Origin of the sequence: Novosphingobium sp. SG751A (assembly GCF_013149295.1) — a bacterium.
Taxonomy (GTDB): domain Bacteria; phylum Pseudomonadota; class Alphaproteobacteria; order Sphingomonadales; family Sphingomonadaceae; genus Novosphingobium.
This window is the reverse complement of sequence record NZ_JABGCB010000015.1, coordinates 57,672-115,342: the sequence shown is the minus strand read 5'-3', so window position 1 is coordinate 115,342 and position 57,671 is coordinate 57,672. Positions and strand designations below refer to the sequence as shown.

Genomic DNA, 57,671 nt, shown 5'->3' with positions numbered 1-57,671 from the left:
CCATAAACAACCAGATCGAAAAATTCATGAAGGAAGGCGGCAAGGTCTATGCCTGCCGCTTTGGCCTTCAGGCGCTCTATGGCCACGGCGAAGGCGCGCTGATCCCCGGCATCCGCCCCATCGCGCCGCAGGACGTGCTGGACCTCATCCTGCTCCACCGCCGCGACAACGCCTTCATCCTCGACACCTGGACGCTTTAAGGGAGATCGGGTCGATGGAGGAGAATGGCTACGACAAGCGGGTCATCCGCGCCGCCGCGGTTCAGATCGCCCCGGTGCTGGACCACGCAGGGGGCACATTGGAACGCGTGCTGAACGCCATCGCCGAGGGCGCGGGCAAGGGCGTGCAATTCATGGTCTTTCCCGAGACCTTCCTGCCCTATTACCCCTATTTCTCCTTCATCGATCCGCCCTATCGCATGGGCGCCAAACATCTGGCGCTCTACGATCAGGCCGTAACGGTCCCCGGCCCGGTCACACAGGCCCTATCCGCCGCCGCACGGCGCCATGCGATGGTGCTGGTGATGGGCGTGAACGAGCGCGATGGCGGATCGCTCTACAATACCCAACTGATCTTTGATGCCGATGGCACGCTGGCGCATAAACGCCGCAAGATCACCCCCACCTATCACGAACGCATGGTCTGGGGGCAAGGTGATGGATCGGGCCTGCGGGCTGTCGATACATCCGTGGGCCGGGTTGGCGCGCTGGCCTGCTGGGAACATTACAATCCGCTGGCCCGCTATGCGCTGATGGCCGACGGCGAACAGATCCACGCCAGCCAGTTTCCCGGCTCGCTGGTCGGTCCGATCTTTCACGATCAGATCGAGGCCGCCATCCGCCACCATGCCGCCGAAAGCGCCTGCTTCGTGGTCAATGCCACAGGCTGGCTGACCGAGGAACAGCGCACGGCCATCGACCCCACCGGCGCCCATCACAAGGCGCTCTCGGGTGGCTGCTGCACCGCCATCATCTCGCCCGAGGGGCAGCATGTTGTGCCCCCCATGACGCAGGGCGAAGGGCTACTGATCGCCGATTGCGACCTAGCTCTGGTGATGAAGCGCAAGCGGATGATGGACAGCGTGGGCCATTACGCCCGCCCCGAATTGCTCCGCCTGCATCTCGACAACCGCCCCGCCCCAGCCCTGCACCTTGCCACCACGGAGAACCAAGATGACACCGACGAAAACAGCAACGATGATCGCGCAGTTGCAGTCCTTCGGCATTCGGCTGTCTGATCCACGCGCAGGCGCATCGAGCCGTCGCGGCGGCGCCGGGCCATCGGATCATAAGGCTGTTACTATCGACGGCGTGACGGTCATGGTTCCGGTTCACACCCATGGCGCCTTCGACAGCCCCTTTGAGGCCGGACGCCCCGATGCACAGGGTAACAGCGCGCTGAGCTGCGGCGGACAGGATCTGGGCATCATCGCCTTTCCGCCCCAACCCAAATTCTATGGCCTGACAACCGCAGACGGCATCCCCTATTCGCAGATCGCCACGCTGCATGGCCGCGATGTGCTGGCCACCACCGTGCTGCAAACCTGCATCCGCTATCAAAGCCGCGCCAAGACGTGCCAGTTCTGCGCCATCGGGCAATCGCTGGCGGCGGGGCGCACCATCGCGCACAAAACGCCCGCGCAACTGGCCGAAGTGGCCAAAGCCGCCGTCGAGTTGGATGGCGTCAAACATATGGTGATGACCACAGGCACGCCCGCCACGCCCGATCGCGGCGCCGGGGTTCTGGTGGAAAGCGCCCGCGCCATCCGCGCCGCCGTCGATCTGCCCATTCAGGCCCAGTGCGAGCCGCCCGATCATGATGGCTGGTTCACCACCATGCGCGAGGCCGGGATCGACACTTTGGGTATGCATCTGGAGGTAGTCACCCCCGACTTGCGCGCCCGCATCATGCCCGGCAAGGCCAGCGTGCCGATTGATCGCTATATGGATGCCTTCCGCGCCGCCGTGCCGGTCTTTGGCCGGGGGCAGGTTTCGACCTATATCCTTGCAGGCCTTGGGGACAGCCGCGAGGCGCTGCTCGCCATCGCGCAGGAACTGATCGCAATCGGCGTCTATCCCTTTGTCGTGCCCTTTGTGCCTATTTCGGGCACGCCGCTCGAAAGCCACCCCTCGCCCACGCCCGAATTCATGGCCTCGGTGCTCGAACCTCTGGCCGCGATGCTGGCCCAGGGCGGGATGGCGGCGGAAAAGGTCAAGGCGGGCTGCGCGCGCTGCGGCGCCTGCTCGGCGCTCTCCACCTTTGAAAAGCTGCGCCGGCCCGCAGCGCAGGTGGTATAATGGACCTGGCCTCCCCCGCCCCCTTCCGCTCGCCCGATTATATCGTGCGCTATGCCACGCAAAGCTGGGAACTGGCCGGGGCTGCCGCGCTGCGCCATGCCGTCTTCTGCGCCGAACAGGGTCTGTTTGCCCATCATGATCGCGACGATGTGGACGCGCTGGCCACGCCCATCGTTGCCCTCTCGATGATCGGCGGACAGCCCGACGAGGTGATCGGCACGGTGCGCATCCACTCGCCCGAACCGGGCCTGTGGTGGGGTTCACGCCTGGCCGTGGCCGCCTCGCACCGGACGGTGGGGACGATCGGCCCGGCCTTGATCCGTCTGGCTGTCAGCACCGCCCATGCGCGCGGCTGCACCCGCTTTCTCGCCCATGTGCAGGCACGCAACGAATTGCTGTTTCGCCGGATGAAATGGGAAAGGATCGACATGCTCGATCTGCACGACAGCCCCCATGCGCTGATGCAGGCCGATCTCTCGCATTATCCCCCCATCGCCGATGGCATCACGGGTTTGCGCACCGAAACAAGGCGCGCGGCATGAGCCGGGTTGCAGCCCTCGCAGCAATGATCCGTGACAGTCGGGGCATGGCCCATAAGGCCGACATCGCCCCGGTGATGCGCGCGCTGGGCCTGAACAGCGGCGGCGGCGTTCCGGTGGGTGACGATGCCGCCGCGATCCCCGATGGCGACGGCCACCTGTTGCTGGCCATCGAAGGGTTCGTCGAGGACTTCATCACGGCCGACCCGTGGTTTGCCGGTTATTGCGGCGTGATGGTCAATGTCAGCGACATCTTAGCCATGGGTGGCCGCCCGCTGGCGGTGGTCGATGCGTTGTGGGCCGATGGCGAAGGCTCAGCCTCCCCCATGCTGGCCGGGATGCGCGAGGCGGCGCGGCGCTATGGCGTGCCGATTGTGGGCGGCCATTCCAACTTAAAGGCCAAGGGCGGGCAATTGGCCGTCGCCATTCTGGGCCGGGCCGACCATGTAATCACCAGTTTCGATGCGCAGCCGGGCGATGCCTTGCTGATGGCGGTCGATATGAATGGGCGCTTTCGTGATCCCTTCCCATGGTGGGATGCCAGCACCGGGGCCGGCGACGAGCATTTGCGCGCGCTCTTGTCGGTCATGCCCGATCTGGCATCGCAGAGGCGCCTGACGGCCGCCAAGGACATCAGCATGGCGGGCCCCATCGGCACCGCCATCATGCTGGCTGAAGCGTCAAAGGTAGGGCTGGAGATCGACCTCGACGCCGCGCCCCGCCCGGTCGGCGTGGCATGGGAGCGCTGGCTCAGCGCCTTTCCCAGCTTCGGTTTTGTGATGACCGCGCCGCCGGACAATGCCCCGGCCATCATCGCCCGGTTCAAAAACACTGGCGTGGCCTGCGCCCGGATCGGCACGGCCACCGCCGCTGCGCAGATCCGCCTTCGGATGGATGGTCAGGAGGTCATCGTCTGGAGCGCCGATGCGCCGCTGACCGGCTGTCATGCCTCCATGGAGAAAACCCATGCCTGAAACGCGTTTCCGCATCCGCTGGCCCGATGGCGCGGTGGAGGAATGCTATTCCCCCTCCACCATCATCCGTGATCATCTGAATGCGGGCGATGCCTATCCGGTCGCGCGCTTTGCCGAACTGGCCCTTGCCGGACTGCAGGCGGCAAATGCCCGCGTGCGCGCCCGCTTTGGCATGGGCTGTTCGCAGGCGCTGATACAGATGGCCGCGATCAGGGCCGCCGCCATCCGTTTTGCCGGCCATCCCGAAGCGCTCGTTCATGTCGAAGCCTTCCTTCCCTGAACCCCATTTTTCCGGAGACAGATATGCTTACCTCCATCGACACTGCGCCCGCCCATGTTCCCGTCATCATCGTGGGCGGCGGGCAAGGCGGCCTCTCGCTCAGCTTTCTGTTGCAGCAGCAAGGCATCGAGCATCTGATCCTTGAAAAGCATCGCATCGCCCACGCATGGCGCTCCGAGCGTTGGGACAGTTTCTGTCTTGTCACGCCCAACCGCCAGTGCCGTCTTCCCGGCTTCAGCTATGTCGGCGAATATGGTGGCAAGGACCCTCACGGTTTCATGCTGAAGCACGAGATCGTCGATTTTCTCGAAGCCTACGCCCGGCTAGTCAATCCCCCCATCCGCGAGGGCGTGGCCGTCACGCGGGTCAAGCCGCGCGCGCAGGGCGGCTTTGTAGTGGAAACCAGCGACGGCGCCTATACCGCCGACAAGGTGATCGTGGCGATCAGCGGCTATCACACGCCCATCGTCCCCCGCGTCGGGGCGGCGATGCCCGCCACTCTGCCTCAGATCCATTCGCTTGATTACCGCAACCCGCAGGATCTGCCCGAAGGCGGCGTGCTGGTGGTCGGATCGGGCCAGTCGGGCTGTCAGATCGCCGAGGACCTGATGCTGGCCGGGCGTCAGGTACATCTGGCCGTGGGCGATGCTCCGCGCGCGCCGCGCGTCTATCGCGGGCGTGATGCCACCGACTGGCTAGAGGAAATGGGCCATTATGACATGCCCATCACCGAACACCCCTCCAGCGAAAAGGTGCGCCAGAACGAGAACCACTACCTGACCGGGCGCGATGGCGGGCGCGAGATCGACCTGCGCAAATTCGCGCTGCGCGGCATGAAGCTGTACGGAATGCTCGACGGGGTGGAAGGCCATACCGTGCGTTTCCGTCAGGATCTGACCGCGCATCTCGACGCGGCGGACGCCACCTATCTGCGCATCCGCAAAACCATCGACGATTACATCGAACGCGAAGGCATCGATGCGCCGCAAGAGGCCGATTACGCCCCCTGCTGGGCGCCGGAACGCGATCCCGAAAGCCTTGATCTGGCCGCGCAGGGTATTGGCAGCGTCATCTGGTCGACCGGCTTCCGCATGGATTTCGGCTTTATCGACGCGCCGGTTTTCGACGGGCGCGGCTATCCGGGGCATGATCGAGGTATTGCCGCGCATGACGGGCTTTATTTCATCGGCCTGCCATGGTTGCACACATGGGGTTCGGGGCGCTTTGCCGGGGTTGCGCGCGATGCCGCCCATATTGTGGAACATATCGCCGGGGCCATGGCGCCCGCCCTGCGCCAGACCGCCACGGCCTGAACCGATACGGGAGAGGATGCCCCAACAGCGCCCGAAGAGGCGAGGGCAAGCATCCACACCATCATCCATGCCATCTGGGGAGATTACCATGAGGCCATTCTTCGGGCGCATCCTTGCGCCCTCCATTCTCGCGCTTATGCTGGCCAATAGCGCTCATGCCCAAACCGCATCCGACGGGCCGGTGCTGAGCGGCGCTTTCGACACATGGGTAGGCAATGCCTATGTCACGCCCCACGGCCTTGTCGCCACCACGCGCGGTGCCTCGATCCAGACCACGGCCTCGGCCACGATGACCATGCCCAGCGGCGTGGCGGTGACGGCGGGCGTGTGGACCGATTTCAACCCCGGCTATGACGCCATCGGCAATGCCACGCGCACGGTCAATGAAACCGATCCCTTTGTGGCCGTCACGGTCCCGGTGACAAAGCGCCTGTCGCTGACGGGCAAATATGTCGCCTTTGTGGGCAACAACCTGCCGCGCACGGCCAACAATGTCGCGCTGGTGGCCAGCTATGCCGATGGCAAGAGCGGGCAGGCCTTCACGATCAATCCCTATGCCGTGTTCTTCTATGAGTTCGACGGCAGTTCGGTGATCGGCGTGGGCAAGCCGGGCAACACGTGGGATGTCTGGCTGGGGGCAACGCCGACGCTAAAGCTGAAAAAGCTGACGCTCTCCGCGCCGAGTTGGATCACGCTGGCGCCCAAGAGCTTTTTCGGTCGGATTGATGATGGCAATCTGGGCCTTGTCACCACCGGGCTGAAAGCGGCCACGCCGCTCGATCTGGGGGCAAGGGCGGGCAAGTGGACGCTCTATGCCAATGCCCAATATTACCATCTGGCCAATGACAATCTGGTCGCGGTCAAATCCGCGATCAACCGGGGCGATCATGCCCGCGATCAGGTGCAATTCGGCATCGGCGTGAGCGTGGGGTTCTAAACCGATGGCGGGTGCCTTTGCCGATCTGGCGCAAGCCCCCGCCGCGGCCCGGCTCGAATGGCCTTCCTTCGAGCCGGTGCGCGCCGGTATGCCGCAATTGTGCCGCGCGGGTCTGTCGGAAAACTGGCTGCTCAAGGCCTGCGGGCATCGCCACTGGCTGGCGCTGGCCGCCGCGCATGGGATGGAAACGCCCGATTTTCGGGGAGCCAAGGGAGAAAGGCTCTATCCCGCCTTTGTCGCGGTGGATGTGGCGGGCCGGGGCGCGGGACTGGGCAGCGTGGGCGAGAATGACATGCTTGATTTCGCCCTGCGGCTGGAACGGAAGGGGCGGACGCGGTTTCGCAGCCGGATCAAGGTTTTCGCCAATACGCGCCCCGTCGCCACGGTGGAAATGACCTCGATCTTTGTCCATCGCGCCGTTCCGGGGGTGAACCGTTCGGCCACGCGGGCGATGGTGGCGCGGCCTTGCGGCCTGCTGCCTGCGCAAGGGCTGAAGGAGCCACCCTTTCGCCCCGATGGCTGGGAGGCGATGCTGGGTTTTACGCGTGGCGAGCGGGCCGAACTGGCGCGACTGGTGCTGGACCCATCGCCGCATGAGGATTTCAACAGGGCGGAATTTCTCTATTTCTCCGCCTTTCAGGCCATGCTCGACCGGGCCGAATGGAGCTGGTTTCGTCAGCCCGCGCCGTTGTTTGTCACCGAAGGGCGGCGGATCTTCTATCTGGGCAATGCCGAACTGGGCGACCGGATCATCATGGTGCTATGCGGCACAAACATCCATGACAAGGGCCGCGACCATTGGGTCGAAATGCGGCGCGAAAGCGATGACAAGCTGATTGCGGTGGCCTTTTCCCTGCGCCGCCCAGGGATTGCGCGGTAAATGCTCGCTCATAGGGTCTATAAAGGCGGGCCATCCAGACGCGCGCCATAGACTGCCTCGCCGCCCTGTTTGTCCAACGCGTTCAGACGGAATTGCAGACTGTCGGTGCGGGTCTGGGCAGGTGACAGGACATAGACGCGGAGGGCCTTGCTCTGATCGGCGGGGATAACGCGCTCAAGGCTGGTCGAGGCTCTGGTCTTGTCCATATCCTCGCTCCACATGACCATGCCGCGCGCGCCCGCAATGCTCAGGCGCATCGGGCGCGGGCGCCCTTCCATATTGCGCCATTTGACCAGATAGGCGTTGCGGATCGAACCGTCGCTCATCACCATGAAGGGCGGGTTGCGATCCTTGGCGACCGAGATGGCCAGACGCGGGCGCATGGCCAGCGCAAAGAGCAGCCCTGCCCCGATGGCCAGCCACAGCGCCAGATAGGCCAAGCTGCGCCCCCGCCAGATGGTCGTGGAGGCGGCCAAACCTTTGCGCCCGGCCTCATCGGCCTCGAGCGTGGAATAATCGATCAGCCCGCGCGGGCGGCCGAGCCGCGCCATCACCCCATCGCAGGCGTCGATGCACAGCGCGCAGTTGATGCAGGCCATCTGCGCCCCATCGCGGATGTCGATGCCGGTAGGGCATACCGCCGCGCACAGGCCGCAATCGACGCAATCTCCGCCCCCGGTTTTGCCCCGCTCCTCGCCGCGCCAGTCCTTGTAGGTGACGAGCAACGAGCGTTCATCGAGCATGGCCGACTGGATGCGCGGCCATGGGCACATATAGAGGCAGACCTGCTCGCGCATGAACCCGCCCAGCCACAGCGTTGTGCCCGTCAGGATCAGCACGGTGGAATAGGCGATGGCCGAGGCTTGCCCGACAAAGAACTCATGCCAGAGCCGGGGCGCATCGGCGAAATAGAGGATGCATGCACCGCCCGTGGCAAAGCTGATGGCCAGATAGATCGACCATTTGGCAAGGCGTCTGGCGATCTTGCCCGCATCCCACGGCTGCGCCGCCAGACGCATCTGGGCGTTGCGGTCGCCGTCGATCAGTCGATCAACATGCTGGAACAGATCGGTCCACACCGTTTGCGGACAGGCATAGCCGCACCATGCCCGCCCCACCATCGTGGTCAGCAAAAACAGGCCGATGCCCGCCATGATGAGCAAGCCCGCCACGAAATAGAATTCCTGCGGCCAGATCTCGATGGCGAACAGATAGAAGCGGCAGTTGACCAGATCGATCAGCACCGCCTGATCGGGCGCGCCCGGCCCGCGATCCCAGCGTAGCCATGGCGCAAGATAATAAAGCGCCAGACAGGCCGCCATGATCGCCCATTTCATCCGCCGGAAAGGACCGTCCACCGCGCGCGGATGGATGGCCTGCGTTGCGGCATGTAGCCTTTTGGGCTCGGCGACAGGCTGCATTTTCCCGGCGCGGCCCTTGGGGCCACGGGGCTTGAGGTCAACATTGGACATGGAAACAAACTCCACTCAAGCCCCGCGCGGGGGAGGGGGGCGGATAGGGTCAGAGGTCAGTCACGGTTGCGGGCCGCAGCGATGGTCATCTGGGTCGGGCTCATGTTGTGATTGGCGTTATACATGACCCAGAGCGAGCCGCTGACCACGATGCCGATCAGCATGGCGGTCATCAGGAAGATGGCGGTGTTGCCGCGCTGGCCCTGACGGGGGCCCAGGTGGAGGAAGAACACCAGTTGCACGATCAGTTGCGCCACGGCGAGAAGCGTGATGGCGGGCAGGACCGCCCCGCGCGGCACCGCGCCCCCCATCACCGCGCCAAAGGCCAGCGCGGTAAGGATCAGCGAGAGCAGGAAGCCCCACAGGATCGAGGCGGCGGTGCCATGAGAAGAGGTGTGGGCCATCAGACGGCTCCTCGCAGATAGACGAAGGTGAAGACGCAGATCCAGACCAGATCGAGGAAGTGCCAGAACAGCGAGAGGCAGGCGAGGCGGCGGCGCACCATCGCGTCGATGCCAAAAACCGAAAGCTGATGGATCATCACCGCCAGCCACAGCAGCCCCGCCGTGACATGCAGCCCATGCGTGCCCACCAGTGTGAAATAGGCCGAGAGGAAGGCGCTGCGCTGGGGCCCCGCCCCCTCGGCGATGAGGGCGGCAAATTCATGCAGCTCCATCGCGATGAAGCCCGCGCCCAGCAGCCATGTCAACACCAGCCATTGGCGCAGGGCGCGGCGGTCTTCGCGCTCCATCGCCAGCATGGCAAAGCCGAAAGTCGCGCTCGACACCAACAGCAGCAGCGTTTCCCAGCCGACATAGGGCAGATCGAACAATTCGCGCCCCTCCGGCCCGCCCGCCACATTGCCCGCCAGCACGACGAAGGTGGCGAACAGGCTGGCGAAGATGAGGCAATCGCTCATCAGATAGATCCAGAAACCCAGCGTGGTCCTGGACCCGTCATCGTGGTGTGCGCTCATGGGCGGGCCTCCTGCATCAGGGCGTAACGGGCCTTTTCGATCTGTTCGACCTGCGCGGCAGGCACCCAGTAATCGGTGTCGCGGTCATAGCTGCGCGCGATGAAGGTGCCGATCATGCCGAAAAGCCCCAGCGCGGCCAGCCACCAGATGTTCCAGATGACGGCAAAGCCAAGGACGAAGGCAAAGGCGCTGATGATGAAACCGGCGCCGGTGTTGCGCGGCATATGGATGTCCTCATAGGCGGCGGACGGCACCCATGCGCGGCCCGTTTCCTTGTCCTCCCAATGCTGCTCCAGCGAGGTGATCGTGGGCACATGGGCGAAATTGTAGAAGGGCGCAGGGCTGGCCGTAGACCATTCCAGGCTGCGCGCGTTCCACGGGTCGCCGGTGGTGTCGCGGTTCTTCGCACGGTCGCGGATCGAGACGGCCAGTTGCACCAGGATCGCCAGAATCCCCAGCCCCACAAACACCGCGCCCACCAGAGCCACCAGCAACCACGGCTGCCAGCTCAGATCCTCGTAATGGTTCATGCGCCGCGTCATGCCCATCAGGCCCAGCACATAAAGCGGCGTAAAGGCCAGCCAGTAGCCGATCAGCCAGAACCAGAAGGCCACCTTGCCCCAAAACTCGTTTAGGGTGAAGCCAAAGACCTTGGGGAACCAGAAGGTCATGCCCGCAAGGCAGCCATAGACCACGCCGCCGATGATGACATTGTGGAAATGCGCCACCAGAAACAGCGAATTATGCAACATGAAATCCGCGCCCGGCACCGCCAGCAGCACGCCCGTCATTCCCCCCACGGCAAAGGTGACCATGAAACCGATGGTCCAAAGCGTGCAGGAATGGAATTGAATGCGCCCACGAAACATCGTGAAGAGCCAGTTGAACAGTTTGACCCCGGTGGGGATCGAGATGATCGAGGTGGTGATGCCGAAAAAGGCGTTCACATTGGCCCCCGACCCCATGGTGAAAAAGTGGTGCAGCCAGACGAGGAAGGAAAGCAGTCCGATGGACGAAGTGGCGTAAACCATCGAGGAATAGCCGAACAAAGGCTTGCGCGAGAAAGTGGCGATAACCTCGGAATAGACGCCAAAGGCCGGCAGGATCAGCACATAGACCTCTGGATGACCCCAGACCCAGATCAGGTTGATATACATCATCGCATTGCCGCCGCCTTCATTGGTGAAGAAGTGCATGTCGAAGATGCGGTCGACGCTAAGCATGGCGAGCGTGGCCGTCAGCACCGGGAAGATGGCGACGATCAGAATATTGGTGATGAGCGAGGTCCAGCAGAACACCGGCATCTTCATCAGATCCATGCCCGGCGCACGCATCTTCAGGATGGTGACGACGAAATTGATCCCCGCCAGCGTCGTGCCAAGGCCGGAAATCTGCAGCGACCATATGTAATAATCGACGCCTGTGGTCGGGCTATATCCCATTTCGGACAAGGGTGGATAGGCCACCCAGCCCGTGGCCGCGAAATCGCCCACCCACATCGAGACCATCACCAGCACCGCGCCAAAGGCCGAGAGCCAGAAGCCCAGCGAATTGACAAAGGGATAGGCCACATCGCGCGCGCCCAGTTGCAGCGGCACGACCACATTCATCAGGCCAAGGATAAAGGGCGTGGCCACGAAGAAGATCATGATGACGCCGTGCGCGGTAAAGATCTGGTCATAGTGATGCGGGGGCAAGAAGCCGGGATTGGCGCCAACGGCCATGGCTTGTTGTGCGCGCATCATGATCGCATCGGCAAAGCCGCGCAGCAGCATGACAAGGCCAAGGATGAAATACATCACCCCGATCTTTTTATGATCGACCGAGGTGATCCATTCGCGCCACAAATAGGCCCAGAGGCGGAAATGCGTGAGCAGCGCCACCATGGCCAGACCGCCTAGCGCGACAGCCGCGCCCGTGCCCATGATGATCGGTTCGTGCCACGGAATGGCGTCGAGAGTGAGTTTTCCTAAAAGCATGGCTCAGTTCCTTTCGCCCATGGTAGCGGGCGGCAGACACAGGGCGCGCTTGGCCTCCTGCGCCGACATGCGGCCGATCATGAATGTGTTGACCGTCCGGTCGAAAAGTCCGGGCTCGACATGGGCATAAAGCGCGGGCGCGTTGGCCGTGGAGGGCCGGCGCAGCGCGTTATAGGCGGCAAGGTCGAGGGGTTTGGGGGCCTTTGCGGCCTGCACGGCCCATGCGGTGAAATCGCTTTGGCCCAACGCGCGGGTCTTGAAATGCATGTCGGAAAAGCCCTTGCCGCTGAAGGCTGCCGAGCGGCCGTCGAAAGTGCCGGGCGCATCCGCGATCAGGTTCAGTTGGGTCTGCATCCCGGTCATCGCGTAAATCTGGCCGCCGAGGCGGGGGATGAAAAAGGAGTTCATCATTCGCTCGGCCGTCAGGCGGAAATGGACCGGGTGGCCCGCTGGAATGGTCAGTTCATTGACGCTGGCCACGCCCAGTTCGGGATAGATGAAAAGCCATTTCCAGTTGAGCGCGACCACCTCGACCTCAAACGGCTTTTGCGCGGATTTGAGCGGTTTATACGGGTCAAGCTGGTGCGTGCTGACCCAGATGATCGAGCCGAGCGCGATGATGATCGCGCAGGGGATCGTCCAGACCACCAATTCGATGGTCATCGAATGCGCCCATTTGGGTTTATAAACGGCGGCCTCATTCGTCTCGCGATAGCGCCAGGCGAAATATAACGTCAGACCGATCACCGGGATCACCACCAGCAGCATGAGGCCGGTGGAGAGCAGGATCAGGTCGCGCTCCTGCGTCGCGATATGGCCCTTGGGGTCGAGCAAGGCCCAAGGCGCACAGCCGGAGAGCAGCGATAAAAGCGGAATGATGGCCAGCAAACGTCGGCCACCAGACGGGCGGGAAAGGATTGGCAAGGATCATCCCCTTTGCAAACGGCGCGCAAGGCACGTCGGGAATCGGAAGCGATTGTATGTATCGCAGGAATTGACGGCAGCGCAGTTGCCATCAATTTTCACAGAGTCAAGATTGATCGCATGCAATCATTAGGCGGCATGACGCTTCACATCCCACTTCAGCGCATCCCGAACCTCGATCAGCGCGGCGATCAGCGCCTCGACATGCTCCCTTGTATGGAAAGGCGTGGGCGTCAGCCGCAGCCGCTCCTGCCCCCTGGGCACGGTGGGATAGTTGATGGGCTGGGCATAGATGGCGTGGGTGCTGAGCAGCCGGTCGCTGATCGCCTTGCAAAGATGCGCCTCGCCCACGAGCAACGGGACAATATGGCTTTGCGTGGCGCCCAGACTGAACCCTTCCTGCCGCAAACGGTCGAGCAGATAGGCCGCGATCGCCTGTTGGCGCATCCGTTCCAGCGAGGACAGCTTGAGATGCCGGATCGCCGCCACCGCCCCTTCGGCCAGATGCGGAGGCAGCGAGGTGGTGAAAATGAAACTGTCGGCGCAGGACCGGATCAAATCGACCACAGGAGCGCGCCCAGCCACGTAACCACCCATCACGCCAAACGCCTTGGCCAGCGTCCCCTCAATCAGCGTCAGGCGATGGGCCAGCCCTTCACGCTCGGCAATACCGCCGCCGCGCGGGCCGTAAAGCCCCACCGCATGGACCTCATCCAGATAGGTCAAGGCGCCGTAACGGTCTGCCAGATCGCAGATTTGCGCGATCGGCGCGACATCGCCATCCATCGAATAGACGCTTTCAAAGGCGATGATCTTGGGCCGATCAGGGGCCACCGAGGCCAGCAATTCCTCCAGATGCGCCACATCATTATGGCGGAAAATGAACCTTTCAGCGCCCGAACGGCGGATGCCCTCGATCATCGAATTATGGTTCAGCGCATCGGAAAAGATCGCGCAATCATGCAGCACCCGCCCCAGAACCCCCAGCGCCGCCAGATTGGAAATCCAGCCCGAGGTGAACACCAGCGCGGCTTCCTTGCCATGCAGATCGGCCAGTTCGGCCTCCAGCGCGACATGGGCGTGATGCGTGCCGGAGATGTTGCGTGTGCCCCCTGCCCCCGCGCCATGGGCGTCGATAGAGCGGTGCATGGCGGCCAGAACATCGCCATGCTGGCCCATGCCCAGATAGTCATTGCTGCACCAGATGGTGACGCGGCGCTGGCGCTCTGCCCCGGCGCGCCAGAGCGCCTGAGGGAATTCTCCGGCGAGTCGCTCCAGTTCGATGAAGGTGCGATAGCGCCCCTCATGCCGCATACGCCCTACAATTTGCTCAAATTTGCCGACATAATCCATACGAACGCCTCACATGTGCTATCGTGACGGGATGCGGCGCCCCATAATGCTTGCATCGAGCGCTTGCAACATACAATATACATATATATGGATAGAAGCATGGCAGAGAACGAAACAGGCAGAGATATTGAATGGACGCCGCAGATGGTCAAAGGGGCCGCTCCGCTCTATCTGGCCATTGCCGATGCCATTGAAGCCGACATCCGCGCCGGCGCCCTGCGCCATGGCGACCGCCTGCCCCCGCAGCGTGCGCTGGCCGACCGGCTGGGGATCGATTTCACCACCGTCAGCCGCGCCTATGCCGAGGCACGGCGGCGCGCTCTGGTCGAGGGGCGCGTGGGCATGGGCACCTTTGTTCAGGCCCCCGGCGCAAAATCCCCCCCGGCCGCATCGGCGCCCGCTTCCGCCCCGGCGTCGGGCATCGTCGATCTGACGATGAACTTTCCCCCGCGCATGGCGGATGCCGCTTTGACCTCGCGCCTTTGGGCCGAGGTGGCCGGGCTGGAAAACACCGGCGGCATGGACCTTCTGCTGCGCTATCAGGAGGTCGGCGGCACCCGCGCCGACCGTGAGGCGGGTGTGCAATGGCTCGGCCCATGCCTGCCCGATCTGGCATCCGACCGGCTTGTCATCACCCCCGGCGCGCAAGGGGCGCTGCTCGCGCTGCTCACGCTGCTCAAACATCCCGACCGGCCCGTGGCGGTCGAGGCGTTGTGCTATCCCGGTTTCCGCTCGCTGGCGGGCCATATGGGCACGGGGCTGGTGCCGGTGGCAATGGACGGGGACGGGCTGATCCCCGAGGATCTGGACGCGCAATGCGCGCGCCACCGCCCAGCTCTGCTTTGCTGCACGCCCAATTTGCACAATCCCACCACCGCGACGATCCCGCTGGACCGGCGCGAGGCGATTGCCGACATCGCGCGCAAGCACGATGTCATCATCCTTGAGGACGACGCCTATGGCAGGCTTGCGGGCAATGGCTTGCCCCCGCTGGCCGCGCTGGCGCCCGAACGGACCTACCATATCGCCAGCCTTTCCAAGGCCTTGGCCCCGGCTCTGCGCATGGCCTATGTCGTCTGCCCGGATGCGCGGGGCGCGGCCCGGCTGACGGGGGCGGTGCGGGCGACGACCTCAATGGCCTCGCCGCTGGGCGCGGCCATCGCCACGCGCTGGATCGAAACGGGCTTGGCCGAGCAGACATTGGCCGCCATTCGCGCCGAGACGGAGGCCCGCCATGCCCTTGCCCATCACCTGCTGGGTCAGGACGGCCTGCGCGGCGATCCGCGCGCCTATCATGCATGGCTGCCGCTCGACCATGGCTGGAGCCGGGGCGATTTCGCCTCGCGCCTGCGTCAGGCGGGCATCAGCGTCGTGACCAGCGACGCCTTTGCCGTTGGCCCCGCGCCCGAAGCCCTGCGCATCGGCTTTGCCGCCCCGCTCGAGCGCGCCACGCTGGAAACCGGCCTGCGCGAAATTGCCGATTTGGCCTGTCAGTCGCCCACGCTGGCCAATCTGATCGTATAGGACCCCAAGCCATGACCGAAGACAAAAGCCTGATCGCCGCCCGCGCCGCCGCCGCCCAATATCTGCGCGCGCAGGGCTATGGCGCGGATGCCGCCTATGTCGAGGCGGGCCAGTCCGACGACACGCGCGAGGTGCAGATCGCGCTGGCCATGCACAAGATCCTTTATGTCGCCCCCACCCCGCCCACCAAATACAAGGGTCGCCGCCTTGTCGGCGAGGAGTGCTGAGGCCATGAGCCAGTTCTGGAGCGATCTGGTCCACCGCCTTTCGCCCTATGTGCCGGGCGAGCAGCCGCGCGTTGAGGGCCTTATCAAGCTGAACACCAATGAATTGCCCTTTGGCCCCTCGCCCGCCGTGGCCCCGGCGATCGAGGCGGCTGCGCGCGCGGGGTTGCAGCTCTACCCTGATCCGCAGTCGGGCGCCTTGTGCCAGGCTTTGGCGGCCTATCACGGGGTTGCTCGCGACCATGTGTTCGTCGGCAATGGTTCGGACGAGGTGCTGGCCCATGCCTTTGCCGGTTTGCTCAAGCATGACGCGCCGCTGCTGTTTCCCGATATCACCTACAGCTTTTATCCCACCTATTGTCGCCTGTTCGACATCGCCTATGAACCCGTGCCGCTGGACGGAGAGATGCGCATTTCGGTCGAGGATTACCGGCGCCCAGCCGGAGCGGTGATCCTGCCCAATCCCAATGCGCCCACAGGGGTGGGGGTGGGGCTGGATGCGGTCGAGCGGCTGCTGGCCATGCATCCCGATGCCCCGGTGGTGATCGACGAGGCCTATGTCGATTTCGGCGCCCAGAGCGCCCTGCCCCTGATCGCGCGCCATCCCAATCTGCTGATCGTGCGCACCATGTCGAAATCGCGCGGGCTGGCGGGGCTGCGCGTGGGCTATGCGCTGGGCCAGCCCCATCTGATCGAAGCGCTGGTGCGGGTGAAGGACAGTTTCAACTCCTATCCGCTCGACCGTCTGGCGCAGGCCGGGGCGCTGGCCTCGCTGGGCGACGAAGCCTGGTTTCAGCAAGGCCGGGCGGCGATCATCGCAAACCGCGCGCGGCTGGTGGCGGGGCTGGAGGGGTTGGGCTTTGTCGTTCTGCCCTCTCAGGCCAATTTCGTCTTTGCCCGCCATGGCGCGCGCGGCGGGGCCGAACTGGCGCAGGCCTTGCGGGCGGAAAAGATCCTTGTGCGCCATTTCAACGCGCCCCGGATCGAGGATTTCCTGCGCATCACCGTGGGCGATGCCGATCAGGTGTCCGCGCTGCTGCAGGCGCTTGGGTCTATTCTGGCGGGTTAAGGCCCTGCCATACATCGGCCAGCAGGCCGCGCAGCCATTGCGAGATCGGATCGGCATCACCATCGCGCCGCCAGCACAGCCTCACCTCATAGGGGGCGAGCGTCAGCGGCGGCGCGAATGTTGACAGTCCCGTTGAACGCGCCAGCGCCCGCGCGGCATGGCCGGGCAAGGTCGCAATCCAGCCCGAGTCCTGCAAAAAGGGCGGCAGGGCGGCAAATTGCGTCAGCGCGGTGATGATCCGCCGCTTGCGGCCCAGATCCTGCAATGCCTCATCAATGATGCCGCTGCGCCCGGAAAAGGACACCAGCACATGCGGCAGCGCAGTGTAGCCCTCCAGCGTCAGCGGCAGATGGGGCGCCAGCGCATCGCCATCGCCAAGGCACAGGTAGGAAGAGCGGCCGATGGCCTGATGGCGGATGGTTTGTCCCCTCCCCCTGCCGCCCGCGATCATCGCCATGTCGATCTCGCGCGATTCCAGCATCGCGGCGGCGGTCTGGCTGTTGCATTGGCGAAAGATCACCGAGGCTTGCGGCGCCTCAGCCAGCAGGCGGCGGACCAGCGCGGGCCCGCAGGCCAGCATGAAGTCATCCGACATGCCCACCACCAGCGCCCGCGCGATCCCGCCGGGCGCAAAAGGCGGCAGCGGGGCCAGCGCCTCGCTCATCCGGTCGAGCGCGGCGCTCAGCACCGGAGCCATGGCGATGGCGCGCGGGGTCGGCTCCATGCCCATGCGGCTGCGCACAAAGAGCGGATCCCCGGTGATCCCCCTAAGTCGCGCCAGAGAGCCGCTCAGCGCCGACTGGCTCAGGTTCAGGCGGAGGGCGGCCCGCGACACGCTGCGTTCCTCCCATATCGCCAGAAAGCTGGTGGCGAGGTTGAGATCGAGACGAGCAATATCGTTTAGACCGATAATCTTGTTCATGAAATGTGGTTTGCCTGATGATTGGGCTTTACGTCAAATGGCGCCGGTCATCTGCAAAGGATTTTTCATGCCTCAACATCGCGTCGCCGTCGTTCAGGCCGGCAGCCAATTGTTCAACACCCCCCTCACCCTCGACCGCATGGCCGCCCATTGCGAGGATGTGAAGCGGGAGGGCGCGGAACTGGCGGTCTTTCCCGAAGCCTATATCGGCGGCTATCCCAAGGGGCTGGATTTCGGCGCGAGGATCGGCACCCGCACGGCCGAGGGGCGCGAGGACTATCTGCGCTACTGGCGCGCGGCCATCGAGGTGGACGGGCCGGAATGCCGGATCATGGGCGGTTTTGCCGCCGAGATGAAAGCGTATCTGGTGGTCGGCGTGATTGAGCGCGAGGGCGCGACGCTATATTGCTCGGCGCTGTTTTTCGGACCTGATGGCGCATTGATAGGCAAGCATCGCAAGCTGATGCCCACGGCCAGCGAACGTCTTGTCTGGGCGCAGGGCGATGGCTCCACCCTGCCCGTCATTGAAGCGCCTATGGGGAGGATCGGTTCGGCAATCTGCTGGGAAAATTACATGCCGCTGCTGCGCCAGACGATGTATGCCAAGGGCGTCGATCTGTGGTGCGCCCCAACCGTCGACGAGCGCGAGATCTGGCAATCCTCGATGCGTCATATCGCCTATGAAGGGCGGATGTTCGTGCTCAGCGCCTGCCAATATATGACCCGCGCCGATGCGCCCAAGGACCATGCCGGTTTTGTCGAGATGGCTCAGGATACGGAGTTGATAAAAGGCGGCAGCATGATCGTCAGCCCGATGGGCGAGATTTTGGCCGGGCCTCTGCGCGGGCGTGAGGGCGTGTTGGCCGCAACCATCGATATGGAGGATGTGGTGCGTGCGCGCTATGATCTGGATGTGGCGGGCCATTATGCGCGGCCGGACGTATTTTCACTGCATCTGGATGCGGCCCCCAAACCGCATCTGCATCTTGATCGGTCAGCCTAGGCGGTCGCCAAGCCGGGCGATCAGATCCATCTTTTCGTGCAGGATGGCCAGCACCAGCGCCGGGCCATCCTCACGGCTCAGACAGAAGACATAGTGATGCCGACATCGCGCCATACGCAGACCCTTATGCATGGCGCCCATATCACGATAGGCCCCCTGCCCTGCCGCCAGTCGAGCGATGCCCTGCTCCAGGCTCTCCATATAGGCGCGCACCTGCGCATCGCCCCATTGCTGGCGAGTATAGCGCAGGATCGAGCGGACATCCTGTTCCGCCGCGCTGGTCAGAACATAGGCAGCGCTCAAGAAGGGTTGCCTGCGCCCAATTCCTCATCGACAATCGCGCCGATGCTCTTGGTGGAAAGCTGCCCGTTGAGCCCTTGTTCGATCCGTTCGCCCAACAAGGTTTGCAATTCGCCCCACGCCGCCTCGCTGTCCTGCGGAAACAGGCGTTCGAGCGCATATTGCCTGACCGTCTTACCATGCAGAGCTGCCAGCGCCTTAAGGCTCTGGTGCTGCTGGCTGGTGATGTCGATGGTCAGACGGCTCATGGAAACCTCGATAGGGGCGTGGTTGGGACAGGATAGCGTCGTAATCGGTTTTTGGCCATAGATCTGATGCTCAGGCTCTTTTCTCCTTTTTGAATCAACAATCAAAATTCCCGCCGCAGGCGGCGCATTAGGGAGTTATCTATTAGATTAAAAAGTTAAAGAGGCCGCCGGAGAGAAAAAGGTGAGGTTTTTTGCCGAGTCGCAGCCTGTGGATAGAATCTGAAAACACGAAGAATGCGATCTGAAAACACGATGATCCGATTCTAAAAACACGTTGGTTCCGATCTGAAAACACGTTGCCGGATTTTGAGCCTGTGGATAAGCCGGGGAAGGGGGATTTTAGCCTGATTTGGTCCATCCGCCCATGGGTTTCGAGTCGCAGCAGAGCAGGCTAACCGGCATTTCCCCGTTGCGCGAAAATTCGACGTGTTTTTAGAAATGGCCTGCACCGGCGGCCCACGTGTTTTCAGGAATGCGATTTTGGGAGCAGCAAGGCTTTGCTGCATAGCGCGATGCGACCTGTCTGAGGTCAGGGGCTTAAAAGCCGGGCAGCCTCCGGTTTTGCGCAAAACAGGGCGCTTGAGGGGCGCTGAGGCGCTTTTCATTGCCTCAAATCGGCTCCGCGATGGCCCTGCACATTTCTTCTGCGCGCAACCCATGGCGCGGCGACGGACCTGACCTGCCGCTCCAATCCACCTGATTTCTGAAAACACGTTTGAACGCCGAACCTTCCGCTGGAAGGCTTTTATCGCGTCGATGATCCGAGGGCGGGAGGCTTAATTGCCAGGAAGCTGGAACTTGTTACGCTCATGATGGCGTTTGACGAAGCCATAGAAGCGCTTGGAATAGTTGCGCGGCAATTCGTCGGGGTTGGCGTTCAAAAAGGCGTCGAACTGCTGCATCAGCACGTCCAGGTCCCATCCCGGACATTCTGCACGGATCGCCTGATAGATCTCGGCGTCCAGCACTCTTTGCGCACGGCCATAGGGCGCAGAGGCTTTGCGCGGACGGCATTCCTCGTCCTTGTTCGAGGCTAGATCGGTGATCGTCCGGGCGATCAGGCTGCGCGCCATGGCCGGATCGACATAGTCGGCCTCATCAGGCGCCTTGACGGCCGGTTTGCGCGACGGGGGAGGGGAGGGGGGCGTTTCGGCCACCTTGGCCGCCCCATCTTCCAGATAGCGCCGCATCACCATTTTCAGCTTGGGCCGGGGCGTCTCGGCTCCGATCACCTCTAGGTTGATCTCGGGCATATTGTTCGCCCGCGCCAGCTCAAGAATCTTGTTCTTGAACGAGGGCAACGAGCTTTCGCTCCCGCTTTTCTGGTGCAGCGTTTCAAAGCCGATGGTGAAGCCCTCAGCCCCATTGCCCCCGGCATGTTTGCGGCTTGCGCGATAGAGCCATTTGGCAAGCCCGCTGGTGATCTCGAAATAGAGCGGGGAAATGGCCAGCACATTGCGCTTGTCCATCACCCCGTCAAAGAACCATTTGGACAGGGTGATTTCCATGCCCAAGGACCGCTGCGTGCGTTCATCGACCAGATGGGTATAGCTGTCGATCCATGAAAAAGTCGTCTCGCGCGATTTGGAATTGGCGCGCAGGTTGGTCTTGATCGTGGTCGCCTGTAACCGGTCGAGCGCCTGCAACAGTCGCTCATAGGCCCGCCCGCTGACCCCCCAGCAAATGCGCTTGAGCATATCGCCCGGCTGGACCCGGATCGTGGGCGAAATGTCATTCTCTCCCCGCTCGCGCAGCTCGTTGAGATGCGAGGCAAGGTAGATCATGATGTCCGCATCCCAGATCGTCGCCATGCCATAGGCCGGATTGGCCGAGACATGGACGGTCACCGATTTGTCGGGGCTGACATATTCGATGGGCTTCAACCGCTTCTTCTTCGACAGGCTGAAGAAGGGCCTTTGCATCGTTTCCTGATAGTCACGCAGCGAAATGTCGCTGAAGTCGGGCAGGGTGAAGAACATCTCCATCTGCACCCGCCGACCACTGGGTAGGGATGATACCGGCTCGTCGCTCATGCCGAAACCCTTTGCGAAAGCCATCCGTCCCACGCGTGGGAAATGCGCGCCAATAATTTGAAAAACATGCGTTTTTCTTCAATTTTCAGAGTGGGAAAACAGGCGCATAGGGTAGGGGTCATCGCATTGATTTCTTCAGGATCTTGGCATTTTCCAGCAAGGGCCGCAAAGCCTCCAGCATCTCGTCCACCGACAGGTCGCTGGGGTTGAGCGTGATGCTCCATTCGCGCGCGCGGTCGCGGTCAACTTGGCCGATAGTCAAACCCTGGGCCTCGATCACCGCCTTCTGGTTGCGTCCCGGACGCAGCGTGGCCGCCTTGATCAGCCGCGCCACCACATCGGCCCCGCCAATCGGCGGCTCGTCGCCCGACTGGCGAAAGCTCTGTTCCGCGGCGATGGTGCGGGCCGCTTCCTCCATTTTGCCGCGCAATGCCGGTTGGCGGATCAGCGGCAAGAGCTTATCGCCATGGCGCACCTGCAAATCCATAGGCGAATTGAACGCGCTGATGATGGTCTGCGGGATCTCGGTCAGGCCGATATAGCGCGCCAGCATCGATTTCGACAGCTTGACCCGGTCGGCCATCCGGCTCTGCACACCGTCATAATAGGCATCGACCGCGTGCTTGTAATTCTGCCCGCGTTCGAGGTCGGAAATATCCTCGCGCTCGCGGTTCTCGACATCGGCCAGACGGAACGCAGCCTCATCGTCGAGATCGTCGATGATCGCGACCAGTTCGATGTCGGGATAATGGTTGGCGTTGAGCCAGGAAATCGCCCAATGCCGCCGCGTGCCGATCACCAGTTCATAGGGCAGTTCGCCATTCGGAGTGCGGCGCACCACGACCGGGATGCGATTGCCGTTTTCGGCATGGATGGAATCGATCAGGCTGCGCACCCGGTCCTCGGTCAGCAGCGCATAGTCGCGCGCATTGCCCGCCCAGATCGAACATTCCGCAGGCTTGAGCCGGATGGTCGGCCGCTTGAGCATCCGCGCCGCCTCGCCAAAAGCCTCCAACCGCTTGCTGGTAAAGGTCGCGCGAGGGGCGGCCTTGGCCTCCGCCGCCGCCGGCTGTGCTGGGGCAGGGGCCGAGGCCAAAGCCTCGCCGATCAGCGAACGGCGGCTCATGCCAGCACACTCCCGCTACCTGCATTGGCGTTGGCTTCAACCGGCATGCCCGAAATGCTCTTGGAGGGCCATTGCTCGCGCACCTGTTGCAGCACCTCGCCAAACACCGCGTCCAGATTCTCGCGGCAGCGCTGATAGGTGCCATGCGAGGCCGAGGGCTTGCTCTCATAGACCGAGCGGAAGGCCTGCGTGGCGTTCTTGATTTCCTCAGAAGCCAGCACCGGCTGACTGAGCATGAAATTGGCGTAAGTGGCCTGCATCATCTTCCACATGTCGTTTTCGCCCGGCTTGCTGGGCGTATAGGCCGAGCAGACGATGCGGATGAAACCATAATCGACCGGCGTGCCATTGGCTTCCAGCACTTCGATATTGTCGGCAATCGTGTCCATGAAATGGATCGTCGAGAGATAGTCGAGCTGGCGCGCGGGGACAGGCACCAGCATCCCCGTGGCAGCCGCCATCACATTCAGGCCCAGAAAGCCCATCGCCGGCGGCGGATCGAGCAAAATGACATCGAAGTCTTTGACAACGCTTGATATACCAATGCGCAGCCGTTGCAGCCCCTCGCGCACCGCCTGCCCGCCCTCGCGCAGGGTCGAGGTCAGATCCCATTCGGCATCCTGAAGGCCAAGGCTGGAGGGCACGATCTTGATTGTGGGCCATGCGGTGTCGTGGATCGCGGCAGGGAAGTCGTCAAAGACCGAACGGGGCGAGAGATAGTTGCCCAGCGTTTCTTCCTTGTCGATCAGTGTTTCGGGCTGAATGTCGAACATGGTCGTCGTCGACGCTTGCGGGTCGCAGTCGATGACCAGCACGCTATAGCCGCGCAGCGCCAGAAAATCGGCGAAATGCTTGGTGATCGTGCTTTTGCCCACGCCGCCCTTGAAATTCTGGACCGCGATGATGACCGCATCCTCATGCGGCGCCTTGCCCACCTTGATGCCCAGCGCCTCGCGGATCTGGGTCAGATCTTCCAGCGTGTAGAACCGGCGGCCGTTGTTCAACTGCTTGGGGGCGGGCAGGCGGCCTTCCTTCTCGGCCTTGGCCAGCGCTTCGGGCGTGCGGCCCACCAGTTCGGCGGCAACGCCCGGCCCAAAGGTCAGGTCGAGAACCTTCCGGTCTTCGGGCTTGAACACGACCGACTTGACGCGGTCGCGCATCTGTTCGCAAGAACGGGTGAGTGAGCGAAGCGTATTTACAGTATAGGACATCGCCCATCGACCTCTCAGAGATTCGGCTCCCCCAAGAGCCGGTTTGGGTTTGATGTGCATATTTTTGCACCAAAGTCAAACCTGATGGATCAATCGTGGTGAGTTCATAACCTGCCCGATAGGGCGGGCCTATATGCAAACCGTGCCCTTTGCCTCCCGCCGATTTGCAACCGGGGCACCGAGCCGGGATAAATGCTCGATTGCATCAATCAAGCCGCTCTCGCGCGCGAATTGCGTCGCGGCTTTCCCCCATGCCTCATGCCGGCGCAGCTTTCGTAAACGCGCCCGATCCCTGCGCAATCGCCCGGCACGACCGGGTTTCAGGCAATACGTCAATCTGCGCTGCCCCCTTGTTTGACACCCTGCGGCCAGTGTGAAACTTTTTGGACAAGTGTGAAGGATTGGGCAGTTGTCGAGCCGCTCAGCCCCTTTGCACCGCAGGGAGGATGCCCCCGCAAGGCAGGCAAAGCCAACCAGACAGGGGGAAATATGGAGCATGCATCAAGTGGCCGCGATCCGCCGCCAGGCGCCCTATCGTAACATCGGGCCTTTTGCGCCACCGGTATGAATACTTCCAATAAAACCGCGTCGATTACGCATTAGAGGCGTTCGCGTCTGCGCGTTTACTTCGCCCGCCAGAACATTCGGTTCTCATCCGACAGTGAATAGCGCCGCACCTGCCCGCGGCAACAGGGGACACAATCATGAACATCCGCCACGGGCGCAAACTTGCCCTTACCGCTTCCTGCGCGCTGGCCGCGCTGGCCAGTCCGGCACTGGCCGCCGACGGAGAACCGGATGCAGGCACGATCATCGTCACCGGGACGCGACAGGTGGCCCGAAGCGCCACCGAAAGCTTGGCGCCCATCGACGTGCTGTCCACCAAGGATCTTCAGGCCAGCGGCAAGCAATCGGTGCGCGACCTGCTGGGCACGCTGGTCCCCTCGATCAACGTGTCGAACAGCGGCGCGGGCGCCAGTTTCGCGGTCAAAACCCTGTCGCTGCGCGGACTTGCGGGCGATCATGTGCTGATCCTGGTCAATGGCAAGCGCCGTCACAACACCGCCACGATGTTCATCAACGGCACCACCCAAAACGGCCAATCGCCCGCCGACCTTGACCTGATCCCTTCGAACTCCATCGCGCGGGTCGAAGTGTTGCGCGACGGCGCCTCGGCGCAATATGGCTCGGACGCGATTGCGGGCGTGGTCAATGTCATCCTGAAAGAGGACACCTCCGGCACGGCCACGATGCTGGGCGGCATGACCAAGGATGGCGGCGGCGAGACGGGCCGCATCTCGGTGGATAAGGGCTTCAAGTTGGGCGAGGCGAGCCTGCACCTGTCGGCGGAAAGCTGGCTTCAGGCGCGCACGATCCGCTCGGCGCTCAATCCGGGCCAATTCTACGCCCGCGTGGGCCAGCTTTACAGCGCCACCACCGGCGCGCTCGACCCGCGCGAGGCGACCGTCGACCGCAATGTCAACAAGGCGGGCCAACCGGCCAGTGAAGGCTTCAATCTTGGCTATGACCTCAACATTCCGGTCGGCGTGGTCAAATTCTACAGCTTCGGCACCTTCAGCCACCGCAACAATGATGCATGGCTGACCTATCGCTTCCCCGATGCCTCGAACAACATCCCCGAGATTTACCCCAACGGCTATTCGCCCCATCTGCATATCAGCGACCATGACTATCAGGTGACCGCGGGCATCAAGAGCCAGAAGGGCGCCGCGATCAATTTCGACTTCTCCTCCTCCTATGGCGTCAGCCTCGTTTCGCTGGTGGAAAGCACTGCGCTCAACGCCTCGATGGGGCCGAACAGTCCGACCACCTTCTATATCGGGCGCACCAAGAGCACCGAATGGACCAACAACCTCGACCTGCAAAAAGACGTCAATCTGGGCCTATATCAGCCGCTCTCGGTGGCGATCGGCGCGGAATATCGGCAAAGCACCTATGGCATCGAGGCGGGCGAGGCGGCCTCCTATATTGATGGCGGCTATAAATCGACCACGGGGGCCAATGCGGGCGTGCTGCGCACCAGCGGCTCGCAGGGCGTGACCGGCTTTGCCCCCAGCATGGCGGGCAGCTGGAAGCGCAGGGCGTGGAGCGCCTATGTCAACCTTGAGCAAAAGATCCTGCCCGGTGTCGAAGTCGCGTTGGCCGGTCGCCATGAGGATTATTCCGACTTTGGCAAAACCGACACGGGCAAGGTTTCGGCCCGCATCGAACCGACCAAGGGCTTTGCCCTGCGCGGCACGGTCAGCACGGGTTTTCGCGCCCCCACGCTGCAACAGCAACACTATTCTTCGGCCAGCACGATCAATGTCAGCGGCGTTCTGCTGCCCGTTTCAGCGCTGCCGGTGGATTCGCCCGCGGGCATCGCGCTGGGGGCCAAACCGCTCAAGCCTGAACGGTCCACCAACTATTCGCTGGGCTTTGTGTTCAACGCCATCCCGCGCTTCAACCTGACGGTGGACGCCTATCAGATCAAGCTGAAGGACCGCATCCTGCTCTCCAGCACGCTGCAAGGCGCGGTGGTGCGACAGGTGTTGGCCTCGGCGGGGATCACTTCTTCGGCGGGCGGCTTCTATTTCGGCAATTCCACCGACACGCGCACGCGCGGCATCGATGTTGTGGGCACCTATCGCGCCGACCTTGGTGATCTGGGCAATGCCAATCTCAGCCTCTCGGCCAATTTCACTGAAACGGTGTTCACCCGCGTCGATTCGGTCCCGGCGGTTCTGTCCTCGGCGGGCCTCGTGCTGATCGGGCGCGACCGTCAGGGCGACTTTACCGTGGGCACCCCCCGCAACAAATTCATCGCCAATGTCGCATGGGAAAAAGGCCCCGCCGCCATCAATCTGCGCGCCACCCGCTATGGCAGCGTGACCCAGGTGAACGCCAGCGCGGCCGGGCCTGATGCGCGGATCGACCCCAAGGTGATCTTCGATATCGACGCCAGCTATAAGCTGACCAGCGGCATCAAGATTGGCGTGGGCGCAAACAATATGTTCAACATCTATCCAAACACCTTGCCCACCTCGCTTCAGGGCAACGGCTTCTCGCTCTACAACGCCTATTCGCCCTATGGGGTCAGCGGCGGCTTCTATTACGCCCGTCTCAGCTTCGGTTTCTGATGATGTTTGCGGGGCCGTCCATGGTGGCGGCCCCGCGTCTTCTTGCGTGGAGTATCCCATGAGTTTTGCCAAGCGGCCCCTCCTTCTGGCTTCGCCTGTCGCGCTGGCTCTTGCGCTGTTCGGGGCGCCCGCGATGGCCGCGCCTGCCAATCTGCCGCCGCCGGGGGGGGAGACTCCGCAAGCCTTTGATGTCCATGCGGGCACATCTTATGCCGTGGCCGCCTCGCCCGATGGCCAATGGCTGGCCTTCGATCTTCAGGGCAGCCTCTGGACCATCCCGGCCAAGGGCGGCGAGGCGAAACGCATCACCGATTATTTCAACGATGCGCATCTGCCGACATGGTCGCCCGATGGGTCGCGCATCGCCTATTACGCCTATCGCGATGGCGATTATGACCTGTGGACCGCTCGGCCCGATGGCAGCGATGCCCGCCAACTGACCCATGGCGAATTTGACGACCGCGAACCGAGCTGGTCGCCTGACGGCAAGACCATCGCCTTTGCCAGCGAGCGGGGCGGCGGCTATGACATCTGGACCATCGACATCGCCACCGGGGCGATGACTCAATTGACCAAAGGCCCGCGCGAGGACCGCGCCCCGTCATGGTCCGCCGACAGCGCCACGATCGTTTTTTCCGGCGCAGGCAGCCTCTATTCCGTCTCCGCGCATGGCGGGGAAGTGACCGCCCTGCGCAACGCCCCCACCGGCACCCGCTATGACAGCCCCTCGCTCAGCGCCAAAGGTGAACTGGCTTATGTCGTGGCCGATGGCGCGGGCAGCCATCTGGAAATCGACGGCAAGCAGGTATCGGGCAAGGAGAATGTCTTTCCCTTCCGCCCATCATGGGTGGGGAGCGATGCCTATTACATTTCCGATGGGCTGATCCGCCGCCGCAACGGAGCGAAACTGGCCACCATCCCCTTTACCGCGCGGCTGGAAGTGGTGAAGCCGGTTTACACCCGCGCGAAACGTGATTTCACCAGCACCGCCCCGCGTCGCGTGCTGGGCATTCAGCATCCCGCGCTTTCGCCCGATGGCAAGAGCATCGCCTTTGTTGCGCTGGGCGATCTCTATGCCGTCTCCTCGGCGGGCGGCAAGCCGCAGCAATTGACCCATGACGAGGCGCTGGAGGCCGATGCTGCATGGTCGCCCGATGGGCGCAGCCTTGCCTATACTTCGGACAAGGGCGGCGGCCTGCCTCAGATCTGGGTGCGCGACCTCTCCACCGGCAAGGATCGGCAGGTGACGAGCAGCCCCAACCAGCCGTTGGGCGCTGCATGGTCGCCCGATGGGCGGCGCATTGCTTTCCTCGACACCGATGGCCGCTGGGGCGTGGCCGGATTGCAGGTGGTCGATGTGGAAAGCGGGGTGATGACCCGCCTGCAACCCAGCCTGCCGCAACCGGGCAAGCCCACGTGGTCGCCCGATGGACGCTATGTCGCAGTGGCTCTGTCCAAGCCCTATTCCACCAGTTTCCGCGAGGGCAACAACCAGATCTGGATGGTGCCGTCCGATGGAAAGGGCGCGCCCTTCTGGCGCGATGCGGACAAGGCCTCGCTGGATTCGCGAGGCGGTGGCGGCCCGGTCTGGTCGCCCGATGGACAGAAGATGGCCGCCATTCAGGATGGCGTGCTGAAAATCTGGCCGGTCGCGCCCGACGGCACGGCGCTGGGTAGCCCGCGCGCCTATACGTCGGAAATATCGCATTATCCGACTTGGAGCGGTGACGCCAAATCCGTGCTGTTTCAGGCGGCGGACAAGCTGAAGATCGTTAGCGTGGAAACCGGCGCGATCCGCGAGGTGCCGCTCGATTTCACCTATACGCTGGACATTCCCAAGACGAAGATCGTGATCCATGCGGGCGCTATGGTCGATGCGGTACGCGACGCAACGCAGGCCGACAAGGACATCGTGATCGAGGGCAACCGCATTGCAGCCGTGCTGGACCATGACCCGGCCCATTATGCGGGGGCGGACAAGGTGATCGAGGCGCCCACCCTGACCGCCATTCCCGGCCTGATCGACCATCATGCCCATGCGCAAAAGGATTTCGGGGCCAACCTGCATCTGGCATGGCTGTCCTATGGCATCACTACTGTGCGCGATCCGGGCAACCAGCCCTATGACGGCATCGAGGACCGCGAGGCATCCGAGGCGGGCGTGCGGATCGGGCCGCGCATTTACACCACCGGGCCGCTGCTGGAATGGCGGCGGGTGTTTTACCGGATGGGCGTGGCCGTTTCCGGCCCGGCGCATCTGGAACGCGAGATCGTCCGCGCGCGGGCGCTCAAATATGACCTTATCAAATCCTATGTCCGCATGCCCGATTTCGGCCAGCGCCGTCTGGTTGAGGCGGCCCATGACATGGGCGTGCCGGTGGCCACCCATGAGATCTTCCCCGCAGCCTATACGGGCGTGGACAATACCGAGCATCTGGGCGCGACCAGCAGGCGCGGTTTCTCGCCCAAGCAGGGGCCGCAGGGCAAGGTCTATGAGGATGTGATCCAGCTCTTCGGCCGGTCGGGCCGGACGCTGACGCCCACCAATTTCGGGGCGATCAACACGTTTCTGGCCAAGCATCCCGAATTCCGCAAGGACCCGCGCCTTGCGCTCTATCCCGAATGGGCGCGCAAGACGGTGAGCGAGGGCGAGGCGTTGCCGCCTGCCTTGCTGTCCATGCAGGCGGGGCAGTTGGAGGGGCTGAAGGCCATGAAGGCGGCGGGCACGAGAATCGCGGCGGGCACCGACACGATGATCGCCCCCAATCTTCAGGCGGAAATTTCCTCCTATGTCGATGGCGGCTTTACGCCTTTCGAGGCGCTGCAAACCGCCACGGTCAATTCGGCCAAAGCGCTCAATCTGGACGCGGGGACGATCGAGCCGGGCAAGCTGGCCGACATCATTCTGGTCGAGGGCGATCCGCGCAAGGATATTGCCGCCACTTTCCGGGTGAAACAGGTGATCACCAATGGTCGCCCCTTCACGGTGGAGGAGCTGATCGCCAAGGCGCAGCGCAAGCCGTGAGAGGCTAGAGCACGCTGTTGCGCAGGAAATGCGTCACGTCCTCGCCCGCATTGGCATAGGCATAGTGCTGATCGCTGGCAAAGACGCGGAAATCGCCGGGGTTCAGCAGGACCGTTTCGCCCTCCAGTTCAAGGGTGAGGCGGCCCTGCGTGACATAGATGATTTCGTGCCATCCGGCGGGGTCCGGCTCTGCCTGATAGCGATGGCCCGGCGCCAGCGACCAGACCCAGAGCTGGGCCTCCTGCTGCGCGGGGGCGGAGCCCAGCAACAGGGCGAAGTCGGCCGGATCGGCGCCGCGCCACATGGTTTCGTTGACATTGCGCATCTCGGCGCCCGGCGCTTTGACCATGGCAGTGAAATCGACCCCCAGCGCGATGGCCAGCCTGTCGAGGCTGGCCAGACTGACATTGGCCTCGCCATTTTCAACGCCCACGATCATCCGGCGGCTGATGCCCGAGGCATCGGCCAGCGTCTGCTGGCTCATCCCCGCGGCATGGCGGAACCGGCGCAGATTCTGGCTGACATGGACGAGCACGTCGGATTTTTGCCCATCGGGCGTTGGCCCGTGCGATTTGGGGTTGTGCAGTATATTGCTCATTGCTAGTTGTGCATTATGTTGCACATCGCCGCTCAAGACAAGCCCCAGCGCAGGCCCGCATCATGGTCGATCAGCCGCGAGGAAATGGTCCTTATCGGCATCACCATGCTGTGGGGCACGACTTTTCTGATCGTTCATACCGCGATGCAGTACAGCGGGGCGCTGTTTTTCGTCGGCCTGCGCTTCATGGTGGCGGGGGCAGGGGGCTGGCTGCTGTTTGCCCGGACGATGCGCGATCTCAACCGCCGCGAACTGGGCGCGGGGGCGCTGATCGGCTTTGCGATCTTCCTTGGCTATGGCCTGCAAACCTACGGCCTGCGCACGATCACCAGCAGCCAGTCGGCCTTTATCACCGCGCTCTATGTGCCGATGGTGCCGTTGCTGCAACTGGTGGTGCTGCGCCGGATGCCGCATATCATGAGCTGGATCGGTATTGCGCTGGCCTTTGCCGGGCTGATCCTGCTGGCCGGGCCCAAGGCGGGGCATATCGGCTTGAGCGCGGGCGAGATGGCCACTTTGCTCAGCGCCGTGGCGATTGCCGCCGAGATTATCCTGATCAGCCGCTTTGCCGCAGGGGTGGACAGCCGCCGCGTCACGGTGGTGCAATTGCTGGCCGCCGGGCTTTTCTCCCTGGCCGCCATGCCGCTGGCGGGCGAGGGGGTTCCCGTCTTCTCGCCGGTCTGGCTGGTGGCCGGGGTCGGGCTTGGCCTTGCCAGCACGCTGATCCAGCTGGCGATGAACTGGGCGCAAAAGACGGTGTCGCCCACGCGCGCCACCGTGATCTATGCGGGCGAGCCGGTGTGGGGCGGGATCGTCGGGCGCATCGCGGGCGACAGGCTGCCCGCGATGGCCATGCTGGGCGGGTTGCTGATCCTTGTCGGCGTGCTGGTCAGCGAATTGCGCGGTTCTGCTCAAGACGCTCCATAAAGCGCTTGGTGTCGATGATCGCGCGGCGGTGCCTGCCTTCACCGATCAGGCCGAAGTCATCATGACAGGCCACGCGAAACTCCAGCCTGCGCCCCTCCACCGCGATCAGCTCGACCTGTGCCGTGATGGTCGCCCCCGCCAGCGTTGCCGCGACATGGCTGATATCGACATGTGTGCCCACGCTGCACTGGCCGGGGGCCAGATGGGGGCGCAGGGCCTCTATGCAGGTGTTTTCGATAAAGCCCACCATCATCGCCGTGGCCAGCACCGGGGGCATATCGGCAAAACCGGCCCAGTCGGGCGTGACATGGGGCACGGTGTGACGCTCGGCCACGACCATGCTTTCGCGGTGAGTGAGGCCGGGGGTCATGGATGCGCCAGCGTCCAGACATAGGCCGCCACCGCCTTTACATCTGCCGGTGAGAGCGCCGCCCCGCCCAGCGCGGGCATGGCACCGCTGGCCTTCTTGGGCTTGTCCACGCCCTTGGCGATTGTCGCGGCCAGCCCTTCGGGCGAACCGTCGCTCCACAGGAACTCCGGCCCGACCAGCGAGCCGCCCGCCATCGACCCGCGCCCATCGCTGCCATGGCATCCCACGCAGGTGCCGCCCTTGGCCTGACCCAGATAGATGGCGCGGCCCTGTGTGATCTGCTGCGCGGTGATCCCGGCAGGCAGGCTGCGCCCGGTGGCGGAGGCCTGCGCCGCTTTTGGCTCGACCTTGCGTGCAGGCGTCAGGGGCGCATTGGCCGCCCCGCGATAGGTAATGCGCCAGATCCGCCCGCGCACATCATCGGCAATATAGAGCGCACCGTCCGGCCCCACGGCCAGCCCGGCGGGGCGATGCTGTGCGCGGCCCGGCTCTTTGAAACCCCCGGCAAAACCATCGGCAAAGCGGATCCATTTTCCGCTCGCCTTGCCCTCGCGCAGGGGCTGGAAAGCCACGAGATAGCCATCCTGCGGCGCGGGGGCGCGGTTCCATGAACCGTGAAAGGCGATGAAGGCGCCCTGTTGATAGGCGGCGGGGAAGGCCCGCCCGGTGTAGATCGCCACGTCATTGGGCGCCCAATGCGCGGGGAAGGCCGCCACAGGCATATCCTTGCCCGCGCAGGCGCCCTGCGCCTTGCCGTCGCCGCCATATTCGGGGGCCAGCTTGTGGCGGTTTTCAAACCCATCGAAATAGCAGGTCGGCCATCCGAAATCGGCCCCCTTGTGGGGCGAGAACAGGATTTCGGCGGGCAGTTCGACGCCCTGCTGCTCGGTGTAATACTGGCTCCAGTTCTGGCCCAACTGGTCGCGGCCATGCTGGGTGGCAAAAATGCGGCCCGCGCTGTCAAAGGTGATGCCGCCGGTGTTGCGGATGCCGGTGGCCCAGCGCGCCTCGGGGCTGAAGACCTGCCCCGTTTTGTCGGCGCGATAGGCCCAGATCCCCGCCCGCGTCAGCGCTTCGGTGCAGGGGGCAAGGCCCTTGGCGCCGGGTTGGCGGTTGGGGCTTTCGCAGGCATTGCTGGCCGAACCGGAATTGACCAGCAGCGTGCCGTCGGCCTGAATGGCGAAGGGGTGCATCGGGTGATCGCCCGAGAGCGGCAGTTCGCTCAGGACAGTCGAACCCGCGCCCACCGGTGCCAGCGCGCCCGGCCTGATCGGATAGCGCACAATCGTGTCATGTTCTTCGACAAAGAGCGCGCCATGCCACAGGGCGATGCCGGTGCCGCCATGGCCGCCCTTATCCTCGCTGGTGCCAAAGCGCGCGACCTTGTCGGCCACGCCGTCGCCATTACTGTCGCGCAGGGCGATGACAAAGCCGCCGCCGGGCGCGGGCGGCGCATTGCGGAAATAGCGGCCCGACCACGAATTGACATAGACCGTGCCATCCCCCGCTACGGCCAGGTGGCGCGTATGACCCAGTTTGTCGGCAAAGACCGTGGCGCAGAAACCGGGCGGCAGCGACAGGCCGCCATTGTCCTTTGCGCATCCGGCCCCTGGCGCCTTTCCGGCGGCGGTCAGAGCATAGGCGCTGCCCAGCAACAGCGGGGCAGCCAGCAGGGCGGCGCGGAAAGCAAGACGCATGGATCCATTCTCCGGGTATCAGGGTGTGCTTCGCATATCAGCCTGCGGCTTGGCGCGAAAGGTCCCGTGGCGCGCCTCCTCGCTCAGCCAGACCTTGCCGCCGATGGCTATGCGATCACTGTGGCCGTCACCGATGCGCAGGGCCAGCTGAAAGCCGCGCTGGCCGCCGACGGCCCGCGCGAGAATGGCATTTACATGGCCATGCACAAGACCTTGACCGTGGTCGGCTTTCGCATCTCCACGCTGGAATTGCGGCAAAGGATCGAGAAGGATCCGGCGCTGCTCGATCAGGTGAAGCCCAACATGTCATTGCTGCCCGGCGGGGTGCCGATCTTTGGCCATGGCGCATTTCTTGGCGCCATAGCCACCAGCGGGGCCAGCGCCCATATCGAGGAAAAATGCGCAGCCGACGGCATCGCGGGCATCGCGTCACAGTTGTAATCTGCGCCATCTGGCGCAAGGCGCGGGCTTGGGTTAGCCTGACACCATGCAAGACGAGCCCCACGCCGCGCCCCCCGGAACCTGGATTTCGCCCAAGCCCCACGCATGGCGGCGGGAGCAGAAGATTGCGGCGCTGGTGGCCATTGCGCTGCTGGCCTTGGCGGGGTGGTGGACCTTGCTTCCCTTTTGGCATGCGCTGGGTTGGGCGGCGATTTTTGCCGTCTCGCTCTGGCCGCTTTATCAGCGTTGCGTCCGGCGCTGGCCAAGGGGGCAATCGGTGGCGCTGCCCGCCGCCTTTACGCTGTTCATCCTGCTGATCTTCGTCATCCCGCTGGTGATGGTGGCCAATGCGGTGTTTCATGACACGATCTCGCTGGCGCAATGGCTGGCCGTGGCGCGGGTGCAGGGGGTGCCGGTGCCCGAAGTGCTGCACCATCTGCCTTATGGCGAGCAGGCGGCGGTATGGTGGCAATCGGCGCTGGGCACGCCCGAAGGGATCAGTCGCCTGTCGCAGCATGCCGGGCCTTCCTCGGGCCTGTCGCTGGGCACGGGGGAAAAGATCCTTGGTGGATTGGCGCACCGGCTATTGTTGGTGGGTTTCATGCTGATGACGCTGTTCTTCCTGCTGCGCGATGGGCAAAGCGTGGCGCAGGCGATGCGCGTGGCCACGCGCCGCGCCTTTGGCCTGCCGGGCGAGAATGTGGCCGATCAGGCGGTGCTGGCCATTCGCGGCACGGTCAACGGGCTGGTTATCGTGGGCTTTGGCGAGGGGCTGATTCTGGGCGTGATCTATGGCCTTGCCGGGGCCAGTCATGCCGCGCTGCTGGGGCTGTTGACGGGGCTGCTCTCGGCAATCCCATTTGGGGCAACGGTGGCCGTGGTGGTGGCTGCGGCCATTCTGGTGGCGGGGGGCAAGCTGCTGGCCGCCGCTGTTGTGGCGGTGATCGGGCTGGCGCTTGTCTTTATTGCCGACCATTTCGTGCGCCCGGTGTTCATCGGCGGATCGACCCGGCTGCCCTTTATCTGGGTGCTGCTGGGCATTCTGGGCGGGGTCGAGGGCTGGGGGCTGATCGGGCTGGTGATGGGGCCTGCGGTGATGGCGGTGCTGATGCTGTTGTGGCGCGAATGGATCGGCGCGGTGAAAGGCCCGCTCAACCCCGTGCGCGGCGAAAGCGCGGCGGCGGAACGGGCCGACATCTGAGGCGGATCAGTTGTTCAGTACGGCGTATCCGTCATTGGCATAGGTGATCTGCACGAGCGTTGCCGCCTCGGCCACCTCGATGCCGGGCAGGAGCTGATCGCGGGCAATGTTGCGCCCCGCCGCCCATTGGCCGCAGACCATCATCCGCACGCCCGCCTGGCGCAGCGCGTTGAAGATTGCCTTGTTCGGATTGTCGATATTGTATTTCTTGCGATATTCGGCATCGGTCAGCACCGCATCGGCTGCCGCTCCATACAGGATCATCGCAAAGGAAATATGCGATGGCGCCACCTTGGCCGCGATCAGCCCGTTGAGCTGCAAGGCCACCCGCCCAAACGCGGGCAGGGGTTGGGCCGGATCAGGCGCGCCCGTCGCCGCGCTGAACAGCGCCTTATAGCTGCGCTTGGGATCGCGGGTGACGGCGGCGCCGGGAATTTCGACATAGCCGCTGCTGCCCGCGATGGCGGGCGGGGCGGGGGCGGGCCACACTCTTGGCTCTGCCGCATGGGCCGCCAGCGGAGCGGCCAGCGCGGCCAGAATAGTGATAAAACGCAATGTGATATCCATCATGGTCTTGATCTCCCAAGACCATGATGGGGCATGGACGGCCTATACTCAAGCTGCCATTTTCTACGCCTTGGCGGCGGTGACGATGATCTCGACCTTGTAATCGGGGGTGGCCAGTTTCGATTCGCCGGTCGCGCGGGCCGGGGGGGCAATATCAGCCACCCATGCATCCCACACCGCATTCATCTCGGCAAAGTCGGCCATATCGGCCAGCCAGATCTGCGCCATCAGCATATGCGCCTTCGAACTGCCGGCTTCGGCCAGCAGGCGCTCGATTTCGGCCAGCACGGCCTGTGTCTGCTGGGTAACGGTCTCGCCTTCCTCGCATTGGCCCGAAAGGTAGATCGTGTCGCCATGGATCACGGCCTGGCTCATGCGCTTGCCGGGTTCGATACGGGTAATGGTCATGGGGTCGGGTCCTATTAATAGCGCGAAAGGGCAAGGTCGGCGGTTTCGATGGCCGGGCGGCGCGCGCTGATGATGTCGGCGATGACATGGGCCGAACCGCAGGCCATCGTCCAGCCCAGCGTACCATGGCCGGTGTTGAGAAACAGATTGCCGATGCGTGTGGGCCCGATGACGGGCGTGCTGTCGGGCGTCATCGGGCGCAATCCGCACCAGAAGCCGGCGGCGGAAAAATCGCCAGCGCCGGGGAAGAGGGTTCCGGCCGAATGTTCGAGCGTGGCGCGGCGCGCTTCCGGCAGATCCATGTTGAAGCCCGAAATTTCCGCCATGCCGCCGATGCGGATGCGGTCGCCAAGGCGGGTGATCGCCACCTTGTAGCTTTCATCCAGCAGGGTCGATACGGGGGCCAGCGGTTCATTGACGATGGGCACGGTCAGCGAATAGCCCTTGACCGGATAGACCGGGACTTTGAGCCCCAGCGGCCGGACCAGATGCGGCGAAAAGCTGCCCATGGCCACCAGATAAGCGTCAGCCGTGACGGGGCCGCGATCGGTGTCGACGCGGGTGATGCGCCCGCCTTCTTCGACGATGCGGGTGATCTTGGTGCCGGTCATGAATTCGACGCCCGCAGCCCGCGCCATTTCGGCCAGCGCATTGGTGAATTTGAAGCAGTCGCCCGTCTCGTCATTGGGCAGGCGCAGGCCCCCTGCAATCGGCGCGGCGCTGCCCGCAAGGCCGGGTTCGGCGGCGATGCAGCCCGCTTTGTCCAGCACTTCAAACGGCACGCCGTCCGCCTGCAACACCGCCACATCCTTGGCGATGCCCGCCAGCTGGCTTTCCTCGCGGAAGAGTTGCAGCGTGCCCTGCATCCGCTCGTCATAGGTGATGCCGGTCTGCGCGCGCAATTCGATCAGGCAATCGCGGCTGAATTCAGCCAAACGCACCATGCGGCTCTTGTTGATGGCATAATCGCGCGCGTTGCAATTGCCCAGCATCGCCACCAGCCATTTGAGCATCGCCATATCCGGGCGCGGGCGCAGGATCAGCGGCGCATGCTTCATCGCCAGCCATTTAAGCGCCTTCATCGGAATGCCCGGCGCGGCCCATGGCGAGGCATAGCCGGGCGAAATCTCGCCCGCATTGCCGAAACTGGTTTCCAGCGCAGGCCCGTCCTGCCGGTCGATCACCACCACCTCATGGCCCGCCTGGCGCAGATACCATGCCGAGGTGACACCGATGACGCCGCTGCCAAGGACTGCGATTTTCATGGAACAAGGCTTTCGTTCAGGGCCGCTGCGCTGATGTAATGGCGCTCGTAACGGCGGCTCAATTGGGTCAGGATTTCATAGGAGATGGTGCCCGCGTCGTGCGCCACATCGTCGATGGTCTGATGCGGGCCGATCAGTTCGACCGGCGCGCCGGGGTAGAGATATTCGGCCGGAACATCGGTTACGTCCAACGTGATGCTGTCCATTGAAACCCGACCGATGATGGGCGCGCGATGGCCCGCGATCCACGCCGCCCCGCGATTGCTCAGCGAGCGGGGCCAGCCATCGGCATAGCCGACCGGGATCGTGGCGATGCGTGTTTCGCGCGAGGTGTGAAAGCTCATGCCATAGCCGACGCCCGCGCCCTTGGGGACTTTGCGCAACTGGGCGATTGCGGTTTCCAGTGCGACGACGGGGTGCATCGGGTTGGCCCCCATGCGCGGCGCCCCGCCATACAGCGCGATGCCGCCGCGCACGAGGTCGAAATGGCCGCGCTCCAGAAAACACCCGCCGCTGTTGTCGAGCGCGCGGGGCAGGCCGGGGAAACGCTCGGCTATGGCGGTAAAGCGCGCCGCCTGATCGGCGTTGGCAGGGTGATCCGGCTCATCGGCGCAGGCCAGATGGCTGATGAGGAAGCGCAGGTCGAGCCAGTGCGCCATGGCGGGGGCGGCCAGAAATTCGTCGACCTCGGCGGCCTCCATCCCCATGCGCGACATGCCGGTGTCCACCTGAAGGATCGCGGGCAGGGGGCGGCCCAGATTACGCGCCAGATCGGCCCAGCGCCGCGCCTGATCGAGCGAATTGAGTACGGGGATTGCGCCCATCGCCTCGCATTCGGCCTCTTGGCCCGGCAACAACCCGTTGAGGACATAGACCGGCACGCCCTTGGCCATCAGCGGCTCGGCCTCGCACAGCAGCGCGACGAAGAGATGGCGGCAACCCTGCGCCAGCAGCACGTCGGCCACGCGCGCCGAGCCAAGCCCATAACCATCGGCCTTGACCACGCCCGCCACCTGCGCCGGGGCCACCGCATCGCGCAGCAGGCGATAATTCGCCGCCAGCGCGCCCCAGTCGATCGTCAGCTTAGCCCCTGCGCCCATCTGCGCCTCCACAGAAATTCCGTGGGTCGATGCTATCGCATCCTATGTCGAATTTATGGCCAATCTGTCGTTGATTGTGCTAATAATGCGCCATTCACGCAAGATTTGACGACGAAAGCGCGCAAACATGTCATTCATCATGGACGGTATCGACCGCGCCATCCTGCGCATCCTGCGTCAGGACGCCCGCAAGCCCAATTCCGAGATCGCCCAGACGGTCGGCCTCTCGCCCTCGGCCTGTCTGCGGCGTATCCGGCTGATGGAAAGCAACGGCGTCATTCAGGGCTACACCATCATTACCGGCAGCGAGGGCGAGGGCGAGCAGGCCGTCGATGTCGTGGTGCAGGTGACGCTGGACCGCCAGACCGAGGATTATCTGATGCGCTTTGAAACCGCCGTGCGCCAATGCCCCGAGGTGCGCGAATGTTTTCTGATGACCGGCGATGTCGATTACTGGCTGCGCATCCGCACCGAGAGCGTGCGGGCCTATGAGGCGATCCATGGCGAAATTCTCTCGCGCCTGCCGGGGGTGCGGCGGATCAGTTCGAGCATTTCGATGCGCGACGCCATGCGCCCGCGCCGGTCGAAACCGGGGCGGCGGGCGTAAAGGGCTTAATGCTCTCCCATCGCCCCCGACATGGTCTTGATGATCGGCTTTAACAGATAGCGCAGCACGGTGTTGCTGCCGGTCTTGATCTCGACCGTGGCGGTCATGCCGGGCTGGATGGCGATGGGTTCACCGGGGCGGCGGACCATGCTGCGCGTGTCCACCCGGACGTGGACGCGGTAGAACACGCGGTCCTGCGCGGCACCCGCACCATTCTCGGTCAGCGTGTCGGGGCTGATATAGCCGACCTTGCCCTCGGCCGAACCGAAGATGCTGGAATCATAGGCGTCGAATTTGACCGAGGCGCTTTGCCCGGTGCGGACATAGGCGATGTCGGTGGGCGAGACCTTGGCCTCGACGATCAGCTCCTGTCCGGTTGGCACGATCTGCAACACTTCATCGCCGGGGCGCAGCACGCCGCCGATGGTGGTGAGATGCACATTCTTCACAATGCCGTCGGTGGGCGCGACAAATTGCGTTTCGCCCAGCGAGGCGCGCCGCTGCGTCAAGATCTCGCGCGCGGTGACCAGTTCCTCGTTGCTCTTGGCGTAATCGGTCTGAAGCTCCTGATAATAGCGGTTGCGCAGATTGGCGATCTGGCTCTGAATATCGCTCTGCTGTCGCTCCAGCCGCAGGATTTCGGACCGGCTGACATCGCCCTGACGCAGCAGGGGCCGGTTCATCTCCAGTTCGCGCGTGGCCAGATCGAGCTGATGGTTCAGCGCGGCGATCTGATCGCTAAAAGCCATCCGCCGCTTGGCGAAAAGCGCGCGTTGGCTGGCAACAAGGTTTGGGAATTTCTCCGCCTCGCCGGTGAAAGCAAGGGGGCGGTCAAACAATTCGGCATTGATCCGCGCCTGCTGCGCCTCCAGCCCGCCGACCTTGGCCGCGCCTTCATCGACCGCCGCGCGCACCTTGACCTGATCCAGCGTGACCAGCTTTTGCCCCTTGCGCACGCTGTCGCCCTCGCGCACGAGGATCGCGCTGATAACCCCGCCATCGGTGGTCTGGACCACCTGTACGCGGCCCGCCGGGATCACCTGCCCGGTGGCGCGGCTGATCTGGTCGAGATGGGCCACGCTCGCCCATGCGACCGCGCCCGCCAGCGTGGCCACCGAGAGCCAGATCACCCGGCTGCCTTTGGGTTGCCGCCCGGAGCTGGGCGTCTGGGCATGGCCGGTGTCGGTCAGGCGCAGATTGCCGCCGTTTGCCATGACTTTATTCCTTATCCTGAGGGTGGCTTTGCCCCGGCACTTCGCGCGCCGGATTGGGGGCCGGTTTGGGGCGCAACTGGTTCAGCACATCGGCGGTCTTGCCATCCAGCGCCAGACGTCCGTCGATCACCACCAGCACCCGGTCGACAAAGGAGAGCAATTGCGGCTTATGCGTGACCATCACCACAGTCTTGCCCGCGAAATGGCCGAAGATCTGTTGCAGCGCGCGCAATTCCGTTTCCGGGTCCAGATTGGCCGTCGGCTCGTCCAGCAGCAGGATCGAAGGATCGGTCAGCAACAGCCGGGTCAGCCCCACCAGCGCCCTTTGCCCCCCCGACAGGCCAAAGCCGCCCTCCGAAATCGGCAGGTCCAGCCCCATCGGATGCTGGCGCAGCAATTCGGCCAATCCGGTGCGCTGGGCTGCGGCCAGCAACCTTTCGTCATTGGGATTGGCGATGCCTAGCCCCAGATTGTCGCGCAGCGAGCCGCTGAGCAGATCGAAGGATTGCGGCAGATAGATGAGCTGTCGCCGCAAATCGTCCTCGGCAATCTGCGAGATTTCCACCCCGTCCAGCGTGACCTGCCCCACGGCGGGGGCATAGAGCCCGGCCATCACCTTGAGCAGCGTCGATTTGCCCGAACCGACCGAGCCGATGATGCCCACTTTCTCACCCCGATTGATGAACAGGCCGGGGATTTCCACCCCTGAACGCGCGCCGGGATAGGCAAATTGCACATTGGCCAGACGCATCCCCGCCTGCACCGGCCCCATGCGCAGCATCTGCCGGTCATGGGGGTGATCGCTGGGCAGGCGCAGGATCGAATCCAGCGCCTGAAGCGAGGAGCGCGCATAGCTCCATTGCACGATCAGATTGGGCAGCGCCGCCACCAGCGGCCCATTGATCCGCCCGCTGATGATGGTGCAGGCAATCAGCCCGCCCATGGTCAGCCGGTGATCGGCCACCTCATACACGCCCAGCACGATGATCCCGACATAGGCCACCTGTTGCAGCACATTGAACGTGCTGCCCGAAAGGGTGGACCAGCGGCGCACGCGATTGTCATGGCGATGCACCGTATCGACCAGCCGGTTCCACCCGGCCAGCATGTGCCAGCCCCCCAGATTGGCTTTGACCGTCTCGGCCGCGCCCAGCGCCTCGACCAGCAGGCCGTTCTTGCGATTGCCCGACACCTGCGACTTATGCGCATCCTCGCGGATCATGCGCGAAAACAGCATCGCCGCGCCAATCGCCAGCGGAAAGGTCAGCGCCGGCACAATGACCACCGACCCGCCGATGCCATACATCACCACCATGAACAGCAGCGCAAAGGGCAGATCGGCCAGAATGAACAGCGAGGCCGAAGCCATCACCGCGCGCACCTGTTCCAGCCCGCGCAATTGCGCCGCCATCGTGCCGACGCCGGGCGGGCGCGCATCCAGTCGCACCGATTGCATTCGGGCAAAGAAATATTCCGACACTTCCGCGTCGATCCCCGATGCTTCCTCGTCGATCAGAAAGGCCCGCGTGTTGCGGATCAGGAAATCGACCAGCAGCGCAAAAGCCATGCCCACCGTCAGCACCCAGAGCGTGTCATAGCTGGCGCGGGGGATCACGCGGTCATAGACCTGCATCGAATAGATCGAAGTGATCAGCGCCAGCACATTGATGACCACCGTTGCCGCCGTGGCGTCGACGATCATCCGTCGCCGCCCCAGAATGGCCGCGCGAAATACCGCAAAGGCCGACAGATGGTTTTCCGCCCCCGCCGCATCGGGAAAGGACATTTGCACCAGCCGCAGCCCCGGCGCCCATTCCACTTCGGCCAGACCGCTGGCGGTGATGGCGCGGATATGGTCCGGCCCCTGCCACTGTTCGGCCATGGCCCAGCCAAGCTGGTTCACATAGACCAGCATCGGGAAATCCTGCGGGCCGGGGCGGGTATCGACGCTCACGGGCGCATCCCATCCGGCCAGCTCGCTCAGCCGCCACGGTGCCTCGGCGTCATCAAGTGCAAGGTCGATGGCCACCGCCGATTGCCAGTCGGGCGCAAGGCGAATGCCCCGCCTGCGGGCCAGTGCGCCGACCAGATCGAGCAGGGGAAGCGTCACTTATGTCGTCCTTCTTCGATTGGATTCGTGTCATTGCTGCGCAGCAAAATCCGCATGGCCGCCGCCGAGGCGCTGTAGCGCACGTCGATCGCGTCCAGATCGGCGGTCATCGCCTCGCGCACGGCGTTCATCACATCGAGCCATGTGCGTCGCCCGCTGACGAACTGACGGACATAGCTTTCGGTGATCTTGTGGCTGTCCCCGGCCAGCGCTCTTGCCCCCGCATCGCGCGCCCGCGCGCTGGTATATTCGATCAGATCGTTGCTGGCTGTAGCCTTCAGATCCTGCGCCACCGAGGGGGCCTGCAGCTCGCTGGCCTGTTCGCGCAGGCGGGCGGCATGGGTGGCAAAGATTTCCGAAAAGCCCCCCGCCGTCTGCATCCGCACCGACAGGCCGACACGATGCTTGTAAATCTCGTCATAGCTGTATGAGGCGAAGAGGCCCGGCAGGCGCGAGGCTGCGGTGATCCGCGCATCATCGCGCGCCACCTGCGCCTCGGCCTGAACCCGGCGGCGCTGCGGGCTGCTGGCGATCATCCGCTCGGTCAGGCTGGACAAGGTCCAATGCGGCCATGAGGCCGGTTCGGCAAAGCCGGGCGCCAGCGCAATATCGTCGCGCAGCACGAGGCCCGACAGCCGCCCCAGCGCGCTGCCCCTTTGCGCGCGGACCAGATCGAGCTGCTGGGCCACCTGTAACCGGCGTGAATTGGCCAGTTTCAGATCGGCCTCAGGGCTGACCTCCTGCGCCACGCGGCGGCGCATCGAGGCCACCATATCGTCCATCACCGCCAGAATGCCGACCAGCACCTGCTCGTGCTCGCCCAGCCTTTTGGCATCGTGATAGGACTGGTTCACCTCCAGTTCGAGGTCCAGCACGGTTTCGGCAAGGCGGTAGAACTGCGCCTCGCGATTGGCCTTGGCGCGGTCGATCGTGGCCGGAATTCGCCCATTGGTCCACAGCGGCAGATCGACATTGGCCGTCACCTGACGGCTGAGCAAAATGGCCCCATATTGGTTGAACTGGATCGACATGGTGGGCAGGCGGGTCAGCCGCGCCGCCGTCACATCCACCCCCGCCGCGCGCAGCGACGCCCGCTGCGAGGCGACCGAGGGGTGATGGCGCACCGCTTCCTCAATCAGGCCGGTCAGTTCGGGGTTGAAGGCAAGAGCGGGCGTTTCCGCCTCGGGCGCCCGGTTGGCCGCGCCGCCGCCTGCCGCCATTTCCTGCGCCGCGGGAGCAGGCGGGCCATAGGTCGGACTCGGCAAAATGTCCGGCGCCCTTTCCTGCGCCGCCACCATGGGCCCCGCCATGGCCAGCAATCCGGCCGCGCCCAGATGCAGGGCCGTCCTGTATCCTTGTCCGGGCCACCGCGTTCTCGCGCATGGCCTCTGTCCCTTTCCCACTTGCACCATCCCCTCATGTGCGCCCGCGACCGGTCCCGAACGGGTCGCAAGATCCGGTAATGTCTGAAATTCGCGCTTTCCCATGGCTTTCAGGCGGTTCCTGATTTTGTGCCCGTGGGCCTTGTTCAAGTGAAGCCGCGAATGGTCGAGAATGGCGCAACCCGGATGGCAGGACGCTTAAGGGTAAGATAATGATTTAACACAAGATACTATGCCTTGATGCGAGGCTGGGGGCAGGGCGCGGCAGGGCCATGTCCAACGGTTTTCGTTCCATATCCCGCCCCAACCGCAGGGCGGGGGGCTGGCTGGGGGGCGTTGCGATCTGCACCGTCCCCCATGTCCCGCGATCACCCGATAACGTTCGCGCTGGTCATCGCCGCGATCTGGGTCTGGGTCAGGCCGTGCAGCACGCCGATTTCGGTCAGCTCGCCCGCGTGGACATAGCCGTTGCTGCCATTGGTTGCCTGCCAGTGCCAGATGCCGAAATTGACCGCAGGCGCGCCGCTGCCGCCGTCATTGGGGTCGGACAGGGCGACGATGAACACCGCATCGGTGTTGCCCACCGCGGCCAGCGCCTTGTTGAGCAGATTGCTGCCCGCACCGAACACCGAGGCCACGCCCGAAGCATCCGCGCCAAAGCTGTCGGTGACGACGATCACTTCCTGAGCGAGCGTGGAAGGCACTGCGCCAAGGCTGACCGCCGAGATATCGCCCGCACCGCTGTGCGCCGTGTGCGAGGACAGCGCCGAGAAGTTCAGGATGTCATGGCCAAGCCCCGCCCCGGTGGTGAAGCCGGAAATCGAGAAATCGACCGTATGCCCATTGCTGCCCGCCAGCGTCGAGAAGGCGATCGTATCGGTGCCGCCCTTGGCGCTGGTGCTGCCGGTCAGGTCGATCGTGTCGCCATAACCGCCGCCCGCAAACGTGTCATTGTTGTTGGTGCCATAGAGCGTTTCGGCCCCGCTGTGATAGGTGGCCGCATCGTCGCGGACATAGAGCCCGCCCGTGCCGGTAAAGCGCGACCAGCTCATGCCGCTGACCTGATCGGCCGAGACGGTGAGTTGTCCGGTGGTGTAATCCAGCCCGACATGGCTGAACACGTTGAGCAGCGTGTGATTGCCCCCGCTGATCGCATCGGCCATGTTGGCCGCTCCATTGACCACCAGCAGGCTGTTGACGCTGGCGTCAATGCCGCTGAAGTCATGATAGGTCGCGGGCGCGGTGGCCATCACGGTCAGCGCGCCGCCATTGCCGCCGGCGGTAAAGGCATGGGTGCTGGCCTGATTGTCATTCATCAACAGCGCGTGATCAGTCAGATCGGTCCAAAGACCGCTGAAGCTGGTGCCGCTATATTGCGTCAGGTCCAGCGTGCCGACGGTCACATGGCTCAGATCCAGCGTGCCGCCCGAGGCGCCTGTCACCACCAGTGCGCCGCCGGTGACGGTATAGGTGCCCGTCTGCGCATCATAGCTGTACACATGGCCCGCGTCATAGATCGTGCGGCCCGAGACATAGGCATAGCCCGAGGTGAGCGTCTGGCTGTTTTCCACCTTGATCTGCATCGTGGTGGGCATCAGCCCGCCGCCGCCCGCCACCAGCGTGGTGCTGGCCTGAACATCCAGCGTCGAGGAAAGGCCGGTGTTGGCGATGTAATAGCTGGGCGTCTGGGCGCTGTCGGTCCAGTTGACGGTGGTGACGGCCTGCGTGGCGTTCAGCCAGAGCGCGCCGGTGCCGCTGATCTTCATGCCGCCCGCCGCGTCAAACTGTTCGGCCAGCATGGTCAGCGTGCCCGTCACCGAGATGGCATTGGCCGTGACATCGGCGGTATCGACGAAGGAGACGGTCGACCCCACGATGCCGGTCAGATTGACCGACAGGCCCGAGGCGATATTGCCGCGCACGTCCACGATACTGCCGGTCTGGCCGTTGAGGATTACGCGCCCGGTGCCGCCTGCGCTGAGCGAGGCGAGCTGTGCGGCATTGACCTTGACCGTCTGCTGCGCGCGCAATGTGCCCAGCGAGAGCTTGCCCTGGCCGTCCGAAAGCGCGCCATTGCCATCCACGGCCATGCCGGTCAGCCCCGTCAGATCGAGATTGGCCGAAATGCCCGAGAGATCCACCGTGGCCGAATTGGCGCCCGAAAGCGTTGAAAGCGTGCCATTGTCGTTATCGGCCAGCACCACGGCGGCCCCGGTAAAGCGGCTGCCCGAGCTGCCCGCGTTATTATAGGCCGCCGCGCTGGTGCCGTCGCCGGTGATGGTCAGGCCGCTGGCCTGATCGCCCTTGATGACCAGTTGGGCACTGGACCCGGCGATCGACAGATCGGCATTGGCATTGTCGGCAAAGGAAACGTCGATGCCATCCTGCACATGGGTCAGATCGACCGTGCCGGTGGTGTCGGACATGTTGCCCTGAATGTCGATCGTGCCGCCGCCATTCTGCGCCGCCTTGGTCAGCGCCAGTTGCCCGGTCATTTCGCGCGCCGTCACGGTCAGCGTCTGTCCGGCGACCAGCGCGGGCAGATCGACCAGCTTGGTCGCGTCCGTGCCATCGGCAAATTTGCCGCTGCCGTTGATGGTCAGGCCCGCCAGCGTGTTGGTGGTGGACAGGGCGGTCAGATCAAGATTGGCGGAGATGCCGGTCAGGTCGGCGGTGTGGCCGGTGGCCATCTGTTGCAGGGCGCTGGCATCCGCCGCGCTGATCTGCGGCACGGTGCCGGTGATCCCGGCATAGACCGTGCCCGCGCCATTGATGTTCTGCGTGTCGAGCTGGTCGATGCGCGCAACGAGCTGACCCGAGGCATTGACCGTGGCCACGCCCAGGCCGGTTTCGCTGCCGTCCTTAAAGCTGACGGTCACGCTGTTGGTCACATTGGTCAGTACGACATGGCTGTTGACCGTGCCCTTGATGTCGAGCAGCGAGCGGTTTGCGCCATTGACCGTGCCCGAAAGGTTGAAGCCGTTGTTGCCCGCCAGTTGATCGGCATTGACGGTCAGGTTCTGGGTTGCACCCAGCGTGGGCAGCAGCAGTTGATAGCCGCCGTTACCCAGCAGATAGCCGCCGGTATAGTTGATCCAGCTGTTGCCCTCGCGATAGTTGACGATCGTGCCATAGCGCGTGCCGTCCTGCGCGATGCCGCCGCTCGATCCGGTGTCGCTGCCCAGCGCGGTCAGGTCGATATTGGCCGTGACCGAGATCAGATCGACATCGCCGAACTCATCCTCATAGGCAAAGGCCCCCGAGGCCAGCGCCAGCGTGCCTGCGCCTGAGACGTTGATATGGTTATAGACCTGATCCGGGCGCAGCGTCAGCGCAACGCCGGTGCTGACCGCGGTGCCGCTATAGGCGGACCAGTTGTCCCATCCGGCGGGATAGGTCTGGCCGTGCGCCAGATTGCGGATATTGGTGGCGTTCGAGCCAAAATAGACCGCGAAATCAGTGTTGAGAGCGGTCAGATCAAGGTCGGCCGCGATATTGCCCTCAACGCCGACAAAGCCGCTGCCATCCAACGTGAAGCCGGTGCCGCCGCTGAGTTGGCTGGCGTTGACGATCAGCCCGTTTTCGCCGTCAAAGGTCGGCAGGGTGATCGCATAGGTGCCGTTGGTGAACTGGCCAAGGCCAGCGTTCCAGGTGATCGCAGCCGCGCCATTGGGCAGATAGGCCGAACCCACCGCGCCATAGGAGATGTCAATGTCCACATGGCCATAGATGTTGGGCAGCGTCAGGTTGAAGCTGGAGGGATCATTGACCGTGTTGGTCAGATCGGCATTGGCGGTCAACGTGTTGATGCCCACCACGCCAAAGCCGCTGCCGTTCCAGCGATAGCCGTTATATTGCGTGTCGAAATAGACCCCGCTGGCCACCGCGCCATCCATGACTACATTGACGCCATCATCGATCAGCACCGTGGCCGAACCGAAGCTGCCGGCATAGCTCAGGACACTGCCCTGACGGCTGCCGAAATTGAGCGTGACCAGCGAGGCGTTGATCTGCGAGAAGTCGCCGTTGACCAGCCCATTGCTGAGCAGATCCTCGACATGGGAGATCAGCACTTTGGCGCCAACCGCATTCCCGCCTTCGTCCAGCACGATCGAGCCATTGTCATAATTGCGCGTGTCGAGCGAAAGGTCGGTGGCGTCGCGCGAATAGATCGTGACGGTCTGATCGGCATTCCACGTCTGCGGCAGATAGGCCGACAGCGTATTGTACGTGCCGGAGATTGAATTGGCGATTGTGATCTTTTGCCCGCCGGTCAGCGCATTGAAGCCCACCGTGATCGAGCCGTTGTTGGTGGTGACATTGCCCTGACCGTTCAGCCCGGTGACCAGCGTGACATTGTGGTCATAGGCATAGGCAAGGTCGATGCTGGTGGTGATGTGCGACAGATCGATGGCGTGGCCGGCATCGCCCAGCGCGCCATAGACGCGCACCACATTCGAGCCATCGCCCAGAATGTAATTGCCGTCCAACTGGTTGCCGATCACCTCCATGGTGGACTGATCCGCCAGGGTGATCGAACCCTTGCCGGTCGAGCGCGCGTCCTCGGTATCATCGCCGCCATAGGGATTGGCCACGATGCCGTCCCAGAAGCTGAGCGCCGAGGTGATGCCCAGCAGCGAGAGGTCGCTGCCATCGACATTGCCGACAACATAGGTCATGCCCGAGCCCGATACTGAATGCCAGTTGGCCTGATCGGCGCGCAGCACCAGTTCGTTGCTGCTGCCGACATAGAGCTGACCGTAATTCCAGCCATTGGTATAGGACAGGGTGTTCAGCTCGTTGCGGCTGATCGTGGTGGGCGTGTTCAGCGCCGTATAGGCCGAGACATCGCGCGAGGTCAGCGAAGTGTCCTCGAACGACAGGGTCGATTGGATATGCGTGAGGTCGATCAGCGCATTGGCGCCGTCGGCGATATCGCCGCCGATATTGACCGTGCCGCCATTGGTGAACAGCCCGTTGGCCTGCGTGGCCGTCAGGCGCAGCCAGTTGTCGCCATTGATGCCCAGCACCTCTTCGTCATTGACCGAGTTGGTGAAGGTCATGGGCGTCATCACATGGGTCAGATCGACCCAGCCCGAGACGATATTGCCCGAGATCACCACCGCACCGCTGCCCGAAACGGTGTGGCCATTGGCCTCCAGCCCGGTCATGGTCAGCACGGCATTGTTGGCCAGCGTGAAGAGATCGACCGGCACATAGGCCAGCGGATCGGCCGCGCCCGAAAGGTCGGTGTCCTGACCCACGGTGACGTTCAATTCCGCCGCCGTGCCGCCCACGGTCGAGAAGCCGCCGTCCGAAAGCGTCAGCGTGCTGGGCGAGGTGAGCGCGCCATCGGGCCCCGCCGTGCGACCCGATGGCGTGTAGAGATAGATCGAGAGCGTTTCGCCCTCCACCATCGTTACCGTATAGGTGGTCGAACCCGAGGCGCTGGTCCAGCCAACGACCTGATTGTTGCCGCCATTGATGTTGGTGGTGATATAATAGCGGTCGCTGTCGGGGTTATAGGTGTGGGTGCCATAGGAGTCGGTGTAGCTGTAGGCGCCGTGGTAATTGTTCTGGAAATTGGCGGTGAACGTATAGGTGCCGGTGGCGCTGGCCGTGAACTGGAAGTTTTCGAACGCCCCGTCGCTGTTGCCGCCTGTCAGCACCACGCCGGTATCGGTCGCCGCGATTTTTCCGGCAAGGCCGTTGTTGGCCGCCTGCAATGCGCCCGCCCATGCCGCATTGGTGGCAAAGGCGGTGGAGAACACATGCGCCAGATCGGTCTGGTCCGACAGGTTGGTTGTGGTCGATGCCGCATAGGGCAGCTCGATCCGGGCATAGGCATTGCCGGTGATATATTGATCGCTGGCCTGCTCGGCGCTCAGCGTCAGGACCGTCTCGGCCTGCGCCGTACCCGAGACATTGACCGTGGCCAGACCGCCCGCATCCGCGCCATCCAGGAAGGACAGGGCGATCGTGGCGGGCAGATAGGTCAGGTCGAGCGAGCTGGTGATATCGCCTTGCAGATCGAGCGTGCCGGTGCCGGTAATGGCCAGTTGCCCGGTCAGTTCGGCAATCGTCAGGCTGACCGTCTGGCCGGTCAGGACGGGTAGGGTGATGTAATAGCCATTGTCGACCAACTGTCCCTGATGCGCACCCGGCGTGGTTTCCACCGAGAGCAGGGCCTGCGTCAGGTCGATGCCGGCGCTGATCGAGGACAGGTCGAGCGCGCCCGACAGATGCCCGCCATTGCCTCCGCCCAGCACGATCAGCGTGCCTGCGCCGGTGATGGCATGGGCCGAAATCTGAGCGTCATGCGCGGTCAGATGCGCGCCCATACCCAGCGCCACGGTGCCAAAGGTGCCGCTTTCGCCATCGTCCTTGAACGAGACGTCAATCGTCGCGCCAACGCCGGTCAGGTCGGTGTTGGCCGCAATATCGCCCGCAAGCACGAGATGCCCGCTGCCCGCCACCGCGGCGGCCAGCGCCCCGGCCAGTTGCGCGGCATCGACATAGAGCGTCTGCGTGGCGGCCAGAGTGGGCAGCAGCACGCTGTAAGCTTCGCGCGTCAAGGTGTTGCCCGCGCTGCTCACCAACTGGTTCAGCACGATCGTGTTGCGCGACGTGTTGGCATCGAGCGCCACACCCTGCGCGCTCATGCCCCGCAGGTCGATATTGGCGCTCACCCCGCTCAGGTCGGTGCTGCCCGAGGTCAACACCTTGGTCACCGTGCCGCTCACATGGTCGAGCAGGCCCGCATTCGCGCCGTTCACGGCGGCGGCCGTGTCGCTCAGCGAGGCAAAGCTGACACTTGCGTTCTGGCCGGCGGCGGCAAGGATCGCGCTGGCCTGTGCGACCGTCACCGTATCGGTCACGATGATCGCCGCGGCCCCACCAAGGAAGGTAGCGCCATGGGCGGTGATCGCGACGGCAACATTGGCCGCGCTGTCGCTCAGCGTGAAGAGCACCGGCGCACTCACGCCATTGGCCGTGGCCAGCCCATAGAGCGTATAGGCCTGCTCGGCGGTGGCGGCGGTAGTGGCGGTGATCGTGCCGGTCACGCGGGCGGCGATGGCGCCGGTGATCTGCGCGGTCAGATTGGCCGCGCTGTCGGCCACCGAATAATAGATATGCGCGCCCGAATTGGCGCCCAGCCATGCCAGTTCGACTCCCTGCGTGGCATTGGCCGCATCGGTGATATGCACCCCGCCCGACAGGCGCGCCAGATCGGCCACGCCCAGCGCCGTTACATGCGCCGCCGTATCGGCAATGCTGATCAGCAGATGGGTCTTTTCATTGGTGGCATTGGGGAAATTATTGCCGCCGCCCAGATAGTTGTAATAGTTTTGCAGGATGGTCTGGGCTTGCGCGGCGGTGGCCGTGCCGGTGGCCGAGATCACCGCGCTGGCGGTCAGCTTGGTATAAGAGCCGGGCACCATGGTCATCAGATTGGCAACCGTGTCCGACACGAAATCGACGCTCTGCGCGCCCGCCGAACCCAGCGAGGCAACCGCCACGCCCGAGGTCAGGCTGACCCTGCCCACACTGTCCAGGAAATGGGAATTGGCGGTGATGGCCGAGGCGATATTGGCTGCGCTGTCGCTGACCATGTCGATGGCCAGCCCAGACACGCCCGAGGCCTCCAGCGTGGCGGCATTGGCCGCGCTGGTGCCGCCCGTCACTTCCACGGCGGCCGCATCGGTCAGGAAGTTCCAGTTGCCGTCGGCGGTGTGGCGCGCAACGATGGCGGCGGCCGTATCGGCCACGCTGTAATGCACCAGAGCGCCATAGGCGGCGACCAGCGTTGACGCCTGCGCGGCGGTGGCCGTGCCGGTGACGGTGATCGACCCGCCGCCAAAAGCCAGCGCGTCATGCAGGCTGGTGGCATCGCTGTTGCTCAGCGCCGCCAGAGCCGAGGCGCTGTCAGAGACGGTGAAGGTGATACCGTTCCAGCTCTGGCCATCGACCTGCTGCTGGTCATTGGTCTGATAGGCCAGATTGGCCGCCACCAGCGCGGCGGCGTCGGCCAGCGAGACCGGATCGGTGATGGTGATGGTGCCGCCATTGAACGAGGCCCGCTCGACCGCCTGATCGATCAGCCATTGCGGCGCGGCGGTGAAATGGGCCAGCGTGTCGGCCACCGAAAAAGTGGCCATGCCCGCGCGGTAATAGTTGATGTTGAACAGCACACTGGCCTGCGCCAGCGTGGCGGCGGTGGTGGCCGTTACCGTGCCGTGGACGCTGGTGAGGAAGCCGTAATTACCCCAATCCAGCGTGGCCAGATTGGCCGCCGTATCGACCACATTGCCAAGGATCGCGGCATTGGCGTTCGCGGTCAGCGCGGCGGTAATGTCTGCCGCGCTCAGCACCGGGGCGGGCGCCGCATCGGCCAACGTGATCGTGCTGTCGGCATCGATGGTGGCGATGGTTTGGCCGTCAAGCTGTCCGGCGGTGGCGGTCAGATGCGCGCCATGGTCCATGGTCAGCGCACCGCCGTCGAACAGGATTGTGTTGGCCGCGGCAATGCCGGTCAGGTTGATCGCCTGATCGTCCAGCGTGCCGGTCACTTCGACCGTGCCGCTGCCCAGCACCTGCAAGGGCAGATCGCCGTCAAGCTGCGCCGTGGTCAGCACCAGTGTCTGCCCATTGGCCAGCACCGGCAGGGTCAGCGCCAGCGTGCCGGTCGCATCGACCAGATGGTCGAGCGCGGCCCCGCCGCCCACATGCAGCCCGGCAAATTGGGTCAGGTCAATCGTTTCGGCCGAAACATGGCTGAGATCGGCCACCAGCGCGGCGGCATGGGCGCTGTCGTCCACCACGATCAGACTGCCGCTGCCGGTGATCGTCTGGTTCGAGGCATGGGCCGCCTTGACCGTCAGGGCGAGGCCGGTGTCGATGTCGATGGCATTGTCGAGATTGTCCAGCAGCGAGAGATGGACCGTATCGGCCAGACCCGAAAGGTTGAGCGATACACTGGCCACATCGCCCCGGACGTCCGCCGTGCCAACGCCCGAAAGCGTCAGCGCGCCGCCGCCCAGTTGGTCGGCATTGACCAGCAAGGTCTGGCTCGAAACCAGCGTGGGCAGGGTGAGGGCATAAGAGGCCGTGGTGGCATCTTCCAAAACGCCGCTCGCCACATGCAGATTGGTGATGCCCGTCAGGTCAATAGTGGCCGCCACCGCGCCGAGATCCGCCGCCGAGGTCAGCGCCGTTGCCGCGCCGCCGCGACCCAGCACGACCAGCGTGCCGCTCGCATTATGCGCGGTGTCGGCCAGCACCTTCTGTCCGGTCAACTGGTCGCTGGCCATGGTCAGGGTGTGGGCATCGGCGATGGTGATCTGCGCGCCCGATTGCGGGTCGGATGCATCGGCAAAGCTGATGGCGATGCCGGCCGCAATCGCAGTCAGATCGGCATTGGCCGCGACATCGCCCTGAACGTCGACCGTGCCTGCGCTGCCCGCAACGACCAGCGTATTGGCCTGCGCGGCGGTCAGCGCCAGCACATGGCCCGCGCTCAGAGCGGGCAGGGTGACGGTGGCGCTGCCCTCGGTCAGGTTGCCGCTGACGACGGTGAGCGCGCTGTCATGGGTGAAATCAATCGTGCTGGGCAGAACGGCGCTCAGATCGGTGCTGGCCGAGACTGTGGTGACATTGACGGTGCCGGTGCCATCCACGCTGCGTCCGTCGAGCAGGACCGCGTCGAGGCTGAGCGTATAGGTCGCGCCATTGGTGCCGGTGATGAAATGGATCGAGGCATTGGCCGCGCTGCTGAACGTGCCGCCAAAGCTGGCGGTGGCGTCGATGATGGCGGTGACATGGCCGCTGGTCGAGGTGATGGTCGAGAGGTCCGAACTGGTATTCGAGGCAATGTTGACGATGCGCGCATCGCCCGCGCCCACGTCCAGCACCAGCCCGTCCACCTGCGCATAGGACATGATCAGCGACTGGCCCGCCACCCATGTGGGCAGGGTCAGATTGGTGACGATGCCCGATGTGGCATGCGACAGGTCGAGGCTGGCGCCCACGAGGCTGAAATCCTGCGTGGTGAAGGCGCCGGTGATGCTCAGCACGCCCCGGCTCTCGCCAAGCCCGGTGTTGACCGCGCCTGCCAGAACGGTGGCGCCCGCAAAGCGCGCCGCGCTGCCGCTGAGCGTCACGTCATGGTCGATGGTGACGACCGCGCTGCCCAGCGTGCCGGTGAAGGTCGCGTCCTGCGTCACCTCCCAGTTCACATGGGCGGCGGTCAGGTTCGACAGGTCGGCCGTAACCGCGCCGCCGCCAAACAGATCGACCGTGCCCGCGCCGGTGATATGCAGGCCGCTGGCGGCGTTCACGGGCATGGTCAGCGTAACGGCGGCATCGACCGAAACCGGCGCGCCGTTCAGATTGGCGCTGGAAAGCACCGTGTCGCCCGTCACATGCACGGCCAGCGTGCCGGTGCCGGTGGTGTTGATGCCCGACATGTCGAGCGTGGTGCCCGGCGCGCTGGCGGGGCCGTGGACCACCACGGTCAGGCTGGTGCCGCTGGGCACGGTCAGGTTGTTGCCCGCAGCAGCAGAGGCGAAATCGGCCTCGGCGGTGTTGAGCACCAGCGCGGCAACGCCCGTGGGCGAAAGTGTGGGCAGATGAGCGATCGTGCCGGTGTAGGCCGACAGATCGACCGTATGGGCGGTGATATGGCTGAAATCATCGCCGCCGTTCAGCGTGCCCGTGCCGGTGACGACCACCGTGCCCGCGCCGGAAATGGTCTTGCCCGAGGCGACATCGCCGTCGATGGTCAGCGTGGCCCCGCTTTGCACCACAATCGGGAAATTGGCCAGGTTTGAGCCGGACGGCACCGTGGCGCTGGTGCCGGTGGGCACCACCAGCGAGACCGACAGATGACTGGTGTCGATATGGCTCAGATCCATCGTGGCCGCGCTGTTGACCAGAATGTTGAGCGAGCCGGTGCCGGTGATGGTGGCCCCGTTCACCTCGGCCTGATTGAGGATCAGCGTATGGCCGCTGGGGATCGAGGCGGGCAGGGTGATCGTATGCCCGTTGGGGTCGATGCCCGACAGGTCGACCGTGGTGGCGGTCAGGCCGGAATAGTCCTCATTGCCGGTGGCCGTGCCGATGACTTTAACCTCGCCGGTGCCGGAAATGGCCACGTTGCTGGCCTGATCGGCGGTCATCGTCAGGGTGACGGGCGGATTGCCGCCGCCGACATTGTTGACAGTGATGCTGCTGCCCGGAATCGAGGCGATATGGGCAAGGTCGGTGGTGATCTGCGAGGGGTTGCCGACGCCGGTCAGATCGGCGTTCTGGCCAATGGAGACGCGGATCGGGGCGGTGACATGGGTGATGTCCACCGCGTCGCCACCGGAATTGACCAGACCGGTCAGTTGCAGAATGCCGCCATTGGTGGCGCCCATCACCAGCGGCGCGCCCGAACCCGAAACCTCGTCGGGCGAAAGCGCCAGCGTGCTGCCGTTGAGGGTTTGCGGCAGGTCGAGATGGTTGCCCTGGCTGTCCTGCAGGTAATAATGACCGGAGCCGTCATTGCCCAGACTCAGGCCCGCCGCCGCGCTCATGTCGATATTATACGAGGCGTTGGTGAGGAAGCTGGAGGAGATCGGCGTGCCGTTCTGCGTGCCGTCGGTGGTCAGATAGGTCTGGCCGCCCGCGGTGTTGAAGATCGGCGTGACAAGGCCCGACTGCGCGCTGCTGCCGCTGCCCGAGGCGGTGGTTACATGTGAAAGGCCGAGCAGGCGCAGGAAGTCGATCTGGAGATTGTCGTTGACGCCGATGTTGACGCCGATGACATTGGTGAAATTAATATTCTGCGTCAGTGTGTTGTTGCTGCTGCTGGTGACCACCACGGTGCCGGTGGCCGGATCGGGGGCATTGGTGATGTTGATGATCGTGCCGCCGCTGGCGCCGTTGAAATTGTGCAGCTTGTTAAGCTGGGTTGCCGAAAGCGTGACCGAGGAGGGCGAACCGGCGAAGGCTTCGAGGTCATAGCTGTTGAGATCGCCGCCCAGCGCGATGTTCGAAATATCGACCGAGCCGATGATGACGAGCGTTTCGGTGCCATGCTGGTTGTTGCCATAGGTGGCGTAATTGATCGACGAGCCCACGCCATAGGCGGTGGGCAGATAGGTGCCGTCGGTCAGATCGTCGGTAAAGACAAAGGTGTTGTTGCCCGAACCCGCGTTGATCGTGACGGTCCCTGCCTGATTGACGCCATTGCCGTCAACATTCACCCCGTCGGGCACGGGCATATAGATCATCAGGCTGTAGCTGCTGCCCAGCCCCGCGCCATTATAGGTCAGGTTGGTCGAGAAGGGCACATTGGTCAGATCGACGGTCTGATTGCCGAAGGTCAGGCCCGCGACATTCAGATTTGTGACCAGATCATGCGCGTCAAAGTTGAGCGAGCCGACCTGCGCGGCGGTGGCGTTGATCGTCTCGATAGTGACCGTGCCGCTGTTATGCGCGCTCAGCAAGGAGCGGGCCACCGCCAGCGAGGCGGTGCCGCTCAGCACGATATTACCCGCCTTGCCAAGGAAGCTCTGGCCATAGGTGGCGATGGTCGAGGCGTAATGGGCCGAAGTGTCGGCAATGTCATAGGCCAGCGAGAGCGTGGAGCGGCCAAGGGCGGCGGCCTGCGCGGCGCTGGCGTAATCGGCGATGGAGCCATCGGCAATCGCCACGCTGCCCACGCCTGTCAGGCTGAGCGTGCCGGCCAGTACCGCCGCGCCGATGTCGGCCGAGGTGTCGGTGATGCCAAGGATCGAGACATGGCCGGGCAGGGCGGCCTGAAGCGCGCTGGCCTGCGCGATGGTGGCCGTGTCGGTGGTCGACAGCGCGGTCACATAGGTCAGGCTGAGTTGATGGGCGCTGAGCGCGCTGGTGATCGAGGCCGCGCTGTCGGCAATGGCGGTGATGTGCACATTGGCATTGACCGCCTGAAGCTGTTCGGCCTCGGCCACGGTCAGCGTGCCCGAAACGTCGATGCGGGTGGCGGTGGAAAGGAAGGTCGCGCCGTTTTGATGGGCGATCACGGCCTCAATATTGGCGGCGGTGTCGCTGACCGCGCCAAGCTGGACGCTGCCCGCCTTGCCGGCGGTGGCCAGACTGACCAGATCGGCGGCCTGTTGCGCGCTGGCAAGGCCGGTGACGGTGATCGCGGTGATCGTGTCATGCGCGCCCAGCGGCAGACCCAGAATCTGGGCGGGCGTGCCTGACACGGCATCGAGCAGCGTGACACCCGCATTGGCCGCGGCCAGCACGGTGGCCACCTGATCGAGGCTGGCCCCGGACAGGGTGGCAGTGATGTTGATGGCGCCCGACAGAATCGCCGGATTGGCCAGCGCCAGGTGCGCGACCGTATCGCTCAGGCTGTAGCTGTTGAGCGCGGCATTGATCGGGGCGGCATTGGCAATCGCGGCAATCGCGCTTTCCAGACCCGTCACCTGCGCCACGGTCAGCGGGGCGGCAGAGGTGAAGCCGATGGATTTGGCATAGGCAAAGACATTGGCGTCCGCCGCATTCTGCGTCGCGGCCAGCAGGTTGGCGTAAGTATCGACCAGCCGGTAATTGGTCAGCAACTGGGCCGGATCGGAGACCAGCAGCGCCTCTGTATCGGCCACGGTCACCACTACGCCCGCGCCATGCAGCGCCGAGATCAGCGTGTTGAAGCTGTTGGTCACGCCATTGATCGCATTGGTGATCTGGCTGGAGACGGAAGTGTTGCCCACCAAAGATTGCAGGCTGGTGATGGCTGCGCTGATCGAGGCGATGTCCTGATAGGCGGCGCTGTTGTAATTGCTGCCTTGCAGCGCGGCGATCTGGGCGCTGAGCGAGGCGGTTTCGGTGTTGATCGCGGTTTCGATGTCGGCCCACAGGCCGGTGGCCGCGCCGCTGCCATTGGTGGGATGGCCGATCGCGGCCGCGATCTGCGAGGAAACCGAGCCCGCGCCCGAACCGTTCAGCACGTTGATCGCGGCCAGCAGGCCCGCGATGGAATTGAGCGTGGGCGTGCCGCCAT

The 57,671-nt window shown here is 64.0% G+C and carries 42 protein-coding genes (2 of these 42 cut by a window edge); 19 read left to right on the top strand and 23 right to left on the bottom strand.

Annotated features, from left to right (window positions below):
• The 9 genes from FHW96_RS19435 to FHW96_RS19395 form a co-directional block, all read left to right on the top strand.
• On the top strand, positions 1-200 hold the 3' end of the coding sequence (locus tag FHW96_RS19435; protein ID WP_172342243.1) for an MSMEG_0572/Sll0783 family nitrogen starvation response protein. Its footprint begins 283 nt before the window's first position; the window shows 200 of its 483 coding nt (coding positions 284-483); the start codon falls outside the window, past its left edge; its stop codon occupies positions 198-200.
• Positions 201-214: 14 nt separating this feature from the next.
• Positions 215-1,237: a Nit6803 family nitrilase gene (locus tag FHW96_RS19430; protein ID WP_172342242.1), complete on the top strand. Its 1,023-nt coding sequence runs from the start codon at positions 215-217 to the stop codon at positions 1,235-1,237.
• The gene (locus FHW96_RS19425; protein WP_253951081.1) at positions 1,173-2,297 is read left to right on the top strand and encodes an MSMEG_0568 family radical SAM protein; all 1,125 of its coding nucleotides are present in this window, start codon (positions 1,173-1,175) and stop codon (positions 2,295-2,297) included. Before FHW96_RS19430 ends, FHW96_RS19425 begins: the two co-directional genes overlap by 65 nt.
• Positions 2,297-2,839: an MSMEG_0567/Sll0786 family nitrogen starvation N-acetyltransferase gene (locus FHW96_RS19420; RefSeq protein WP_168604743.1), complete on the top strand. Its 543-nt coding sequence runs from the start codon at positions 2,297-2,299 to the stop codon at positions 2,837-2,839. Before FHW96_RS19425 ends, FHW96_RS19420 begins: the two co-directional genes overlap by 1 nt.
• Positions 2,836-3,810 (top strand): sll0787 family AIR synthase-like protein, encoded by a 975-nt coding sequence (locus FHW96_RS19415; protein WP_172342241.1) that lies wholly within the window; start codon positions 2,836-2,838, stop codon positions 3,808-3,810. The genes FHW96_RS19420 and FHW96_RS19415 overlap by 4 nt, the downstream gene beginning before the upstream one ends.
• Positions 3,803-4,090, top strand: coding sequence for an MSMEG_0570 family nitrogen starvation response protein (locus FHW96_RS19410; protein ID WP_172342240.1), 288 nt, complete (start codon positions 3,803-3,805; stop codon positions 4,088-4,090). The genes FHW96_RS19415 and FHW96_RS19410 overlap by 8 nt, the downstream gene beginning before the upstream one ends.
• 23 nt (positions 4,091-4,113) lie before the next feature.
• On the top strand, positions 4,114-5,403 hold the full coding sequence (locus FHW96_RS19405) for an MSMEG_0569 family flavin-dependent oxidoreductase (protein ID WP_172342239.1): 1,290 nt from the start codon (positions 4,114-4,116) through the stop codon (positions 5,401-5,403).
• An 88-nt stretch (positions 5,404-5,491) separates the two neighbouring features.
• Entirely contained in the window at positions 5,492-6,340 is an 849-nt protein-coding gene (locus tag FHW96_RS19400) for a hypothetical protein (RefSeq protein WP_172342238.1), read from the top strand.
• Positions 6,341-6,344: 4 nt separating this feature from the next.
• Positions 6,345-7,220 (top strand): Pnap_2097 family protein, encoded by an 876-nt coding sequence (locus FHW96_RS19395; RefSeq protein ID WP_172342237.1) that lies wholly within the window; start codon positions 6,345-6,347, stop codon positions 7,218-7,220.
• Positions 7,221-7,237: 17 nt separating this feature from the next.
• Here the strand turns inward: FHW96_RS19395 and ccoG are convergent, their stop codons facing one another.
• The 6 genes from ccoG to hemA all read right to left on the bottom strand — a co-directional run bounded on the left by ccoG (position 7,238) and on the right by hemA (position 13,924).
• Positions 7,238-8,641, bottom strand: a complete 1,404-nt coding sequence (ccoG, locus tag FHW96_RS19390) for a cytochrome c oxidase accessory protein CcoG (protein ID WP_172342267.1) — start codon at positions 8,639-8,641, stop codon at positions 7,238-7,240.
• A 107-nt stretch (positions 8,642-8,748) separates the two neighbouring features.
• Positions 8,749-9,096 carry a cytochrome o ubiquinol oxidase subunit IV gene (gene cyoD, locus FHW96_RS19385; RefSeq protein ID WP_172342236.1) on the bottom strand — a complete coding sequence of 116 codons (348 nt, stop codon included), beginning with the start codon at positions 9,094-9,096 and terminating at the stop codon, positions 8,749-8,751.
• Positions 9,096-9,668, bottom strand: coding sequence for a cytochrome o ubiquinol oxidase subunit III (gene cyoC, locus FHW96_RS19380; protein ID WP_172342235.1), 573 nt, complete (start codon positions 9,666-9,668; stop codon positions 9,096-9,098). Before cyoC ends, cyoD begins: the two co-directional genes overlap by 1 nt.
• Positions 9,665-11,647, bottom strand: coding sequence for a cytochrome o ubiquinol oxidase subunit I (gene cyoB / locus FHW96_RS19375; RefSeq protein ID WP_172342234.1), 1,983 nt, complete (start codon positions 11,645-11,647; stop codon positions 9,665-9,667). The genes cyoC and cyoB overlap by 4 nt, the downstream gene beginning before the upstream one ends.
• Before the next feature lie 3 nt (positions 11,648-11,650).
• On the bottom strand, positions 11,651-12,535 hold the full coding sequence (gene cyoA, locus FHW96_RS19370) for a ubiquinol oxidase subunit II (RefSeq protein WP_253951080.1): 885 nt from the start codon (positions 12,533-12,535) through the stop codon (positions 11,651-11,653).
• Positions 12,536-12,700: 165 nt separating this feature from the next.
• Entirely contained in the window at positions 12,701-13,924 is a 1,224-nt protein-coding gene (gene hemA, locus FHW96_RS19365) for a 5-aminolevulinate synthase (RefSeq protein WP_172342232.1), read from the bottom strand.
• A 99-nt stretch (positions 13,925-14,023) separates the two neighbouring features.
• Between hemA and FHW96_RS19360 the strand changes: the two genes are divergently transcribed.
• Genes FHW96_RS19360 through FHW96_RS19350 form a run of 3 tightly spaced genes read left to right on the top strand, consistent with a single transcriptional unit; the run spans position 14,024 to position 16,741 of the window.
• Positions 14,024-15,448, top strand: a complete 1,425-nt coding sequence (locus FHW96_RS19360) for a PLP-dependent aminotransferase family protein (RefSeq protein ID WP_172342231.1) — start codon at positions 14,024-14,026, stop codon at positions 15,446-15,448.
• Between the two features lie 11 nt (positions 15,449-15,459).
• Positions 15,460-15,675, top strand: a complete 216-nt coding sequence (locus FHW96_RS19355) for a hypothetical protein (protein ID WP_172342230.1) — start codon at positions 15,460-15,462, stop codon at positions 15,673-15,675.
• Positions 15,676-15,679: 4 nt separating this feature from the next.
• Positions 15,680-16,741: a histidinol-phosphate transaminase gene (locus tag FHW96_RS19350; protein WP_172342229.1), complete on the top strand. Its 1,062-nt coding sequence runs from the start codon at positions 15,680-15,682 to the stop codon at positions 16,739-16,741.
• On the opposite strand, the gene FHW96_RS19345 is transcribed toward FHW96_RS19350, so the two are convergent.
• Positions 16,725-17,663: a LysR family transcriptional regulator gene (locus tag FHW96_RS19345; RefSeq protein ID WP_172342228.1), complete on the bottom strand. Its 939-nt coding sequence runs from the start codon at positions 17,661-17,663 to the stop codon at positions 16,725-16,727. The two genes, FHW96_RS19350 and FHW96_RS19345, sit on opposite strands and share 17 nt — an antisense overlap.
• Positions 17,664-17,730: 67 nt before the next feature.
• Here FHW96_RS19345 and FHW96_RS19340 point away from each other — a divergent pair, with 67 nt between their 5' ends.
• Positions 17,731-18,666 carry a carbon-nitrogen hydrolase family protein gene (locus FHW96_RS19340; RefSeq protein ID WP_172342227.1) on the top strand — a complete coding sequence of 312 codons (936 nt, stop codon included), beginning with the start codon at positions 17,731-17,733 and terminating at the stop codon, positions 18,664-18,666.
• Here FHW96_RS19340 and FHW96_RS19335 read toward each other — a convergent pair.
• The 5 genes from FHW96_RS19335 to FHW96_RS19315 form a co-directional block, all read right to left on the bottom strand.
• Positions 18,658-18,969 (bottom strand): type II toxin-antitoxin system RelE/ParE family toxin, encoded by a 312-nt coding sequence (locus FHW96_RS19335; RefSeq protein ID WP_172342226.1) that lies wholly within the window; start codon positions 18,967-18,969, stop codon positions 18,658-18,660. The two genes, FHW96_RS19340 and FHW96_RS19335, sit on opposite strands and share 9 nt — an antisense overlap.
• Positions 18,966-19,214: an antitoxin gene (locus FHW96_RS19330; RefSeq protein WP_172342225.1), complete on the bottom strand. Its 249-nt coding sequence runs from the start codon at positions 19,212-19,214 to the stop codon at positions 18,966-18,968. Before FHW96_RS19330 ends, FHW96_RS19335 begins: the two co-directional genes overlap by 4 nt.
• Before the next feature lie 776 nt (positions 19,215-19,990).
• On the bottom strand, positions 19,991-21,247 hold the full coding sequence (locus FHW96_RS19325; protein ID WP_253951079.1) for a replication initiator protein A: 1,257 nt from the start codon (positions 21,245-21,247) through the stop codon (positions 19,991-19,993).
• A gap of 118 nt (positions 21,248-21,365) precedes the next feature.
• Positions 21,366-22,373, bottom strand: coding sequence for a ParB/RepB/Spo0J family partition protein (locus FHW96_RS19320; protein WP_172342224.1), 1,008 nt, complete (start codon positions 22,371-22,373; stop codon positions 21,366-21,368).
• On the bottom strand, positions 22,370-23,584 hold the full coding sequence (locus tag FHW96_RS19315) for an AAA family ATPase (protein WP_172342223.1): 1,215 nt from the start codon (positions 23,582-23,584) through the stop codon (positions 22,370-22,372). Before FHW96_RS19315 ends, FHW96_RS19320 begins: the two co-directional genes overlap by 4 nt.
• A gap of 704 nt (positions 23,585-24,288) precedes the next feature.
• Between FHW96_RS19315 and FHW96_RS19310 the strand changes: the two genes are divergently transcribed.
• Both FHW96_RS19310 and FHW96_RS19305 read left to right on the top strand, forming a co-directional pair.
• Positions 24,289-26,724 carry a TonB-dependent siderophore receptor gene (locus FHW96_RS19310; protein WP_172342222.1) on the top strand — a complete coding sequence of 812 codons (2,436 nt, stop codon included), beginning with the start codon at positions 24,289-24,291 and terminating at the stop codon, positions 26,722-26,724.
• A gap of 58 nt (positions 26,725-26,782) precedes the next feature.
• Positions 26,783-29,749 carry an amidohydrolase family protein gene (locus FHW96_RS19305; RefSeq protein ID WP_172342221.1) on the top strand — a complete coding sequence of 989 codons (2,967 nt, stop codon included), beginning with the start codon at positions 26,783-26,785 and terminating at the stop codon, positions 29,747-29,749.
• 4 nt (positions 29,750-29,753) lie between these two features.
• Here FHW96_RS19305 and FHW96_RS19300 read toward each other — a convergent pair whose 3' ends face one another.
• The gene (locus FHW96_RS19300) at positions 29,754-30,347 is read right to left on the bottom strand and encodes a helix-turn-helix domain-containing protein (RefSeq protein ID WP_172342220.1); all 594 of its coding nucleotides are present in this window, start codon (positions 30,345-30,347) and stop codon (positions 29,754-29,756) included.
• Positions 30,348-30,362: 15 nt separating this feature from the next.
• On the opposite strand from FHW96_RS19300, the gene FHW96_RS19295 reads away from it, so the two are divergent.
• Positions 30,363-31,274 carry a DMT family transporter gene (locus tag FHW96_RS19295; RefSeq protein ID WP_172342219.1) on the top strand — a complete coding sequence of 304 codons (912 nt, stop codon included), beginning with the start codon at positions 30,363-30,365 and terminating at the stop codon, positions 31,272-31,274.
• On the opposite strand, the gene FHW96_RS19290 is transcribed toward FHW96_RS19295, so the two are convergent.
• Positions 31,237-31,644 carry a thioesterase family protein gene (locus FHW96_RS19290; protein WP_172342218.1) on the bottom strand — a complete coding sequence of 136 codons (408 nt, stop codon included), beginning with the start codon at positions 31,642-31,644 and terminating at the stop codon, positions 31,237-31,239. The two genes, FHW96_RS19295 and FHW96_RS19290, sit on opposite strands and share 38 nt — an antisense overlap.
• The gene (locus tag FHW96_RS19285) at positions 31,641-33,341 is read right to left on the bottom strand and encodes a c-type cytochrome (protein WP_172342217.1); all 1,701 of its coding nucleotides are present in this window, start codon (positions 33,339-33,341) and stop codon (positions 31,641-31,643) included. The genes FHW96_RS19290 and FHW96_RS19285 overlap by 4 nt, the downstream gene beginning before the upstream one ends.
• Before the next feature lie 66 nt (positions 33,342-33,407).
• On the opposite strand from FHW96_RS19285, the gene FHW96_RS19280 reads away from it, so the two are divergent.
• Both FHW96_RS19280 and FHW96_RS19275 read left to right on the top strand, forming a co-directional pair.
• Positions 33,408-33,782, top strand: a complete 375-nt coding sequence (locus tag FHW96_RS19280; protein WP_172342216.1) for a heme-binding protein — start codon at positions 33,408-33,410, stop codon at positions 33,780-33,782.
• Between the two features lie 46 nt (positions 33,783-33,828).
• Positions 33,829-34,983 (top strand): AI-2E family transporter, encoded by a 1,155-nt coding sequence (locus tag FHW96_RS19275; RefSeq protein WP_172342215.1) that lies wholly within the window; start codon positions 33,829-33,831, stop codon positions 34,981-34,983.
• Between the two features lie 6 nt (positions 34,984-34,989).
• Here FHW96_RS19275 and FHW96_RS19270 read toward each other — a convergent pair whose 3' ends face one another.
• The 4 genes from FHW96_RS19270 to alr are packed head-to-tail and all read right to left on the bottom strand — an operon-like array spanning position 34,990 to position 38,323.
• Positions 34,990-35,553, bottom strand: a complete 564-nt coding sequence (locus FHW96_RS19270; protein WP_172342214.1) for a DsrE family protein — start codon at positions 35,551-35,553, stop codon at positions 34,990-34,992.
• A gap of 60 nt (positions 35,554-35,613) precedes the next feature.
• A complete protein-coding gene (locus FHW96_RS19265) occupies positions 35,614-35,958 on the bottom strand; it encodes a RidA family protein (RefSeq protein WP_172342213.1) in 345 nt (114 codons plus the stop codon).
• 14 nt (positions 35,959-35,972) lie between these two features.
• Entirely contained in the window at positions 35,973-37,223 is a 1,251-nt protein-coding gene (locus FHW96_RS19260; protein WP_172342212.1) for a D-amino acid dehydrogenase, read from the bottom strand.
• Complete coding sequence (gene alr, locus FHW96_RS19255) at positions 37,220-38,323, bottom strand: alanine racemase (protein ID WP_172342211.1); 1,104 nt, start codon at positions 38,321-38,323, stop codon at positions 37,220-37,222. The genes FHW96_RS19260 and alr overlap by 4 nt, the downstream gene beginning before the upstream one ends.
• A 127-nt stretch (positions 38,324-38,450) precedes the next feature.
• Between alr and FHW96_RS19250 the strand changes: the two genes are divergently transcribed.
• Entirely contained in the window at positions 38,451-38,930 is a 480-nt protein-coding gene (locus tag FHW96_RS19250; protein WP_172342210.1) for an Lrp/AsnC family transcriptional regulator, read from the top strand.
• 5 nt (positions 38,931-38,935) lie between these two features.
• Here the strand turns inward: FHW96_RS19250 and FHW96_RS19245 are convergent, their stop codons facing one another.
• The 4 genes from FHW96_RS19245 to FHW96_RS19230 form a co-directional block, all read right to left on the bottom strand.
• Positions 38,936-40,144 (bottom strand): HlyD family efflux transporter periplasmic adaptor subunit, encoded by a 1,209-nt coding sequence (locus FHW96_RS19245; protein WP_172342209.1) that lies wholly within the window; start codon positions 40,142-40,144, stop codon positions 38,936-38,938.
• Positions 40,145-40,148: 4 nt separating this feature from the next.
• Entirely contained in the window at positions 40,149-42,254 is a 2,106-nt protein-coding gene (locus FHW96_RS19240) for an ATP-binding cassette domain-containing protein (RefSeq protein ID WP_172342208.1), read from the bottom strand.
• Entirely contained in the window at positions 42,251-43,564 is a 1,314-nt protein-coding gene (locus tag FHW96_RS19235; protein WP_172342207.1) for a TolC family protein, read from the bottom strand. The genes FHW96_RS19240 and FHW96_RS19235 overlap by 4 nt, the downstream gene beginning before the upstream one ends.
• A 440-nt stretch (positions 43,565-44,004) precedes the next feature.
• Positions 44,005-57,671, bottom strand: partial view of an Ig-like domain-containing protein gene (locus tag FHW96_RS19230; protein ID WP_172342206.1) — the 3' portion only. 3,079 nt of this gene lie beyond the right edge of the window; 13,667 of the gene's 16,746 nt are visible here — the last part of the coding sequence; its start codon lies off the right edge, out of view; the stop codon is at positions 44,005-44,007.

Bases quoted from the DNA above. Each gene is read 5' to 3' on its own strand.
- cyoB (WP_172342234.1), bottom strand. From the start codon at position 11,647: ATGCTTTTAGGAAAACTCACTCTCGACGCCATTCCGTGGCACGAACCG.
- FHW96_RS19430 (WP_172342242.1), top strand. From the start codon at position 215: ATGGAGGAGAATGGCTACGACAAGCGGGTCATCCGCGCCGCCGCGGTT.
- cyoD (WP_172342236.1), bottom strand. From the start codon at position 9,096: ATGGCCCACACCTCTTCTCATGGCACCGCCGCCTCGATCCTGTGGGGC.
- FHW96_RS19320 (WP_172342224.1), bottom strand. From the start codon at position 22,373: ATGAGCCGCCGTTCGCTGATCGGCGAGGCTTTGGCCTCGGCCCCTGCC.
- FHW96_RS19410 (WP_172342240.1), top strand. From the start codon at position 3,803: ATGCCTGAAACGCGTTTCCGCATCCGCTGGCCCGATGGCGCGGTGGAG.
- FHW96_RS19310 (WP_172342222.1), top strand. From the start codon at position 24,289: ATGAACATCCGCCACGGGCGCAAACTTGCCCTTACCGCTTCCTGCGCG.
- FHW96_RS19290 (WP_172342218.1), bottom strand. From the start codon at position 31,644: ATGACCCCCGGCCTCACTCACCGCGAAAGCATGGTCGTGGCCGAGCGT.
- FHW96_RS19305 (WP_172342221.1), top strand. From the start codon at position 26,783: ATGAGTTTTGCCAAGCGGCCCCTCCTTCTGGCTTCGCCTGTCGCGCTG.
- FHW96_RS19420 (WP_168604743.1), top strand. From the start codon at position 2,297: ATGGACCTGGCCTCCCCCGCCCCCTTCCGCTCGCCCGATTATATCGTG.
- hemA (WP_172342232.1), bottom strand. From the start codon at position 13,924: ATGGATTATGTCGGCAAATTTGAGCAAATTGTAGGGCGTATGCGGCAT.
- FHW96_RS19285 (WP_172342217.1), bottom strand. From the start codon at position 33,341: ATGCGTCTTGCTTTCCGCGCCGCCCTGCTGGCTGCCCCGCTGTTGCTG.
- FHW96_RS19340 (WP_172342227.1), top strand. From the start codon at position 17,731: ATGCCTCAACATCGCGTCGCCGTCGTTCAGGCCGGCAGCCAATTGTTC.
- FHW96_RS19405 (WP_172342239.1), top strand. From the start codon at position 4,114: ATGCTTACCTCCATCGACACTGCGCCCGCCCATGTTCCCGTCATCATC.
- FHW96_RS19275 (WP_172342215.1), top strand. From the start codon at position 33,829: ATGCAAGACGAGCCCCACGCCGCGCCCCCCGGAACCTGGATTTCGCCC.
- FHW96_RS19360 (WP_172342231.1), top strand. From the start codon at position 14,024: ATGGCAGAGAACGAAACAGGCAGAGATATTGAATGGACGCCGCAGATG.
- FHW96_RS19270 (WP_172342214.1), bottom strand. From the start codon at position 35,553: ATGATGGATATCACATTGCGTTTTATCACTATTCTGGCCGCGCTGGCC.
- FHW96_RS19295 (WP_172342219.1), top strand. From the start codon at position 30,363: ATGTTGCACATCGCCGCTCAAGACAAGCCCCAGCGCAGGCCCGCATCA.
- FHW96_RS19345 (WP_172342228.1), bottom strand. From the start codon at position 17,663: ATGAACAAGATTATCGGTCTAAACGATATTGCTCGTCTCGATCTCAAC.
- FHW96_RS19245 (WP_172342209.1), bottom strand. From the start codon at position 40,144: ATGGCAAACGGCGGCAATCTGCGCCTGACCGACACCGGCCATGCCCAG.
- FHW96_RS19260 (WP_172342212.1), bottom strand. From the start codon at position 37,223: ATGAAAATCGCAGTCCTTGGCAGCGGCGTCATCGGTGTCACCTCGGCA.
- FHW96_RS19325 (WP_253951079.1), bottom strand. From the start codon at position 21,247: ATGAGCGACGAGCCGGTATCATCCCTACCCAGTGGTCGGCGGGTGCAG.
- cyoC (WP_172342235.1), bottom strand. From the start codon at position 9,668: ATGAGCGCACACCACGATGACGGGTCCAGGACCACGCTGGGTTTCTGG.
- FHW96_RS19400 (WP_172342238.1), top strand. From the start codon at position 5,492: ATGAGGCCATTCTTCGGGCGCATCCTTGCGCCCTCCATTCTCGCGCTT.
- alr (WP_172342211.1), bottom strand. From the start codon at position 38,323: ATGGGCGCAGGGGCTAAGCTGACGATCGACTGGGGCGCGCTGGCGGCG.
- FHW96_RS19395 (WP_172342237.1), top strand. From the start codon at position 6,345: ATGGCGGGTGCCTTTGCCGATCTGGCGCAAGCCCCCGCCGCGGCCCGG.
- FHW96_RS19250 (WP_172342210.1), top strand. From the start codon at position 38,451: ATGTCATTCATCATGGACGGTATCGACCGCGCCATCCTGCGCATCCTG.
- FHW96_RS19315 (WP_172342223.1), bottom strand. From the start codon at position 23,584: ATGTCCTATACTGTAAATACGCTTCGCTCACTCACCCGTTCTTGCGAA.
- FHW96_RS19425 (WP_253951081.1), top strand. From the start codon at position 1,173: ATGACACCGACGAAAACAGCAACGATGATCGCGCAGTTGCAGTCCTTC.
- FHW96_RS19330 (WP_172342225.1), bottom strand. From the start codon at position 19,214: ATGAGCCGTCTGACCATCGACATCACCAGCCAGCAGCACCAGAGCCTT.
- FHW96_RS19415 (WP_172342241.1), top strand. From the start codon at position 2,836: ATGAGCCGGGTTGCAGCCCTCGCAGCAATGATCCGTGACAGTCGGGGC.
- ccoG (WP_172342267.1), bottom strand. From the start codon at position 8,641: ATGCAGCCTGTCGCCGAGCCCAAAAGGCTACATGCCGCAACGCAGGCC.
- FHW96_RS19235 (WP_172342207.1), bottom strand. From the start codon at position 43,564: ATGGCGGGGCCCATGGTGGCGGCGCAGGAAAGGGCGCCGGACATTTTG.
- FHW96_RS19300 (WP_172342220.1), bottom strand. From the start codon at position 30,347: ATGAGCAATATACTGCACAACCCCAAATCGCACGGGCCAACGCCCGAT.
- FHW96_RS19355 (WP_172342230.1), top strand. From the start codon at position 15,460: ATGACCGAAGACAAAAGCCTGATCGCCGCCCGCGCCGCCGCCGCCCAA.
- FHW96_RS19265 (WP_172342213.1), bottom strand. From the start codon at position 35,958: ATGACCATTACCCGTATCGAACCCGGCAAGCGCATGAGCCAGGCCGTG.
- FHW96_RS19350 (WP_172342229.1), top strand. From the start codon at position 15,680: ATGAGCCAGTTCTGGAGCGATCTGGTCCACCGCCTTTCGCCCTATGTG.